Annotated in this window: 53 protein-coding genes and 2 tRNA genes (2 of these 55 only partly in view); 33 read left to right on the top strand and 22 right to left on the bottom strand. The window is 66.1% G+C overall.

Translation table 11 applies throughout. From position 1 onward, the window contains the following. A protein-coding gene (locus AC3WRC_RS12860) for an NAD(P)-dependent oxidoreductase (RefSeq protein ID WP_492304110.1) crosses the window boundary here: on the bottom strand, positions 1 to 176 show its 5' portion. Its footprint begins 433 nt before the window's first position; only the first 176 of its 609 coding nucleotides appear in the window; it begins with the start codon at positions 174 to 176; its stop codon lies off the left edge, out of view. 53 nt (positions 177 to 229) lie between these two features. Between AC3WRC_RS12860 and AC3WRC_RS12855 the strand changes: the two genes are divergently transcribed. From AC3WRC_RS12855 to rplL, 6 genes are all read left to right on the top strand, one after another. After that, on the top strand, positions 230 to 646 hold the full coding sequence (locus AC3WRC_RS12855; RefSeq protein ID WP_492304109.1) for a winged helix-turn-helix transcriptional regulator: 417 nt from the start codon (positions 230 to 232) through the stop codon (positions 644 to 646). A gap of 90 nt (positions 647 to 736) precedes the next feature. Next, on the top strand, positions 737 to 1,798 hold the full coding sequence (locus AC3WRC_RS12850) for an AI-2E family transporter (RefSeq protein WP_492304108.1): 1,062 nt from the start codon (positions 737 to 739) through the stop codon (positions 1,796 to 1,798). A gap of 153 nt (positions 1,799 to 1,951) precedes the next feature. Next, positions 1,952 to 2,404 (top strand): NUDIX hydrolase, encoded by a 453-nt coding sequence (locus AC3WRC_RS12845; RefSeq protein ID WP_055754820.1) that lies wholly within the window; start codon positions 1,952 to 1,954, stop codon positions 2,402 to 2,404. A 68-nt stretch (positions 2,405 to 2,472) separates the two neighbouring features. Next, the gene (locus AC3WRC_RS12840) at positions 2,473 to 3,045 is read left to right on the top strand and encodes a DUF2059 domain-containing protein (protein ID WP_153923672.1); all 573 of its coding nucleotides are present in this window, start codon (positions 2,473 to 2,475) and stop codon (positions 3,043 to 3,045) included. A gap of 311 nt (positions 3,046 to 3,356) precedes the next feature. Beyond that, positions 3,357 to 3,872 carry a 50S ribosomal protein L10 gene (rplJ, locus tag AC3WRC_RS12835; protein WP_055754822.1) on the top strand — a complete coding sequence of 172 codons (516 nt, stop codon included), beginning with the start codon at positions 3,357 to 3,359 and terminating at the stop codon, positions 3,870 to 3,872. Positions 3,873 to 3,934: 62 nt separating this feature from the next. Further along, on the top strand, positions 3,935 to 4,318 hold the full coding sequence (gene rplL / locus AC3WRC_RS12830; RefSeq protein WP_055754823.1) for a 50S ribosomal protein L7/L12: 384 nt from the start codon (positions 3,935 to 3,937) through the stop codon (positions 4,316 to 4,318). Positions 4,319 to 4,450: 132 nt separating this feature from the next. Here rplL and AC3WRC_RS12825 read toward each other — a convergent pair whose 3' ends face one another. Next, positions 4,451 to 5,368, bottom strand: a complete 918-nt coding sequence (locus AC3WRC_RS12825; protein ID WP_492304107.1) for a CE1 family esterase — start codon at positions 5,366 to 5,368, stop codon at positions 4,451 to 4,453. A 119-nt stretch (positions 5,369 to 5,487) separates the two neighbouring features. Between AC3WRC_RS12825 and AC3WRC_RS12820 the strand changes: the two genes are divergently transcribed. Then, positions 5,488 to 6,165, top strand: a complete 678-nt coding sequence (locus tag AC3WRC_RS12820; RefSeq protein ID WP_055804574.1) for a type 1 glutamine amidotransferase domain-containing protein — start codon at positions 5,488 to 5,490, stop codon at positions 6,163 to 6,165. Positions 6,166 to 6,205: 40 nt separating this feature from the next. Here AC3WRC_RS12820 and AC3WRC_RS12815 read toward each other — a convergent pair whose 3' ends face one another. After that, the gene (locus tag AC3WRC_RS12815) at positions 6,206 to 8,182 is read right to left on the bottom strand and encodes a M61 family metallopeptidase (RefSeq protein WP_492304106.1); all 1,977 of its coding nucleotides are present in this window, start codon (positions 8,180 to 8,182) and stop codon (positions 6,206 to 6,208) included. Positions 8,183 to 8,415: 233 nt separating this feature from the next. Further along, the gene (locus tag AC3WRC_RS12810) at positions 8,416 to 10,377 is read right to left on the bottom strand and encodes a M61 family metallopeptidase (protein ID WP_492304105.1); all 1,962 of its coding nucleotides are present in this window, start codon (positions 10,375 to 10,377) and stop codon (positions 8,416 to 8,418) included. A 219-nt stretch (positions 10,378 to 10,596) separates the two neighbouring features. Here AC3WRC_RS12810 and AC3WRC_RS12805 point away from each other — a divergent pair, with 219 nt between their 5' ends. Then, on the top strand, positions 10,597 to 12,000 hold the full coding sequence (locus AC3WRC_RS12805) for a Do family serine endopeptidase (RefSeq protein ID WP_492304104.1): 1,404 nt from the start codon (positions 10,597 to 10,599) through the stop codon (positions 11,998 to 12,000). Positions 12,001 to 12,004: 4 nt separating this feature from the next. Here AC3WRC_RS12805 and AC3WRC_RS12800 read toward each other — a convergent pair whose 3' ends face one another. Further along, positions 12,005 to 12,427: a VOC family protein gene (locus AC3WRC_RS12800; protein WP_091749088.1), complete on the bottom strand. Its 423-nt coding sequence runs from the start codon at positions 12,425 to 12,427 to the stop codon at positions 12,005 to 12,007. 74 nt (positions 12,428 to 12,501) lie between these two features. Between AC3WRC_RS12800 and AC3WRC_RS12795 the strand changes: the two genes are divergently transcribed. The 6 genes from AC3WRC_RS12795 (at position 12,502) to AC3WRC_RS12770 (ending at position 17,344) form a co-directional block, all read left to right on the top strand. Further along, positions 12,502 to 13,830, top strand: a complete 1,329-nt coding sequence (locus AC3WRC_RS12795; protein ID WP_492304103.1) for a replication-associated recombination protein A — start codon at positions 12,502 to 12,504, stop codon at positions 13,828 to 13,830. Between the two features lie 16 nt (positions 13,831 to 13,846). Next, positions 13,847 to 14,572: an RluA family pseudouridine synthase gene (locus AC3WRC_RS12790; RefSeq protein WP_492304102.1), complete on the top strand. Its 726-nt coding sequence runs from the start codon at positions 13,847 to 13,849 to the stop codon at positions 14,570 to 14,572. Between the two features lie 64 nt (positions 14,573 to 14,636). Then, entirely contained in the window at positions 14,637 to 15,125 is a 489-nt protein-coding gene (locus AC3WRC_RS12785) for a CC0125/CC1285 family lipoprotein (protein WP_271041407.1), read from the top strand. Positions 15,126 to 15,165: 40 nt separating this feature from the next. Then, positions 15,166 to 15,561 (top strand): fluoride efflux transporter CrcB, encoded by a 396-nt coding sequence (crcB, locus tag AC3WRC_RS12780; RefSeq protein WP_492304101.1) that lies wholly within the window; start codon positions 15,166 to 15,168, stop codon positions 15,559 to 15,561. Then, complete coding sequence (locus AC3WRC_RS12775; protein ID WP_492304100.1) at positions 15,558 to 16,583, top strand: RluA family pseudouridine synthase; 1,026 nt, start codon at positions 15,558 to 15,560, stop codon at positions 16,581 to 16,583. The genes crcB and AC3WRC_RS12775 overlap by 4 nt, the downstream gene beginning before the upstream one ends. Continuing rightward, positions 16,580 to 17,344 carry an ATP12 family chaperone protein gene (locus AC3WRC_RS12770; RefSeq protein WP_082465133.1) on the top strand — a complete coding sequence of 255 codons (765 nt, stop codon included), beginning with the start codon at positions 16,580 to 16,582 and terminating at the stop codon, positions 17,342 to 17,344. Before AC3WRC_RS12775 ends, AC3WRC_RS12770 begins: the two co-directional genes overlap by 4 nt. Here the strand turns inward: AC3WRC_RS12770 and AC3WRC_RS12765 are convergent. Further along, positions 17,341 to 18,120, bottom strand: a complete 780-nt coding sequence (locus AC3WRC_RS12765) for a pseudouridine synthase (RefSeq protein ID WP_492304099.1) — start codon at positions 18,118 to 18,120, stop codon at positions 17,341 to 17,343. The two genes, AC3WRC_RS12770 and AC3WRC_RS12765, sit on opposite strands and share 4 nt — an antisense overlap. A gap of 279 nt (positions 18,121 to 18,399) precedes the next feature. Here AC3WRC_RS12765 and AC3WRC_RS12760 point away from each other — a divergent pair, with 279 nt between their 5' ends. After that, entirely contained in the window at positions 18,400 to 18,891 is a 492-nt protein-coding gene (locus AC3WRC_RS12760) for a hypothetical protein (RefSeq protein WP_492304098.1), read from the top strand. Here AC3WRC_RS12760 and AC3WRC_RS12755 read toward each other — a convergent pair whose 3' ends face one another. After that, entirely contained in the window at positions 18,892 to 19,527 is a 636-nt protein-coding gene (locus tag AC3WRC_RS12755; protein WP_492304097.1) for a DUF938 domain-containing protein, read from the bottom strand. A 195-nt stretch (positions 19,528 to 19,722) separates the two neighbouring features. On the opposite strand from AC3WRC_RS12755, the gene AC3WRC_RS12750 reads away from it, so the two are divergent. Further along, positions 19,723 to 21,570 (top strand): phosphoenolpyruvate carboxykinase (GTP), encoded by a 1,848-nt coding sequence (locus AC3WRC_RS12750; RefSeq protein ID WP_492304096.1) that lies wholly within the window; start codon positions 19,723 to 19,725, stop codon positions 21,568 to 21,570. Between the two features lie 48 nt (positions 21,571 to 21,618). Beyond that, positions 21,619 to 22,632 carry an NAD(P)/FAD-dependent oxidoreductase gene (locus tag AC3WRC_RS12745; protein WP_492304095.1) on the top strand — a complete coding sequence of 338 codons (1,014 nt, stop codon included), beginning with the start codon at positions 21,619 to 21,621 and terminating at the stop codon, positions 22,630 to 22,632. Here AC3WRC_RS12745 and AC3WRC_RS12740 read toward each other — a convergent pair. Then, positions 22,629 to 23,360, bottom strand: coding sequence for a TonB family protein (locus AC3WRC_RS12740; RefSeq protein ID WP_066551846.1), 732 nt, complete (start codon positions 23,358 to 23,360; stop codon positions 22,629 to 22,631). The two genes, AC3WRC_RS12745 and AC3WRC_RS12740, sit on opposite strands and share 4 nt — an antisense overlap. 166 nt (positions 23,361 to 23,526) lie before the next feature. On the opposite strand from AC3WRC_RS12740, the gene AC3WRC_RS12735 reads away from it, so the two are divergent. Then, positions 23,527 to 24,324 (top strand): transglycosylase SLT domain-containing protein, encoded by a 798-nt coding sequence (locus AC3WRC_RS12735; RefSeq protein ID WP_055754840.1) that lies wholly within the window; start codon positions 23,527 to 23,529, stop codon positions 24,322 to 24,324. Between the two features lie 88 nt (positions 24,325 to 24,412). Continuing rightward, on the top strand, positions 24,413 to 25,552 hold the full coding sequence (gene spbR, locus AC3WRC_RS12730; RefSeq protein ID WP_492304094.1) for a SpbR family protein: 1,140 nt from the start codon (positions 24,413 to 24,415) through the stop codon (positions 25,550 to 25,552). 120 nt (positions 25,553 to 25,672) lie between these two features. On the opposite strand, the gene AC3WRC_RS12725 is transcribed toward spbR, so the two are convergent. The 3 genes from AC3WRC_RS12725 to AC3WRC_RS12715 all read right to left on the bottom strand — a co-directional run bounded on the left by AC3WRC_RS12725 (position 25,673) and on the right by AC3WRC_RS12715 (position 28,161). Continuing rightward, positions 25,673 to 26,149 (bottom strand): Hpt domain-containing protein, encoded by a 477-nt coding sequence (locus AC3WRC_RS12725; protein ID WP_174086226.1) that lies wholly within the window; start codon positions 26,147 to 26,149, stop codon positions 25,673 to 25,675. Between the two features lie 61 nt (positions 26,150 to 26,210). Further along, entirely contained in the window at positions 26,211 to 26,981 is a 771-nt protein-coding gene (locus tag AC3WRC_RS12720) for an NAD kinase (RefSeq protein WP_492304093.1), read from the bottom strand. A 55-nt stretch (positions 26,982 to 27,036) separates the two neighbouring features. After that, positions 27,037 to 28,161: a DUF2336 domain-containing protein gene (locus tag AC3WRC_RS12715; RefSeq protein ID WP_492304092.1), complete on the bottom strand. Its 1,125-nt coding sequence runs from the start codon at positions 28,159 to 28,161 to the stop codon at positions 27,037 to 27,039. Between the two features lie 172 nt (positions 28,162 to 28,333). On the opposite strand from AC3WRC_RS12715, the gene AC3WRC_RS12710 reads away from it, so the two are divergent. From AC3WRC_RS12710 to AC3WRC_RS12695, 4 genes are all read left to right on the top strand, one after another. Then, positions 28,334 to 29,098, top strand: coding sequence for a class II aldolase/adducin family protein (locus tag AC3WRC_RS12710; protein WP_055754843.1), 765 nt, complete (start codon positions 28,334 to 28,336; stop codon positions 29,096 to 29,098). A gap of 185 nt (positions 29,099 to 29,283) precedes the next feature. Continuing rightward, positions 29,284 to 29,868 carry a hypothetical protein gene (locus AC3WRC_RS12705; RefSeq protein WP_492304091.1) on the top strand — a complete coding sequence of 195 codons (585 nt, stop codon included), beginning with the start codon at positions 29,284 to 29,286 and terminating at the stop codon, positions 29,866 to 29,868. A 112-nt stretch (positions 29,869 to 29,980) separates the two neighbouring features. Next, positions 29,981 to 31,084 carry an efflux RND transporter periplasmic adaptor subunit gene (locus AC3WRC_RS12700; RefSeq protein WP_492304090.1) on the top strand — a complete coding sequence of 368 codons (1,104 nt, stop codon included), beginning with the start codon at positions 29,981 to 29,983 and terminating at the stop codon, positions 31,082 to 31,084. Next, positions 31,084 to 34,290 (top strand): efflux RND transporter permease subunit, encoded by a 3,207-nt coding sequence (locus AC3WRC_RS12695; RefSeq protein WP_492304194.1) that lies wholly within the window; start codon positions 31,084 to 31,086, stop codon positions 34,288 to 34,290. Before AC3WRC_RS12700 ends, AC3WRC_RS12695 begins: the two co-directional genes overlap by 1 nt. Positions 34,291 to 34,294: 4 nt before the next feature. Here the strand turns inward: AC3WRC_RS12695 and AC3WRC_RS12690 are convergent, their stop codons facing one another. After that, a complete protein-coding gene (locus AC3WRC_RS12690; RefSeq protein ID WP_492304089.1) occupies positions 34,295 to 34,798 on the bottom strand; it encodes a c-type cytochrome in 504 nt (167 codons plus the stop codon). Positions 34,799 to 34,949: 151 nt separating this feature from the next. Here AC3WRC_RS12690 and AC3WRC_RS12685 point away from each other — a divergent pair, with 151 nt between their 5' ends. From AC3WRC_RS12685 to AC3WRC_RS12675, 3 genes are read left to right on the top strand one after another with little or no spacing between them, the layout of a single operon-like run. Then, positions 34,950 to 35,216 (top strand): FeoA family protein, encoded by a 267-nt coding sequence (locus AC3WRC_RS12685; protein ID WP_492304088.1) that lies wholly within the window; start codon positions 34,950 to 34,952, stop codon positions 35,214 to 35,216. Continuing rightward, positions 35,216 to 37,084, top strand: a complete 1,869-nt coding sequence (feoB, locus tag AC3WRC_RS12680; RefSeq protein WP_492304087.1) for a ferrous iron transporter B — start codon at positions 35,216 to 35,218, stop codon at positions 37,082 to 37,084. The genes AC3WRC_RS12685 and feoB overlap by 1 nt, the downstream gene beginning before the upstream one ends. 33 nt (positions 37,085 to 37,117) lie before the next feature. Beyond that, positions 37,118 to 37,882, top strand: a complete 765-nt coding sequence (locus AC3WRC_RS12675; protein WP_165116259.1) for a prepilin peptidase — start codon at positions 37,118 to 37,120, stop codon at positions 37,880 to 37,882. On the opposite strand, the gene AC3WRC_RS12670 is transcribed toward AC3WRC_RS12675, so the two are convergent. Both AC3WRC_RS12670 and AC3WRC_RS12665 read right to left on the bottom strand, forming a co-directional pair. After that, positions 37,879 to 38,505 carry a TetR/AcrR family transcriptional regulator gene (locus tag AC3WRC_RS12670; protein ID WP_055754850.1) on the bottom strand — a complete coding sequence of 209 codons (627 nt, stop codon included), beginning with the start codon at positions 38,503 to 38,505 and terminating at the stop codon, positions 37,879 to 37,881. The two genes, AC3WRC_RS12675 and AC3WRC_RS12670, sit on opposite strands and share 4 nt — an antisense overlap. Positions 38,506 to 38,526: 21 nt before the next feature. Further along, positions 38,527 to 38,602 (bottom strand) — tRNA-Thr (locus AC3WRC_RS12665). Between the two features lie 210 nt (positions 38,603 to 38,812). On the opposite strand from AC3WRC_RS12665, the gene uxaC reads away from it, so the two are divergent. The 3 genes from uxaC to AC3WRC_RS12650 are packed head-to-tail and all read left to right on the top strand — an operon-like array spanning position 38,813 to position 43,197. Continuing rightward, on the top strand, positions 38,813 to 40,228 hold the full coding sequence (gene uxaC, locus AC3WRC_RS12660; protein ID WP_492304086.1) for a glucuronate isomerase: 1,416 nt from the start codon (positions 38,813 to 38,815) through the stop codon (positions 40,226 to 40,228). Then, positions 40,225 to 41,694 (top strand): mannitol dehydrogenase family protein, encoded by a 1,470-nt coding sequence (locus AC3WRC_RS12655; RefSeq protein ID WP_492304085.1) that lies wholly within the window; start codon positions 40,225 to 40,227, stop codon positions 41,692 to 41,694. Before uxaC ends, AC3WRC_RS12655 begins: the two co-directional genes overlap by 4 nt. Before the next feature lie 3 nt (positions 41,695 to 41,697). Then, on the top strand, positions 41,698 to 43,197 hold the full coding sequence (locus AC3WRC_RS12650) for a UxaA family hydrolase (protein WP_492304084.1): 1,500 nt from the start codon (positions 41,698 to 41,700) through the stop codon (positions 43,195 to 43,197). An 11-nt stretch (positions 43,198 to 43,208) separates the two neighbouring features. Here the strand turns inward: AC3WRC_RS12650 and AC3WRC_RS12645 are convergent, their stop codons facing one another. The 4 genes from AC3WRC_RS12645 to kduI all read right to left on the bottom strand — a co-directional run bounded on the left by AC3WRC_RS12645 (position 43,209) and on the right by kduI (position 47,700). Continuing rightward, a complete protein-coding gene (locus tag AC3WRC_RS12645; protein ID WP_492304083.1) occupies positions 43,209 to 44,849 on the bottom strand; it encodes a pectate lyase in 1,641 nt (546 codons plus the stop codon). A 159-nt stretch (positions 44,850 to 45,008) separates the two neighbouring features. After that, on the bottom strand, positions 45,009 to 46,052 hold the full coding sequence (locus tag AC3WRC_RS12640) for a PfkB family carbohydrate kinase (RefSeq protein WP_492304082.1): 1,044 nt from the start codon (positions 46,050 to 46,052) through the stop codon (positions 45,009 to 45,011). 21 nt (positions 46,053 to 46,073) lie between these two features. Next, the gene (gene kduD / locus AC3WRC_RS12635; protein ID WP_055754856.1) at positions 46,074 to 46,832 is read right to left on the bottom strand and encodes a 2-dehydro-3-deoxy-D-gluconate 5-dehydrogenase KduD; all 759 of its coding nucleotides are present in this window, start codon (positions 46,830 to 46,832) and stop codon (positions 46,074 to 46,076) included. A gap of 22 nt (positions 46,833 to 46,854) precedes the next feature. Continuing rightward, entirely contained in the window at positions 46,855 to 47,700 is an 846-nt protein-coding gene (kduI, locus tag AC3WRC_RS12630) for a 5-dehydro-4-deoxy-D-glucuronate isomerase (RefSeq protein WP_492304193.1), read from the bottom strand. Positions 47,701 to 47,872: 172 nt separating this feature from the next. Here kduI and AC3WRC_RS12625 point away from each other — a divergent pair, with 172 nt between their 5' ends. Next, positions 47,873 to 48,535, top strand: coding sequence for an RpiB/LacA/LacB family sugar-phosphate isomerase (locus AC3WRC_RS12625; protein ID WP_492304081.1), 663 nt, complete (start codon positions 47,873 to 47,875; stop codon positions 48,533 to 48,535). Positions 48,536 to 48,573: 38 nt separating this feature from the next. Here AC3WRC_RS12625 and AC3WRC_RS12620 read toward each other — a convergent pair whose 3' ends face one another. After that, entirely contained in the window at positions 48,574 to 49,623 is a 1,050-nt protein-coding gene (locus tag AC3WRC_RS12620; protein WP_492304080.1) for a LacI family DNA-binding transcriptional regulator, read from the bottom strand. A gap of 135 nt (positions 49,624 to 49,758) precedes the next feature. Between AC3WRC_RS12620 and AC3WRC_RS12615 the strand changes: the two genes are divergently transcribed. The 3 genes from AC3WRC_RS12615 (at position 49,759) to AC3WRC_RS12605 (ending at position 53,054) form a co-directional block, all read left to right on the top strand. After that, complete coding sequence (locus AC3WRC_RS12615) at positions 49,759 to 50,595, top strand: 2-keto-4-pentenoate hydratase (protein ID WP_492304079.1); 837 nt, start codon at positions 49,759 to 49,761, stop codon at positions 50,593 to 50,595. A gap of 88 nt (positions 50,596 to 50,683) precedes the next feature. Then, positions 50,684 to 51,970, top strand: a complete 1,287-nt coding sequence (locus AC3WRC_RS12610; RefSeq protein WP_055754860.1) for an MFS transporter — start codon at positions 50,684 to 50,686, stop codon at positions 51,968 to 51,970. Positions 51,971 to 52,067: 97 nt separating this feature from the next. Beyond that, positions 52,068 to 53,054 (top strand): alpha/beta hydrolase, encoded by a 987-nt coding sequence (locus AC3WRC_RS12605; RefSeq protein ID WP_492304078.1) that lies wholly within the window; start codon positions 52,068 to 52,070, stop codon positions 53,052 to 53,054. Here AC3WRC_RS12605 and AC3WRC_RS12600 read toward each other — a convergent pair. The 3 genes from AC3WRC_RS12600 to AC3WRC_RS12590 all read right to left on the bottom strand — a co-directional run. Then, positions 53,051 to 54,613 (bottom strand): carboxylesterase/lipase family protein, encoded by a 1,563-nt coding sequence (locus tag AC3WRC_RS12600; protein ID WP_492304077.1) that lies wholly within the window; start codon positions 54,611 to 54,613, stop codon positions 53,051 to 53,053. The genes AC3WRC_RS12605 and AC3WRC_RS12600 overlap by 4 nt on opposite strands. Positions 54,614 to 54,781: 168 nt before the next feature. Next, positions 54,782 to 54,871, bottom strand: a tRNA-Ser gene (locus tag AC3WRC_RS12595). A gap of 87 nt (positions 54,872 to 54,958) precedes the next feature. Beyond that, positions 54,959 to 55,859: the 3' portion of an NUDIX hydrolase gene (locus tag AC3WRC_RS12590; protein WP_492304076.1), read on the bottom strand. Its footprint extends 32 nt past the window's final position; 901 of the gene's 933 nt are visible here — the last part of the coding sequence; the start codon falls outside the window, past its right edge; its stop codon occupies positions 54,959 to 54,961.

Genomic DNA, 55,859 nt, shown 5'->3' with positions numbered 1-55,859 from the left:
AGATCGGCGAGCGCGGGGGCGTCCGAGGCGTCGCCGGCGACAGGTGTGACGCCGGTGGCGCTCGGAATCGCTTCCGGCTTGCGGGCGATGGCGGTGACCGTGTGACCGCGGGCGGCCAGTTCCTTGGTGATTTCCGAGCCGGCGCGACCGCTGGCGCCGAGGACTGCGACTTTCATGGAAGGCTCCTTTGGGTATCCAATGGATACCAGGTGCGATATGGGATGCGCCTATGCAAGACGGCACCTCTCAGACACCTGGTTACCTTCAAGAAACCTGGCTGCGCGGCGACGTGCTCGCAGCGAACAGTCCGACGCGGCAACTGCTCGACCGCATCGCCGACAAATGGAGCACCCTGATCCTGATCGTGCTGGTAGAGGGGCCGATCCGCTTCAACGCCCTGAAGCAGCGGGTCGATGGCGTGTCGCAGAAGATGCTGAGCCAGACGCTGAAGTCGCTGGAGCGCGACGGGCTGGTGTCACGCTCCGTCGTGGCCACCGTGCCGGTGTCGGTGACCTATGCGGTCACGCCGCTGGGCCGAACCCTGATGGCGGCGATGCAGTCCATGATCGACTGGGCCGAGACCCGGATGCCGGAAGTCGCGGCCGCGCAAATGGCCTATGATCAGCGGACCTCCGACGCCCACTGACTTTTTTATCGCCTGCGGCGAACGGCCACGCTCGACCCGCGTTCCTGTCGCGACCTTGAAGGGGGCGATATGTTCGGACTGGGAAAACTGATGGGCGACAAGCCTGGTGTGGGCGGCCACGACCCGTGGAAGGGGCGGCTCGCGTTCGGCGCCATCGTGCTGGTGTCGGCCTATTTCGCGGTCCAGCTGATCGTGACCTTGCAGACGCTGTGGCTGCTGATCTTCGGGGCCATCGTGGTGTCGGTGATCCTGCGCGCCCTGGCCGATCCCATCGTGCGCTGGCTGAAGGCGCCGGATCCGCTGGCCGTCTTCCTGTCGCTGCTGATCGTGGTCGCGGTCCTGGCGGGGATATTGACCCTGTTCGGAACCCAGATCACCGAACAGGTCGTGGCCCTGTCCGCCGTGGTGCCGCAAGGCTGGGAGCAGGTTCAGTCCTGGATCCAGGCCCAACCCTATGCCGCACAGCTGTTGGAGCAACTACAAGGGCTGGGCGGCCGTGCCGGTCAGGCGTTGCAGGTCGCTCAGAAGTTCGCCCTGGGCTTCGCATCGGGTGTCACCACACTGGTTCTCGTCGTGGTCGCGGGCGTCTTCCTGGCGATCGAGCCCGCCAAGTCGCGCGAGGGGCTGCTGTCCATGCTGCCCATGGATCGCCGCCCGCGAATGCGCGAAGTGCTGAACAGCTGTGGGAAGGCGCTGAAAGGCTGGCTGAAGGCGCAGCTGTTCTCGATGGTTCTGGTCGGCACGCTGACAGGGGTCGGCTTGGCCATCATCGGCGTGCCGTCGGCGCTGGGGCTGGGTCTGCTGACGGGATTGGCGCAGTTCGTGCCGATCGTGGGCCCCATCGTCTCCACCGTGCCGGCCGTGCTGGTCGGCGCCACGCAAGGGTGGCAGACGGCCCTGATGACGCTGGCGCTGTATGTCGTTGTGTCCCAGCTGGAGAGCAACTTCATCACGCCGATGGTGCAGAAGAACGTCGCGAACTTGCCCGTGGTGCTGGGCATCTTCGCCGTCGTGGGCATCGGCACCCTGTTCGGGCCGCTGGGCGTGCTGTTCGCCACGCCGCTGGCGCTGGTGCTGCACACCTTGATCACCATGCTGTATCGTCAGGACGTGCTGGGCGATCCAAAGGCCAAGGCGCCCGGCGAGAAATAAATGGGACCGTCCGTGGTCTGACAACTTGACGCAGCCATCGTGATCCCGTTTCGAGGGCGGCCGCGACCGGCAGACCTGGAACCAGACGTGAAGATTGGGCGAGCGCCAGCACGAATCGTCAGGACCGCTCAAGCGATGGGCGAGGGCTGAGGCGTGCCGCAGGCCCGGTCGAAACGCACCACCCGCTCCGAGACCCGGCAGGTCGCGGCCCTGCCGTGGCGGCTGGAGGACGGCGAGCGTCGCATCCTGATGATCACCTCGCGCGAAACGCGACGCTGGGTGATCCCCAAGGGCGGGCGGATGGTCGGCAAGAGCGATCCCGAGGCCGCCGCCCAGGAGGCGATGGAGGAGGCGGGGGTGAAGGGCGACGTCGACACTCAGTCCATCGGCGTCTTCCGATACGCCAAGGGTCTGAAAGACGGCGGCGTGCGTCAGTGCGTGGTGTCGGTCTATCCGCTGGAAGTGCTGATCCAAATGGGCGCCTGGCCCGAGGCGCATCAGCGCGAGCGCCGTTGGATGAGCCTGAGCGAGGCGGCGGATCTGGTTCATGAGCCCGACCTGGCCGCGCTGATCCGCGACTTCGACGCCACGCCGCTCGAAGATTGAGCAACCGTCGGTCGAATTCTACTGGCCTGCGGACCTGAGCCTTCCGATAAGTGGGCGGGGAGGCCATCATGATCATCACACGCAAACAGGCGCTGGCTGCGTCGCTGGGTCTGGCGCTGGGTCTGAGCGCGACAGGCGCGCACGCGCAGACGGCGGCTCAATCGGAAACAGTCGTCGTCACACGCGTCGAGCCTGCGCCGCAGGATGCCGGCCTGGCCCGCCGCAGCGCCTTGGCGCGCGAGTTGATCGATCTGTCCGTCGGACCGAACTTCATGAAGGAGTTCGAGCGCGTCATGGTCGCGCAGATGGGCGAACTGGATAAGAAGGGCGGCGAAGAAGCGATTTGGGTCCGCACCAACATGCCGTCTATGGCTAGCAGAATGATCGAACGGTTCATGGATGACCTGGCCCCAATCTACGGCTCCGTCTTCACTGAAGAAGAACTCGTCGCTCAGATCGCGTTCTATCGCACGGCTGTCGGGCGCTCTGTTGCAGCCAAGACGATATCCTTGAGCATGGCCTCACAGGAGGTCGAGACCGCAGCGATGACGAACCTTCTGGAGGAGTTCGAGAGCAAATATTGCGCCCGGTTCGACTGCGGCGAGGCCGAACAGACCGGCGCCAAGCCCAGCCGGCGTTAAGCCGGGTTGATTTCTAACGGCGGCGCCTGTAAGAGCGCCGCTTCCCGTCGGAGGTTCATCTTCTGACGGTCCTGTCCGAGAACTTCGGGGCGTGGGGGTCACCCAGGCCATAACTGTCAGAGGGCCCTCTGACGCCGTGGGGAGATGGGGACGCGACCTTGCGCTGTCAGCCCGCATTCCGGGATGGACGCCGTCAGACGCATCCTTCGGACAATACGACCGGCTTTAACGCTTCGCAGCGATGCGACGCGCTTTGGCCAATCCGTCGTCGGGAATAAGCCCGGCGGCGAATACCAAGACTGGAGACCGCAATGGATCGCGCTCAAAAAGCCGAGTCTATCGAATCGCTCAAGGGCGTTTTCGCCGACGCCGGCAGCGTGGTCGTGACCCACAACCTGGGTCTGACCGTTGCGGAAATGGAAGATCTGCGTGGCCGTCTTCGTAAAGAAGGCGGCGCGTTCAAGGTGGTCAAGAACCGCCTGGCGCTGAAGGCGCTCGAAGCCGAGGAAGGCAGCGACTACCACAACCTGTTCAAGGGTCCCGTGGGCATCGCCTATTCCGAGAACCCCGGTACGGCCGCCAAGGTCGCCACCGAGTTCGCCAAGGCCAACGATCGCTTCAAGATCGTTGGCGGCTTCATGGGCTCGACCATCGTCGACCAAAAGGGCGTGGACGCACTGTCCAAGCTCCCGACGCTCGACGAGGTTCGCGGTCAACTCATCGGCCTGCTCAACGCGCCTGCGACCCGTATCGCCGGCGTGCTGCAAGCACCCGCCGGTCAGCTGGCTCGCGTGTTCAACGCCTACGCCACCAAGGAAGCCGCGTAAGCGGCCCAGCCTTTCATCTCTGCATCACTCTCTAAAACCAATCCTCCGAAGGAAAACTGACAATGGCTGACCTCGCCAAGATCGTCGAAGACCTGTCCGCTCTGACCGTCCTCGAAGCTGCTGAACTCTCCAAGCTGCTGGAAGAAAAGTGGGGCGTCAGCGCCGCTGCTCCGGTCGCCATGGCTGCTCCGGCCGCCGGCGGCGGCGCTCCGGCTGAAGCTGCCGAAGAGCAAACCGAATTCACCGTCGTCCTGGTCGACGGCGGCGACAAGAAGATCAACGTGATCAAGGAAGTCCGCGGCGTCCGTTCGGACCTGGGTCTGAAGGAAGCCAAGGACCTGGTCGAAGGCGCTCCGCAGAACGTCGTCGAGAACGTCTCCAAGCAAGCCGCCGACGAAGTCGCCAAGAAGCTGACGGAAGCCGGCGCCAAGGTCCAGATCAAGTAATCTGGGTCTCAGCTCTGCTGATATCGGAAAGGCCCGGCGGGAAACCGCCGGGTCTTTTTCTTTGGGGGGGGCTACCGCGCGGAGCGCTACTTGAGGCCCATGGTCGGCACTAGGGCTAGTGCTTGGTGTGCATCAGTTCTGCGGGCGTGTTCGCGCGGCGAAGAAGGCCCACAGGGCGTCGTTGTCGGCGACCCAGCTGTGGCCGCCGCCTGAGGTGATGCGGCCCACCACGTCCGCGCCGTCGCGGCAGGCTGAGTAGCCCTCTTCATAGATCTTGTCGGCGATCCAGCGGGTGTCTCGCACATGGGTGCAGCCGTTCAGCTGGGCCCAGCGCTGTTCGGCGGCGTGCATGGTGTAGCTCCAATAGCCTGCGCCGCCGCCCTGGATCGGATTGGTCGTGTCGGCGTCGCCGGCGAAGGCGATGACCGGCATGGGGCGCGAAGGGCGGCAGGTGGCGGGATCGGGTTGCTGCGGGCGGTCCTTTCTGGGATTGCCGGCGCGCAAGCCGACGACCGGAGCGATGGCGGCGAAACGGTCGGCGGCGACGCAACCCAGCCAGGACGCCATCCGCCCGCCGCCCGACAAGCCCGTCGCATAGATGCGGCTGTCATCGACGCAGCCCTGGTCAGCCAGATAATCGATGGCTCCCGTCAGATAGGCGACGTCGTCGGCATCGCCGGGACCGGGGACTGCGCCGGTGACGGTCGGCACGCCGGGGATGTTCCAGACGAAACCTTGATCGATCGGAATGCCGGCGTCGGGCGCGGCGACGATGAAGCCGTGCCGATCCGCCGCTTCAGCCAAGCCGGAAGACGCCAGCATCTTCTCTCCGGTGCCGCCGCTGCCATGCAGCAGGAAGACCAGAGGCGCCGGCCTTGCGGGGTCAAAACCCATGGGCAGGTGGATCCGCATCGTGCGTCCGCTGCGGCCGATGGCGACGGCCTGGGTCGCGCCCGCCTGTCCGATGTTGCAGGGGCCGGCTGCCTGCGCCGACGGGCTGAAGATCATCAGGCCCATCAGGGCGGCGAACAGACCGAACCAAGGCTTCATGCGACGTCGTCTCCGCTGATCGAGGCCGGCAGGGTGGGATGTTTTCGGCATCGAGGCCAGTCTTGAGCGGCGCCGTGCGGCTTCCCATCTGTGGACACCCCAAGACGGAGCCATCCCCTATGAAAATTCTGTTGGTGCTGACGTCGCACGATCAACTCGGCGACACGGGCAAGAAGACCGGCTTCTGGCTGGAAGAACTGGCGGCGCCCTATTACGCGCTGAAGGATGCGGGCGCGGAGATCGTGCTGGCCTCGCCCAAGGGCGGTCAGCCGCCGCTGGACCCCAAGAGCGACGACCCCGACGCCCAGACCGACGATACGCGCCGGTTCAAGGCCGACCCCGAAGCCCAGGCCGCCTTGGCCTCGACCGTCGTCCTGTCGTCGGTGAAGGCCGAGGATTTCGACGCCGTCTTCTATCCCGGCGGACACGGACCGCTGTGGGACCTGGCGAACGACGCCGACTCCATCGCCCTGATCGAGGCCTTCGCCAAGGCGGACAAGCCGACCGGCTTCGTCTGCCATGCGCCCGGCGTGCTGAAGTCGGTGAACGGGCCGGACGGCAAGCCGCTGGTCAACGGCCGCAAGGTGACCGGCTTCACCAACTCCGAAGAGGAGGCCGTGGGCCTGACCGATGTGGTGCCGTTCCTGGTCGAGAACGTGCTGACCGCCAACGGCGGCGACTACTCCAAGGGGCCGGACTGGGGCTCCTATGTGCTGACCGACGGCAAGCTGGTGACCGGGCAGAACCCCGGCTCGTCGCACGCGGCGGCCGAGGCGTTGCTGAAGCTGTTGAAGTAAGGGGCGTGTCTCCTTCCCGCGAGGCGGGGAGGAGACGCCTTCAGCGCCGGCGGGGCGCGAGGATTTCGGACAGGCGGTCCGGCGCGCCCTCGATCCGCTCCAGGCGGGGGTAGCGCAGACCGTCGTGATAGGCGAAGGCCACCGTGCGGAAGCGATCGCCGGATTTCAGCAACAGTTCGATCGGGGCGTCGGTCCCTTTCGCCGCCGTGACGGTGTTGCGCAACACCTCGGCCGAGCCGGCCTTGCCGTTGACGGCGACCAGGCTCCAGCCGGCGCCGAGGCCTTGCTCGAAGGCAGGCCCGCCCCAGCGGATGTTTGTCAGCTTGTCGCCCGACAGGGTGAAGCCCAACGAATACTGGAAGTCGTTGGCCCAGCCGCTCTGAACCGACTTCTCCGTCGCCGAGGGTGTGTCGGTGTAGGTCAGTCGCCAGCCGCCACGCTCGATCCCGGCCAGCGGCGCGCGGGCGTCGGGACCGACGGCGTCCAGACGGGTGCGCAGGAAGGCGGCCCAGTCGTGGGGATAGACCGCATTCAGGGCCGCGACGACGTCTTCGAAGGTGTAACCCTGAGGCGCCCATTCGCCGTCGTCGTGACCCAAGAAGCCCTTGGCGAAATCATCCAGCGACTTGCGGCCGTTGGTGCCCTCGCGGATCAGGGTGTCGGCGTCCAGCCAGACCAGCAGGCTTTCGCGGTAGTAGTCGCCGGTGCCCCGCATCCAAGATGTGAACTGGCCCGGCACGCGATAGCCCAGCAGATTGTGGTTGTTGGTGTCCTGCAAGGCGCGCCACTGGCGACCCGGCTGGTTGTCATAGAAGGCGGCGACGCTGGCCAGGGTGGCCAGGGCCACGTCCTTGGAATGCAGGCCAGAACGGGCGGCCAGCACATCGCCCCAGTATTCGGTCTGACCTTCATAGACCCACAGCAGGGTATTCTGGGTCGGGACGTTGTGATTGGCGGTCAGCTCATCCGCCGGACGCATGAACTTGCCGTTCCACGAGTGGGTGTATTCGTGGGGCAGCAGACCCCGATCGCCGGCGCTCTTGGTCCAGTTGGTGAAGAAGTCGGGCGCGCCGGTGTTCTCGGACGAGCGATGATGCTCCAGCCCGATGCCGCCCATCTGATCGGTCAGGGCGAACAGGAATTCGTAGTTGTCGAAGTGACGGGCGCCGAACAGGCGGTCGGCCTGCTGAACCATGTTCTCGAACAGTTTCAGCTGGTCGTCGGTGGCGGCCAGACCCTTGGCCTCGTCGGCCAGGATGTTCAGGTGGACGCGCTCGCCGCTGGGGTCGATGTCGACGCGGCGATAGTGCGCGCCGGCGAAGATGGGGCTGTCGATCAGGGTGTAGAGGTCGGTCGGGGCGAAGGCCGCCACGTCGCCGTCCTGAGACGCCGTGGTCAGGGCGGTGCCGTATTTCCAGCCGGCGGGCAGGACCACCGAGGGGGCGACCTGGATCTGGCGGCTGAAATGGCCGGCCGGATAGAGGATGGCCTTTTCCCACTGCAGATTGACCATGGCCGGGGTCATCAGCACGCGCCAGTTGGAACTGTCGGGCTGGGTCAGCTGCTGGAACTGCACGTCGATGCTGGTCACGCCCGCCGGGATGTCGAGGTGGAAGGCGTAAGGGTCCAGCGTGTCGCGCAGCCACTCGATCCGCTGGCCATTGGCGGTGACGGTCAGGCCGGACAGCAGCTGGATCGGGCCGGTGGCGGCGTGGTTGCCGGGCAGGAACTTCGGATAGAGCAGGGTCAGCGGGCCCGGGCTGGCGACCGGGATGGTCTGGCTGACGCGGATGATGCGGCGGTCCAGGTCGGTGATGTCGGCGCGGTACTGGATCACGCCCGGATAGGGCTTGTCCTGGGGCGCCGGGATGGCCGGCTGGGCGCGGGGCAGGGCCAGCGGCGCTTGGGTCGCATCGATGACGACCGGAGTGGACTGGAAACTCTGGGCCAGAACTGGCGAAGCGGCGGCCATCGTCAAAACGGCGAGGCAGGCGGCGGTCAGGCGGGTACGCGGCATTCGGTCATCCGGTTCGGCGAGGGAGCCGCACCGTCGGGGGCGACAGGCGATGCGTCAAGCGTGGCGTTGTGTCTCCTCCCCATGAAATGGGGAGAGGGACCGCGAAGCGGTGGAGGGGCTCTTGAAGTCCCACAGGCACCTGTGAGGCGGTGAAGAGCCCCTCCGTCACGGCGCTGAAGAAGCGCCGCGCCACCTCCCCACGCAATGGGGAGGAGACGTATGTGTTCGGCGTTTCAGCGCCGGCGAGGCGTCAGGATATCGCCCAGGCGGTCGGGCGTGCCAGGGATGCGTTCCAGGCGAGGGTAGCGCAGGCCGTCGTGGTAGTCGAAGACGACGGTGCGGTATTGCTCGTCGTCCTTGACGATCAGGGTGATGGGCGTCGACGGATCCTTGGCTGCGGTGACGGCCTCGGTCAGGCGTTCGGCGCTGGCGGCCTGCCCATTGACGGCGACGATCTCCATCCCGGCGGCCAGGCCCGACTTGAAGGCCAGGCCGTTCCACTGGACGCTGCGGATCTTGTTGCCTTCGCCGGTCTGGAAGCCCAGCGAATAGGTGAAGTCGTTGCGTTTCAGCTCGGCATACAGGGTCTTCATGTAATCGGTGGGCTTGTCCGAATAGGCCAGCCGCCAGCCGCCGCGCGCCAGACCGTCCAGCGGGGCGCGGGCCTCGGGGCCATCGGCGTCCAGGCGGGTGCGCAGGAAGGTCGCCCAGTCATTGGCGACGACGCCGTTCAGGGCCGCGACCACATCCTCGAAGGTGTAGGGAGCCGGGGCGTAATCGCCGTCGCGGACGCCGTAGAAGGCGCGGGCGAAGTCGTCGAGCGACTTCCTGCCGCCGGTCTTCTCGCGGATCGTCGTGTCGACGTCGAGCCAGATCAGCTGGCCCTCCGAATAGTAGTCCTCGTCGCGCTGCCACGACAGCCAGCCCTTGGGCTGGCGCTGGCTGATGATGGGGTCGTTGGTCGTGTCCTGCATCGCGCGCCATTCGCGGCCGACGCGCGTGTCGAACGTCGCGGCGGTCATGGCCAGGGCGTCCATCGCCTGTTGCTTGCTGAGCAGGCCCGAACGGGCGGCGATCACCTGGCCGTAGTACTGCGTCTGGCCCTCATAGACCCACAACAGGCTGTTCTGCAGGGGCGAGTTGAAGTTGGGCACATACTGGTCGGCGGGCCGACGCCATTTGCCGTCCCAGGAGTGGTTCATCTCGTGGCTGAGTAGGTCGCGGTCTGACAGATGCGTGTCCCAGCCGGTGAAGAAGGCGGGATCGACCGAATTTTCCGAACTGCGGTGATGCTCCAGCCCGATGCCGCCCAGCTTGTCCGTCATGGCGATCAGGAAGTCGTAGTGGTCGAAATGACGCGCGCCATACAGCCGGTCCATCTGGGCGACCAGATTGCGCAGGATCTGGATCTGCTCGTCGGTGGCGTTCAGGCTGTCGGCCTTGTCGGCGACGATGTTGGCGCGAACGGGCGAGCGGCCGCCGGGATCGAGGTCGATCTGGCGATAGTGGACGCCGGCGAAGACCGGGCTGTCGATCAGCACCTCCAGATTGACGGGCTTGAACGTCTGGACGTCGCCGGCCTTGGTTTCGGGCTCGAGCGCCGTGCCGAACTGCCAGCCGGCGGGGAACTTGACCGTGGGCTGGAACGTGATGTTCCGCGACCAGTGGCCGGCGGGATAGAGCAGCATCTTCTCCCACTGGATGTTCAGCATCTCGGGCGTCATCGTGATGCGGCCCTGATTGCCGGTCGTCGGCGACAGGTGCTGCAGGGTGATGTCCAGCGCCGTCGCACCGGCCGGGACGACCACGTGGTAGGCGAAGGGATGCAGGGTGTCGCGCACCCACTGCACCCGCTGGCCGTTCGCGGTGATCTCGATGCCGGCCAACTGCGCGATGGGGCCGACGGGGCCGTGGTTGCCCGGCAGCCACTCGGGGAAGAACAGGGTCATCGGTCCCGCCTGGGCGACCGGGATCGTTTCCTTCACCGCAAAGATGTGTTGGGCCAGATTGGTGGCGTCGATATCCAAGGTGATGACGCCGGGGTAGGCGACGTCCCGCGCTTCAGGAATGGCGGGCAGGGACGCGGGCAGGGCGGGCGGCGTGGTCGAGGCCTGCTGCGCCAGGGCGGCCGGGGCGGTCGAGGCCAATAGGAGGGCGAGGCCGAGCGGGGCGGCGCGCAGGCAAGAACGGATCATCGGGGACTCTTCAGGCGACTGGGGGGCCGCGACAGTCCGACGCAGGGGGCGGGGCGTCAAGGTCGAAGCCGTTGACAATCGTGCGTTCGCCGCCGGGCGGAACGGCCTGTCCCGCTTTTCCGTTGATGCCGCGCACACGCCTTGATCCGGCCCGAAACCGGGTGCGGAATGGCGTCGCTTTACGCTTGCCAGTCCCGGATGCCCCAGTTTCGGATGCCCATGAAGACCCGATCGATCGTGCTCGCCGCCGCCTTCGCCCTGTCGGCGTGCGGCAATCCCTCGAACTCCAAGGCGCAGGAGGGCGAGTTCGCCCAACCGACGCGCACCGCCCCGGCCGATGCGGCGGGAATGAAGTCCAGCTTCGCACCGGTGGTGCGATCCGCCGCGCCGGCTGTGGTCAACATCTCGGCGCGCAGCGTGCAGCGGGTGCAGGCCGATCCCTTCTTCCAATTCTTCGGCGGCGGCATTCCCCAGGCGCGGGTGGCGGAATCCGTTGGCTCCGGCGTCATCGTCCGCTCTGACGGGATCGTGGTGACCAACAACCACGTCATCGACGGCGCCCAGCAGATCAAGGTCGTGCTGAACGATCGGCGCGAGTTTCCCGCCACCGTCATCCTGGCCGATGAGCGCAGCGACATCGCCGTGCTGAGGCTGGAGAACGTCAGCGACCGGTTGCCGGTGCTGGCCATCGACGATCAGGAAGAGCAGCAGGTCGGCGATCTGGTCCTGGCCATCGGCAATCCGTTCGGCGTGGGTCAGACGGTGACGAACGGCATCATTTCGGCCCTGAACCGGACCGAGACCGGCATTTCCGACAGCGGCTCCTTCATCCAGACCGATGCGGCCATCAATCCCGGCAACTCGGGCGGGGCGCTGGTGGACATGGACGGCGACCTGATCGGCATCAACACCGCCATCTTTTCGCGCTCGGGCTCCTCGGCCGGGGTCGGGTTCGCGGTGCCGGCGGCCATGGTCAAGCGGGTGGTCGACAGCGCACTGGGCGGCGCGACGGCTGTGGTTCGGCCGTGGCTGGGCGTGAAGGGCGATACTGTGACTGGCGACATCGCCGGCAGCCTGGGCCTGAGCCGGCCGCAGGGGCTGGTCGTCACCGACGTCTACGCCAACGGCCCGGCCGCGCGCGCCGGTATTCGTCAGGGCGACGTCATCACCGCCGTCGATGGTCAGGAGATCAACGACCAGAACGGACTGAACTACCGCGTCGGTTCGCGCAATCCGAACGATCAGGTTCAGGTGTCCATCCTGCGCGACGGTCGGGCGCAGACCATGACGGCGCGGGTGCAAACTCTGCCGGGCGACGCTGATCCCAAGCAGGGGGTGACGATCCAGTCCGGCCCCTTCGCCGGCGCCGAGGTCGTGGCGCTTAGTCCCGCTCTGGCGGACCGGCTGGGCGGCGATCCGTTCGCGACGGGCGTCATCGTGACCGGCGTGTCCGGCCGCGGCTATGCGGCGCGCGCCGGCTTCCGCCAGAACGACCTGATCGTCAGCATCAATGGCCGCGCCATCGGCTCGGCCCGCGATGTCGAGGCCGCCAGTTCCGGTCGCGGCCCGTGGGAGGTCGTGGTCAATCGCGGCGGCCGCCAGATCCGGGGCGTGCTGAGATAGGTCGTCAGGTCTTCGTCGGCCCGCCGATCGACCAGGTGTGGCCGAAGGGGTCGCGCAGGACGCCGTAGCGGTCGCCCCAGAACTGATCGGCCATGTCCAGCACAGGTTCCGCGCCGCCGACGGTCATGGCGCGCGTCCACCAGGCGTCGGGATCGGAGACCTGAAGATGCAGGGTCACGCCGGCAGGGCGGACATCCTGCGAGCCGCCGTATTCCGGAAACTCGTCATTCAACATGACGCTGGCGCCGTTGATTCTCAGGTGGGCGTGCATCAGCCGCTCGCCGTCATCGGCCAGTCGACGGTCCAACACCTCGGCCCCGAAGGCGATAATGTAGAAATCGATCGCCGCAGAGGCCCCGCGCGACGGGATTGTCAGATGCGGCGTCACGCCAGAAGTCGGACCCTGGTTCGGATTGGCGTCGGTCATGGTGCGGTCTCTGTGGCGGTTCGCCATACTAACGCGTGAAAAGCCTTTGGCGAACGCCTACATAGGTCGCACCCATGAGCGACCTGTTCGAAGCCTCCGGCATTCTGCCCCCCGACGCCCCCTTGGCCGACCGTCTGCGTCCGCGCACGCTGGACGAGGTGGTGGGGCAGGATCATCTGCTGGGGCCAGGCGGGCCGATCCGGCGCATGATCGAGGCGGGGCGGTTGGGGTCGATGATCCTGTGGGGACCGCCGGGGACGGGCAAGACCACGATCGCGCGCCTGCTGGCCCAGGCCGCGGGCTATGAGTATCAGGCGATCAGCGCGGTGTTTTCGGGCGTCGCCGATCTGAAGAAGGCGTTCGAGGCAGCGCGGATGCGGCGTGCAGCGGGACAGAGCACGCTGCTGTTCGTCGATGAGATCCACCGCTTCAACCGCGCCCAGCAGGACGGCTTTTTGCCGTTCGTCGAGGCAGGCGTGGTGACCCTGGTCGGGGCCACGACGGAGAACCCCAGCTTCGAGTTGAACGGCGCCTTGCTGTCGCGCAGTCAGGTCTATGTGCTGAAGCGGCTGGACGACGCGGCATTGGATCAGCTGCTGAGCCGGGCCGAGGCGCACATGGACCGGACCTTGCCACTGACGCCGGAGGCCCGGCAGGCGATGCTGGCCCTGGCCGACGGCGACGGGCGGTATCTGCTGACCATGTCGGAGGTGCTTTTCGACCTGCCTGAAGGCGAAAAGCTGGACGTGCAGGGGCTGGCGGGCGTGCTGCAACGCCGAGCGCCGGCCTACGACAAAAGCCGAGAAGAACACTACAACCTCATATCGGCCCTGCATAAATCGGTTCGGGGATCCGACCCCGACGCAGCGCTCTATTGGCTGGCGCGCATGCTGAACGGGGGGGAGGATCCGCTTTATCTGGCGCGGCGGATCGTGCGGATGGCGGTCGAGGACATCGGCGAGGCCGATCCGCTGTCGATCCTGGTCGCCAACGCAGCCAAGGACACCTATGACTTTCTGGGCAGTCCCGAAGGCGAGCTGGCTTTGGCCCAGGCCGTGGTCCACCTGGCGACGGCGCCCAAGTCGGTGGGGGTCTATGAGGCGTTCAAAGCGGCCAAGAAGGCGGCCTATGAGACGGGTTCGTTGATGCCCCCCGCCCACATCCGCAACGCCCCGACCAAGCTGATGAAACAACTCGGCTACGGCAAGTGCTACCAATACGATCCCTCGACACCTGAGGGTTTCTCGGGCGCGAACTTCTTCCCCGACGAGATGGAGCGCCGAACCTTCTACAAGCCCAAGGGCGAGGGGCACGAGGAGAAGGTCAAGGCCCGGCTGGAACGCTGGGCCGAGATGCGGGCGCGGATGGCGGTGGACAGCGCTGTGGACGCGGCGGGCGACTGACCTCTAGAAGCGCCCGATGTCCGACCGCCAACCTGTCGTCATGTCCGAAGACGAAATCGCCGCCGTCCGGTCGTGGGTGATCCACGAGGATGCGCACGTCATCGCCTTCTCAAAGCCGCCGGGCCTGTCCAGCCAGGGCGGGCGGATCAAGGCGCATACGCTGGACGATCTGCTGTGGGCGTTTGCGCGTTCGAACGGCAAGCGGCCGGAGCTGGTTCATCGGCTGGATCGCGACACCTCCGGCGTGATTCTGGCGGCCAAGACCAAGCCGGCGGCGAGTTTTCTGGGCAAGGCGTTGCAGATGCGGCGGTTCAGGAAACAGTATCTGGCCCTGCTGTCGGCGGCGCCTGAGCCCAAGGCGGCGACCATCGACGCGCCGCTGCGTCGCGAAGAGATCGGGCGCGAGAGCTATATGCGGGTCGTCGCCTTTGACGCGCCGGGCGCGCAAGGGTCGCAGAGCCGTTATCGGACCTTGGCCGCAGGACCTGAGGGGGCCGTGGTCGAGTTGGAGCCGCTGACCGGGCGGATGCATCAGCTGCGTGTGCACATGGCCCATATCGGTCGGCCGTTGATCGGGGACGTGCGCTACGGCGGCGCTTTGACCACGCCCGTTGGACCTGCGCCGCGTCTGATGCTGCACGCCGCCAAACTGACTTTTCCGCATCCCGAGGGCGGGACGACGACGGTCGAATCGCCGCCGCCCGAGGATTTCGCGAAGCTGAGAACGGCGCTGGGTCTTTAGGGCGCTGGCGCTTCAGGGAACGCCGTGTGCGTTTTGGCGCTATGTCGTTGAAAGGATACCTCTGATGAAGCGTCTCGCACTCGCCCTGACCGGTCTTTCCGCTCTGGCCCTGACCGCCTGCGCCAGCCTGGCGCCCTATGGCGCGCAGATGGGGCCGAACGGGCAGGGGTATTCCGAGCAGCGGATCGAATCCAATCGCTATCGGGTCACCTACAACGGCGTCGGCGCGGCGGGCCGTGTCGCCGATTGGGCGCTGGTGCGCGCCGCCGACCTGACCACCGAACAAGGCTACGACTGGTTTGAGGTGACGCAGAGCTGGACCGATGGTCGGCCGGGTGGCGCAGGCGGCGTCAGCCCGAGTGTCTCCATCGGTGGCGGCAGCAGTCGATATGGCGGCTATTCGGCCTCGGGTGTCGGCGTGGGCGTCGGTCTGAACTTCAGCGGACCGCAGCCGACCTCGACGACGCTGGAAGTCGTTTTGGGACGCGGCCAGAAGCCGGATCGTCCGAACGCCTATGATGCGCGCTCGGTGCAGGGCTCCATCCCGCGCTGACCATCGCTTTCGGCGCGGGCGGCGTATATATCGCCGCACAATGACACGTTTTCTTCTCGTTGCAGCAGGTGGGGCCATCGGCTCCATGGCGCGCTATGGTCTAGGCCTCGCCGCCGGGCGACTCGCGCCAAATGCCGGCTGGCCCGTGGGCACCTTCGCCACAAACGTCGCCGGGGGTCTGCTGATGGGTTTGCTCGTCGGCTGGCTGGCGTTCCGGGGCGGGGCGCAGCAGGAGATGGTGCGTCTGTTCGCCGCCGTCGGCGTGTTGGGCGGGTTCACGACCTTTTCGTCCTATTCGCTGGAAGCGGTGCAGATGATCGAGCGCCGCCAGATCGGTCTGGCCGCCGCCTATGTGATCGGCTCGGTGGTTCTGGCCATCGCGGCCCTGTTCGTCGGCCTGATGGTCGCCCGCCGCGCCTTTGGAGTTCCCGCTTGACCGATCAGCCGCCCGCAGCCGATGCGCCCAAGCGCGAAGTCCTGACGATCTATGTCGCCGAGGATGAGGACGGCATTCGTCTGGATCGCTGGTTCCGCCGTCGCTGGCCGCACCTGTCCAACATCCAAGTGCAAAAGATGGCCCGCAGCGGTCAAATCCGCGTGGACGGGGCCCGTATCAAGTCCGAAGGCCGACTGACCGCCGGCGCCGCCGTGCGCGTGCCGCCGATTCCCGACGACACCTCTCGCCAGGCCGGCGACGCCCACACCTTGTCCGAAAGGGACATCGCCTTCGCCAAGTCGCTGGTGCTTTACGAAGACGACATGGTCATCGCCCTGAACAAGCCGCATGGCCTGGCGGTGCAGGGCGGGACCAAGACGAGCCGTCACGTGGACCGCCTGCTGTCGGCCTGGGGCGAAGGGCTGGAGCGACCGCGCCTGGTCCACCGGCTGGACCGCGACACCTCGGGCGTCCTGCTGCTGGGCAAGGGGCCGGAGGCGGCCAAGCGACTGGCGGGCGCCTTTGCCCGTCGGCAGGCCAAGAAGACCTATTGGGCCATCGTCATCGGCAATCCTAAACCCTATTCGGGCCAGATCGACATGCCGCTGAAGAAGACCGGCATCAACGACTTCGAGATGATGCGACCGGCCGAGCGCAAGGACCCGCGCGCCGAACCGGCCGAGACGGCGTTCTCGACCATCAGCCGCGCTTCGCACCGGGCGGCCTGGATGGCCCTGCGCCCCTTCACCGGACGGACGCACCAGCTACGCGCCCATATGGCGGGGATCGGCCATCCGATCCTGGGCGATCCGAAATACGGCGACGAGAAATCGCGCGAACTGTCGGGCCCCCTGAAGCTGCAACTGCACGCTCGCAGCATCGAACTGGACCACCCGCGCGGCGGCGTCCTGAAGGTCACCTCCCCCATGAGCCCCGAGATGAAAGCCGGCTTCGCCCACTTCGGCTTTTCTGAAGACGAGGCGGAGGATGATCCCTTCCTTGGCGTGAAGAGAATACGATGAGCCATATCCCCCCGCTCGACCCGATGGTCGCCGCGCGAAAGGGCTTTCGCGAAACGGAAGCTCGGATCACACGCTTCTGGAAAGAGGCGGTCGTCGCTCCGCATTCCGAGGGCGGCTGGGCCGTGCTGCTGGACGGGCGTACGCCGAAGACCCCGGACAAGGCGGCGCTAGTCTTGCCGACGCAGGCTGCAGCGCAGTTGGTCGCGGACGAATGGGCGGCGCAGGGGCAGTTTCTGGATCCGTCGACCATGCCGGCGACGCGGCTGGCCTCCACCGCGATCGACCGGATCGGGCAGGCGCGCGATGCGGTGGCGGACGAGATCGCCGCCTATGCCGGGTCGGACGTGGTCTGCTATCTGGCTGAGCATCCGACGCCGCTGGTCGAACGGCAGGCGCGGCAGTGGGGGCCTTGGCGCGATTGGGCCGCGCGCGAGATGGGCGTGGCGCTGGAGCCGGTCGCCGGCATCGTGCATCTGCCGCAGTCGCCGGACGCCATCGCGCGGGTCAAGGCGCATGCCCTGTCGCTGGACGACTTCCGCCTGACCGGACTGGCGACGGCCGTGCCTCTGCTGGGGTCGGCTGTGTTGGCTTTGGCGGTGGAACAGGGGGCGTTGGATGGCGCGGAGGCGTTCGACCTGTCGCGGATCGACGAGCTGTTCCAAGAAGAGCAGTGGGGCGTGGACGCCGAGGCCGCCGAACGCACCGAGGCGCGCCGCGCGGAGGCCCAACTGCTGGATCTGTGGTTCAGAGCGCTCGATTAGAGCGCGGGCGGCGTCGTCGAGGCCGCGATCAGCATCGCGCGTTCCTGGTTGGTCAGGTGACGCCAGCGACCCTCGGGCAGGTCGCCCAGTTCCAGCGGGCCGATGCGGATGCGATAAAGATCCACGACCTCCAGCCCGACCAGTTCGCACATGCGGCGGATCTGGCGATACTTGCCCTCGGTAAGGATGAAACGCAGGCTTTGCGGACCCGTCTGGGTGACGCGGGCGGGCTTCAGCGGCTTGTCGTTCAGCGACAGGCCGTGGCGCAGCTTGCTGAGCTTGCCTTCGGTGATCAAACCATCGACGACGACCAGATATTCCTTGTCGAGCTCTGACGCCGGGCCGATCACCGCCTTGGCGACGACGCCGTCCGACGACAAAAGCAACAGGCCGCGTGAATCCTCGTCCAGCCGGCCAATGGGGGGCAGGGAGGCGTCGCGGGCAGGCGTCTCGCCCTCGCCGATGCGGTTCGGCGTCTTCAACAGGCGCACGGCCGGGATCTTGCCGGGATCGGGCTGGCCCGAGACGTAACCGATCGGCTTGTGCAGCACCAAGGTCATGCCGGTCGCCAGCGCCGCCTGGGCGGTGTCGTTCAGGGTCAGGGTTTCGCCCGGTTGAATCTTTCGGCCGGCGTCGCTGATGGTCTCGCCATCGATGGAGACCAGACCATTGGCGATCAGGGTGTCGGCCTCGCGCCGCGAACAGACGCCCGTCTGGCCCAGCCACTTGTTCACGCGAACAGGTTCGTCGCCGTCATAGATGCGGGTGAAGGCCATGCGATTCCGTCGTGCAGTCGATGCGGCTGTCTAGAGCCGGGTGGGCGCGCGAGCAAGCGCGCTGCCGCTTTCAGGATTAGTAGGGGCGGGCCGTTTGAACTGGTAGGTTGATCCGGCCGGGATCGTCACTATATCTGGCGGCATTCCACAAATGAGCCAGAGTGCGGGACGACACGCGTCGGACCCGTCGATTTTCATTTTTCTGGTCATCGGCGTGGGTGGTTCGACAGCGTCGCTTGTCGGATCTGGATCAGTATTGAAACATCTCAAGGAGACGTCTTGTTCGCTCAAAACAAATCTTCCGCAGGCCCCCGTCGCACCGGTTACAACCGTCCTGTTCCCACCCGTCTGCGCATGGGGCTGGTGATGCGGCGTGACATGGCGTTCGGCGAGTTGGGCGACGTGGAGGGCGCGTTGCGGGCCGAAGGCGTGGGTCTGGCCCCGATCTCGACGGGCGACGCCAGTCTGATCGCCGGCGGCGTGACCGTGCTGGCCACCGCAACGGCCAAGGACATCGCCGAAGGCCGTCTGAAAGGCCTGATTGTTCCCGGCGGTGCGACGGACGAGGCGTCGGTGGCGGCCGTGCGGTCGCTGATCGACCTGGCGCGCGCGAACGCCCTGACGGTCATCGCCTTCGCCGACGGCGTGGGGTTGGCGGCCGAGAGCTTCGGCGTTTCCGCCGAGGCCGATGGCGCGGTGTTCAAGGACGGCGCCGTGACCCTCCTGAACGATCGGGCCGAACTGTCCAAGCTGGTCGGCGCGATCGTGTGATCAGACGGCGCGGAACAGCAGGATGAGGTTGTTCGCCGGCATCTGAACCCGCAGCGTGGCCGCAAGGTCATGCGAGCGGGCTAGGGTGTCAACCGCTTCGCGATCACGCAGACCCCATTCCACGTTTCGCGCCTTCAGGCTGGCGTCGAAGGCGGCGTTCGATGCCGACAGCGGAACTCCAGCCTCACGATAGGGGCCGTAGAGCGCCAGCAGACCGCCGGGGCGTCGCAGGACGCGACCGGCCAGATCCATCAGCCCCTCGGTCGCCGACCAGGGGCTGATGTGCGTCATGTTCGCACAATATAGGGCGTCAAACGTGTCGGACGGCCATGTCGTAGGATCGCCTGCGTCGAGCGCCAACGGCGGCTTCAGGTTCGACAGATCGAGCTGGCGGCTCCAGGCGGTGCTGCTTTCTCGGGCCTGATCGCTGGGGTCGCTGGGCGTCCAGTCCAAAGCAGGCAAGGCGGCGGCGAAGGCGGCTGCGTGCTCGCCCGATCCGGACGCGATCTCGAGCACCGAACCACGCGCCGGCAGATGGGCGCGGAGCACGCGAAGAATCGCATCGGCGTTTCGACGCGCGGCGGGCGAAGTGAGCGCGCCGTCAGGCAGGACAGTGAGCGAATCCAGTGTTTGCACAGGCTCTTCTACCGCTCTGACGCCGCGATCGCACCTGCGATCTTTTGCCCGCGACACCGGTGGACATCGGCGCTTTCGTGCGCGGTTTGACGCGGCGGAAACGACGGCGCATTTCGCTTGTAACAGTGCGTGATCGTTATGTGTCGGGTCATGGCGGCGTCAGATCGTCGGGCTCTTTTTGCTCAGGAGACGTCCTTGTCCAATCCTTCCACGCTTGGCTTGCGCCCGGCGCCCACCGCCCATGCCGGGCTGATCGCCTGGGTCGAGCAGATCGCCGCCCTGACCAAGCCCGCCAAGGTCCATTGGTGCGACGGCTCCGAGGCCGAGAAAGAGGCCATCACCGCCGACCTGCTGGCCAAGGGCACGCTGAAGGCGCTGGATCAGACCAAGCGGCCGGGCTGCTACTACGCCGCCTCCGATCCCCGCGACGTCGCGCGCGTGGAGAGCCGCACCTTCATCTGCTCGGACGACGAGGCTGACGCCGGCCCGACCAACAACTGGGCCGATCCGATTGAGATGCGCGCCCGTTTGGATGGTCTCTTCGACGGCTGCATGGCTGGGCGCACGATGTATGTCGTCCCGTTCTGCATGGGCCCGCTGGGGTCGGAGATCAGCGCCCTGGGCGTCGAGATCACCGACAGCGGCTATGTCGCCCTGTCCATGGGGGTGATGACCCGCATGGGTAAGCCGGCGCTGGATCAGTTGGGCGATAAGGGCGTCTTCGTGCCGGCCGTCCATACGCTGGGCGCGCCGCTGGTTGACGGTCAGGCGGACGTGCCCTGGCCCTGCAACGACGACAAATGGATCGTGCATTTCCCGGAAACGCGCGAAATCTGGTCCTATGGTTCGGGCTATGGCGGCAACGCCCTGTTGGGCAAGAAATGCTACGCCCTGCGCATCGCCTCGATCATGGCTCGCGATGAGGGATGGCTGGCCGAGCACATGCTGATCCTGAAGCTGACGGATCCGAAAGGCCGGGCGAAATACGTCGCCGCCGCCTTCCCCAGCGCGTGCGGCAAGACCAACCTGGCCATGCTGCAGCCCAGCCTGCCGGACTGGAAGGCCGAGACCATCGGCGACGACATCGCCTGGATGCGGTTCGGCGACGACGGGCGGCTGTATGCGGTCAATCCCGAGGCCGGCTTCTTCGGCGTCGCGCCGGGCACCAGCCGCAACACCAATCACAATGCGCTGGAGACCTTGGCCTCCAACACCATCTTCACCAACACCGCCCTGACCAACGATGGCGACGTCTGGTGGGAGGGGCTGACGAAACAGGCGCCTGAGGGCCTGACGAACTGGAAGGGACAACCGCACGATCCCGCGTCCGGCGAACCCGCCGCGCACCCCAACGCCCGTTTCGCGGCGCCCGCCAGCCAATGCCCGGCCATCGCGCCGGAGTGGGAAGATCCCAGAGGCGTGCCGATCGACGCGATCCTGTTCGGCGGTCGTCGCGCCAGCGCCGTGCCGCTGGTGACCGAAGCCTTCGATTGGGAACACGGCGTCTTCATGGGCTCGACCGTGGCGTCCGAAGGCACGGCGGCGGCCGAGAACAAGGTCGGCGAACTGCGTCGCGATCCCTTCGCCATGCTGCCGTTCTGCGGCTACAACATGGGCGACTATTTCGCCCACTGGCTGAAGATGGGCCAGGGGCGAGACGCGTCGAAACTGCCGCGCATCTTCTTCGTCAACTGGTTCAGAAAGGATCAGGACGGCCGCTTCGTCTGGCCCGGCTTCGGCGACAATGCGCGCGTGCTGAAGTGGATCAGCGAGCGGATCGACGGCGAGGCCGAGGCGGTCGATACGGCGGTCGGGCGCGTGCCGTCTGTCTCCGCGTTGGACCTGTCAGGCCTAGACCTGACTCCGGCGCAATTGTCGACCCTGTTGGACGTGGATGCAGGCGTCTGGGCCGAAGAGGCGGCGCTGATCCCCGACTTCTATCGCCAGTTCGGCGATAGATTGCCGACAGCCCTGTGGGACCAGCACGCAGCCCTGGTCGCGCGTCTGGATGACGCCGGCGCGGCCTCCATGGCGGCGGAATAGGCGAAAGCCATCTTGCAATAGGTACGTCACGGGTCGATCAGACGGCCCGTGACGTCTTCCTCTCACATCGTGATCGTCGGCGCCGGCGTGCTGGGCCTCTGTACGGCATTCGAACTGCATCGGCGCGGTCGGGCGGTGTTGGTGGTCGATCCGGGCGAGGTGAACGCCTCCCTGGTAGCTGCGGGGATGATCGCCCCGGCGATGGAATCAGCAATCGATGACGTGTCGCTGGATCGCGCCCAACTGTTTCGGGCAGGACGCGACCTGTGGCCCGAGTTCGCGAACGCCGCCGGCACCGCTTTGGCGCATCGACCCGCCGAGTGGCGCGGCGTCGATGTGGAGGCGATGGAGACGCGGTTGCGCGCGCTGGGCTTCGACGCGCGGCGCGATGGCGCCAGCGTCACGACCGATGACGATTATCAGGTCGAGCCAACACAGGCTCTGGCGGCGCTAAGGCAGGCGCTGGGCGAGGCTGTCATCGCGGGGACGGTGACGACGATCGCCCGCACCGATGGCGGCTGGCGGCTCAAAGTCGGTGATCGATTGCTGGATGCGGACGCGGTCGTGCTGGCCACCGGCGCCGGTGACGCCATCATTGGTCTGCCTGAGACCGCGCGTCGTTTGATCGCAGATATTGAGCCGATCCGCGGACAGATCGGCGTGGCAGCCGTACATCTTGTCGATCATGTTGTGCGCGGGCCGGGCGCCTATGTCGCGCCAATGGCGTCTGGCGCGGTCATCGGAGCGACGATGGAGCCGGGGCGGCGGGATACGACGCCGGATGCCGAGGCGTCCGAACGCCTGACCCAAGCGGGGTGGGCTGCGCTGGGTCGGTCGCCTGAGCCGCTGTCTATCGAATGGCGCGTCGGCATCCGGGGCGCTACGGCGGATGGTCTGCCCCTCGCGGGCGCGGCGCCTGGTGAAGAGGGTCTGTTTATGGCCTTGGCGCCGCGTCGAAACGGCTGGTTGCTGGGGCCCTTGGTCGGCGCCGTGGTCGCCGATGCGATCGAGGGGCGGACGGCGTCGCCACACGCCCGCGCCCTCGACCCTGGTCGGTTCTAGCCTTCCATCGCGAACCGGACGGTGAAGTTGACGGTCGCGCCGTCGACAGGCCGGCCGTCAACGGTGCGCGGGTTCATGCGGAACGACCGCGTCAGGCTCTGCGCGGCGCGGCCGAAGCCCTGGCCGCTCGGTGTCTCGCCCACGACCCGGCAGCCGTTCAGGCCGCCGTCCGCATTGACCACGCAACTGAGCGTCGCCGAACCCGGCGTGCCGTTCTCTGCGGCGCGGGTCGGATAAGCCCGCGCCATCTGCGCCGCGGAAGGCCGGCTGGCCCAAGATGGATTGTTGATCACCGACGGCGGGCGCGGTGGCGTCTCGACGGTTGCCGTGCCGCCCTCAACGCCGGTGGGGGCGACGCTGATGGTCGGCAGACCGGGTTGAGCGGTCACGACGCCGGGCTCGGGCGGCGTCAGCGGGATCGTCTGCACCGTCGAGGGCACGGGGATCGCCGACTTGTGAATGGGCGTTGGCGGCGCCGCCGTTTCGGGCGTGGGCAAGGGCTTGGGTTTGGGCGGCGCCATCATCACCGAGACCGGCGGGTCGAGGATGTCGTCGATGGGCGCCGCACTTAGCTCGAATCTTTGATTATAAAGCGCCACCCCCGCCGCAACGTGCAGGACGACCGAGACGCCGATGGCGCCCAGCATCCAGCGCGGGATGGGTTTCTTACGTTCCCCGAAGTCGATCGGGCTGATCAAGCCGGGACCACCGGCAGCACGGATCATCATAACGTCACTCCCTCGTTCACCGCCCCCGCAGCGCCCGTAACTGCAAGTTGAGCGCGCAGGTTGTGGCGGCTTTACGGCGAAGTTTTCCCGTTCGACGAAGGTCGAGGCGTTAACGCGGCCGTTAAGAATTAAGAGTTGGTTAACTACGTTCGCCGACCCTTCGCACATGGGTATCGGAGCGATTCCATCGACAGGCGGAGTAGAGGCGGCCATCCGGCGCGCGTCGAACGCGGTTGGCGTGGACTATGACTTCCTGGTCAAGACCGCGCGGCGCGAGAGCGCGATGAACCCGTCGGCCAAGGCCCCGACCTCGTCGGCCGCCGGCCTGTTTCAATTCATCGAGCAGACTTGGCTGGGCACGGTCAAGCAGCACGGGGCCCAGCACGGCTACGGCCAGTACGCCGACCTGATCCATCGCGGGTCGGACGGACGTTGGCGCGTCGAGGGTTCAGCGCGCAATGTGGTGCTGGACCTTCGATTCGATCCTCATGCGGCCTCGACCATGGCGGCTGAGTTGACGGCGTCCAATGCCGCCTATCTGCGCGGACGCACGGGCAAGGAACCGGGCGCAGGCGATCTGTATGCGGCTCATTTCCTGGGGCCGGCCGGCGCCGCCGGTTTGATGGAGGCGATGGATCGTAATCCGGGCGGCAGCGCCGCAGCGCTGTTCCCCGACGCTGCGCGGGCCAACCGCAGCATCTTCTATCGCAATGGACGCGCCGCCACGGTCGCCGAGGTCCACGCCAATCTGCAGCGCACGGCAGGCGAGGGCGCACCCGCCGCCGGAGCCGGCGAGACGAAATACGCCGTGCCGAACCTGAGCGACAAGGACCAGATGCTGGCCGCACGTCTGGATCGGCTGAAGCAGGATCAAGGCCTTCTGGCGCTATTGCTCGGTCAGGATGGATCATCCAGCAGCGGCTTCGGCGGCGCTTTCTCGCCAAATGGCAAGGAATCGACCTGAGTCGTTGCATTGCAACCGATGGTAAACCGCCCGTTAAGCATGGCAGTCTCATTCTGGGATCAACGTCCGATTCCATCACGAGCCGTCCATGACCGCCTTCCGCGCCCGCCTGACAGAAGTGGACATCCGACGCCTGATCAAGGCGACGGACGACGATGAGCGGGCCGAGGCGGCGCACAAGCTGTGCCGCAACATGGAGCGCGCGGAACTGAATGAGGACGACAGGGCGGCGGCGCAGAAAATCCTGCGTCTGCTGGCCAATGACGCCGCCGAACTGGTGCGTCGCGCTATGGCCGTGACGCTGAAGGCGTCCGATCTGATTCCCAATGACGTGGCGCGCAAACTGGCGGGCGATCTGGACAGCATCGCCCTGCCGATCATCGCCTCGTCGCCGGCGTTCAGCGACGAGGATCTGATCGAGATCGTGCGCGCCGGATCGGTCGTGCGTCAGGTCGCCGTGGCGGGGCGGGCGCGGGTGTCGCGCGATGTCGCAACCGTGTTGGCGGCCGAAGGATGCGAGCAGTCGGTTCGCACCTTGGCGGCGAATGACAATGCCGATCTGTCCGAAGGGGCGCTGGCGACCGTCGTCGATCGTTTCGCCGAAGCGCCTGAAGTCCTGGCCGCCGTAGCCTATCGCCAGGTCCTGCCGCTGCATGTGACCGAGCGGTTGATCCAATTGGCCAGCGAGGCGGTGCGCGAACATCTGATCAGCCATCACGCTGTGGCCCCGGAAACTGCGATCCGTCTGGCCCAATACTCTCGTGAGCGGATGACGGTGGATCTGGTCGATCAGGCCAGCGTCAGCACCGATCTGGCGGCCTTCATGACCCAGTTGAACGCCCGTCGCGTCCTGAATGCATCGTTGCTGCTGCGCGGACTGGCGCGGGGTCAGATGGCGATGTTCGAATATGGGCTGGCCGAACTGGCCAACACGCCCCATCACCGCGCCTGGCTGATGGTGCATGACGCCGGTCCGCTGGGGCTGAAGGCAATCTATGATCGCGCGGGATTGCCGCCGCGCCTGTTCCAGGCCTTCCGCGCGGGCGTCGACACCTGGCGTGCGCTGGCGGCGGAGGGGATCGATACGTCGAGCGCCTATTTCCGCGATCAGATGCTGGAGCGGTTCCTGACCCAGCGTCCGGCCGTGCTGCGCGACGATCTGGCGTATCTGATGGAGCGGCTGGATCAGTCGCCGTCGCTCAGCCTGGCCGCCGCCAACGCGGCCTGATCCTGAGAGCCTGATTCACGGCATTGACGAGATCGCGAAGCGATTCTTCTCAACCGATCAGGCTACAAGAAAAAAGGCCCGCCGGAGACGACGGACCTTTCGCAAACGGCTGGAGGGACTTCAGCCTGCGAGGTGATCTGCGACGCGCGCTTCCAGGGTCTCGGCCAAGGCGCGGCCGGTCGGATGTTCGTCAGTCTTGATCTGGTCGCGGACCACGGCGCGGATGGCGTCGATATGGGCGTCCAGTATGGCGATGGGCGCAGTCATGCGGCGATCGGCGTCGTCCAGCATCTTGCACAACGAACCAGCGATGCGCGTCACCAGCGGATATTCATAGGTCGTGCCCAAGCCCTTCAGATCATGAGCGCGGAAATATAGAGCCTCTGCGGTGACGGGGGTGTAGCCCTGCTCACGGATGTCTGCCTGAGCATTGTCCAGCTTGACGATCTCGTCGTTCAGCCACTGGCCGAACTGGGCCGACATGGCTTTCAGCGCCTCCTCTGCACGAGCGATGGCGTCGGCGTTGATGCCGAAGCCGCCGCCGACCTTGAGCCGCAGCGAGTTGGTCGGAGGGGTGATCTGCGCCGGATTGCTCATGGCGGGCTCCATAGGACGTTCACGCCAAAATACGGTAGCGGGCTTAAGAAGCCGTGACCGATCAGTTCGCGAACTGTTCGGCCATCACCCGCTCGTCGAACGACCGGCCCGCATCGAAGAGCATGGTCAGGGTGACGTCACGACGCTCGCGCACCTCGACGCGGGCGACGCGTCGGACCTCGAAGTTGTCGGCGGTCGCCGAGACTGGGCGTTTGTCGGCCTCCAAAACCTCGAACCGCACCTTGGCGCCGTGCGACAACAGGGCGCCGCGCCAGCGACGAGGTCGGAAGGCGCTGATTGGCGTCAGGGCCAGGATGCGGGCGTCCAATGGGATGATCGGGCCGTGCGCCGACAGGTTATAGGCGGTCGATCCCGCAGGCGTCGCCACGAGGCAGCCGTCGCAGGACAGTTCTTCCAGCCGCACGCGCTCATCGACGGTGATGCGCAGCTTGGCCGACTGGCGCGTCTGGCGCAGCAGCGACACCTCGTTGATGGCCAAGCCGGTGTGGACCTCGCCGCTTTCGGTCCAGGCATCCATCTGCAGCGGGTGGATGACGGTCTTTTCGGCCGTCGCGATCCGCTCCAGCAGACCGTTCTCGTCGTAGTCGTTCATCAGAAAGCCGACGGAGCCGCGGTTCATTCCATACACGGGCGTGCGCTGGCGCAGGTTGCCGTGCAGCGTTTCCAGCATCTGCCCATCCCCGCCCAATGCGACGATCACATCGGCCTCGTCTTCAGACACGGCGCCATAGCGGGCGATCAAGGCCTTGCGCGCCGCCTGGGCTTCGGGCCGGTCGCTGGCGACGAAGGCCAATCGGGGCGACGACGGCAAGGGAGAGGAGCTTGACTGAGTCACTTGGCGACGTGGCCCGAGCTTGGGCGCAGAGTCAAACGGTCGCGGGCTTGTGCATCATCTGATGGAAGGCGCGAGAGGCGGCGTGCGCGCTCATCGGCGTCGCCTTCCAGCCGCCGTCGGCAGGCATTCCGCCCGAAAGCTTGCGCACCTCGACCAGAAGGGAGGCGAAAACGGCCTTATCCACGCCCACGGCGATGCATGCCAAATAAAGCGGCTCGGCGGTTGGAGCCCGGATGGCGTGATGCACCTGAGCCTCGCTGAAGCCGCCGAGAACCGCCAGCGTCTGTTCGAACAGTTCGAAACGTTGTTCTCGTAGCGCGCGGACCAGCAGACCGGGGCGCAACTGGCCGGCGGCTTGAAGTTTTTCCACCAGTCGTCGTTCCGCGTCGATGCGTGCGCGATCCTCGGTCATCCGGGCGGACATGGCTCGCCACTCCGGGCTGCCGACGGCCTTCGCCGCCGCGTCCTGAACCGCCGCATTCAACTGGGCGTCGTCGATGCGGAAGCGTTCGCCGATCGACTGACGCAAAGCCTGGCCGACCCATTGATAAAGCTGCTGAGCCAGTTGTTCGTTCAGCCTGGGGTGACGCGTCAACGGTGCCCGCAAGCCCGCGATGCGGCGCGAATGGTCGACCAGCTTGCGCATGGCCTCTTCACCAATGTCGGCCGTACGGTTGGACGCCAGCGCCGTCATGGTGACGGGTTCTGCGCGATCGACGATCGTGTCCACGACCGGCCGCGCCAGTTGTGGGCGCCGGGCGACAGCGATCTGATGTTCCAGCGTCGCCTCGATCAGCAGGCGTATGAGGTCGGCGTTTTGAAGAAGCGGGCTGGAGGTGATGACCGGGCGGGCGATCTCGATCTCATCCAGCGCCAGCATATTGACCAGGGCGGGTGGAGCCCAATCAACGCCCGCGATCCGTTCGGACAGGGCCAGTCGAATATCCCGCTCGGCCTGGGCTGTCAGAGCGAGGAAGATGTCGCTGAGCAGCGGCGCGACCTTGGGCGGCGGCGGATTGGATTCACACAGCGAGGTGACCTTCAGCAGCAGGCGCTGACGGTCGTCGGCCGAACGGCTGCTGGCCAGCACCAGAAGCTCAGACACAGTCCGGTCGTCCCAGGCGTCGCGGGGCGGCTCCAGTTGAACGACAGACAAGGCGGCTCCCCGAACCGGCGACGATGCTTAACCATATGCTTGCGTGATGAAGACCGGGTTAAGCAAGGCCGCTGCGGGGGTGACGTCACGTCAACGGCGGCCTTGTCGGCTTGACGACGCGACCGCGCGGGGTGACGGTTTGTAAAAGCCCATCCAGAGGCAGGAGGAAATCATGGCGGACGGAACCAGTCCCTCGATCAAGTCGCGCGTGTCCGAAGCCGAATGGCAGGTCCGTGTCGAGCTGGCGGCCCTCTATCGGCTGGTCGCCTTGAACGGTTGGGACGACATGATCTTCACCCATATCTCGGCGCGCGTGCCCGGGCCGGAGCATCATTTCCTGATCAATCCGTACGGCTTCTACTTCGACGAGATTACGGCCTCGTCGCTGGTGAAGGTCGATCTGGAGGGGAACATCGTCCAGGACACGCCCTATTTCATCAATCCGGCAGGCTTCACCATCCACTCGGCCGTCCATGCCGCGCGCGAGGACGCCAAGTTTGTCATCCATCTGCATACAGTGAACGGCGTGGGCGTCGCCGCTCAGGCCGAAGGTTTGCTCCCCGTCAGTCAGAACGCGTGTTTACTACAGCATCAGGTTGCGTATCATGGGTATGAGGGGTTGGCCCTGAACCATGACGAACGCGAACGTCTGGTCGCCGACCTGGGGGACAAACCGCTGATGTTGCTGCGAAACCACGGCACACTGGCGGTCGGGGAAACGGCGGCTCAAGCATGGATCGGCATCTTCTTCCTGGAGAGGGCCTGCGCGCAGCAGGTTGCGGCGTTGTCCGGCGGGCGCGAGCACATCCTGTTGGCGCCGGACGAAGCGCAGGCCGAGACCAAGGAGCAGGGGCGCGGCATTGGGTTCATCTCGTCGCTGGCCTGGCCGGGCGCTCTGCGACAGCTGGATCGAAAGTCGCCGGGCTACGACGCCTAATTCCCGTTGTCGCGGGGGCGCTGGTCCTCGCGGCATCGACGCCGACTGAAGTCGTCGCCGGCGCCTGGACCCAGCCGAAAAGCAAGGGCCAAGCCATCGTCAAATATGAGCGGCTGAGCGCCGACACAGGTTTCGACGCTGGTGGCGAGGAGCGTGAGCTGCGCGGCCAGCGGCGCGACGCGACCTTGGGTCTGTTCGCCGAATACGGCGTGTCGGATCGGCTGACGCTTCAGCTAAAGGCGGACTGGCAGGACGGCGAAGACGCCTTCGTCAACTACAGCGGGCGCGGCCCCATCGAGATCGGTGCGACCTGGCAGGTCTGGCGCGACGACCGGAACGCCGTCAGCCTTTACGGCGGCTATACCCAAGCCGGGGAGGGGCGCAACGCCGGCTATGCCGCGCCGGGCGTCGGCGATCACGATTGGGAGGCGCGCGTGTCGGTCGGCCGGTCCCTCGGCGAGATGGGCGAGCGCTGGGGAATGGACGGCGCATTTGTCGAGCTTCAGGCCGCACGCCGTCTGCGCGACGGCCTGCCGGATGAAACCCGCATCGACGCGACGGCAGGCGCCCGGATCGGCGAGGATTGGATGGTGCTGGGTCAGGCATTCGGCGGCGCGGCCGACGGCGGCGCGCGCTGGCTGTCTTTGGAAGCCTCGGTGGTGCGTGATTTCGGCGCCTGGAGCTTGCAGGCCGGATGGAGACAAACCGTCGCAGGCCAGGAGATCCCCATCAGCCGCGGGCCTGTTCTTTCGATCTGGAGACGATTTTAGGCAAGATTTCCGCGACGGAAAATGTGATCCGGCACGTTACTGATACGTAACATTGCGCGCACTTCATTACCCGGTAATGCATGCGGCGTCCCCCTGACCGAGAGACCCCCGCGTGATCAAACGTCACTTCTTCCTCGTCGCCGCCGCTGTCCTGCTTGCCCTGATGGTCGTCGCCGCCATCGTCAAAGTCTCCGCGGGAGATGAAAAGAAGGCGGCAGGGCCGGGCGGCGGTCGCGGACGCGGGGCGCAGCAGGTGTCCGAGGCCGTCGTGGCGCAGCGGCCCTTCTCGGATCAGATTCGCGTTTTGGGCGTGGCGCGCGGCGAGCGGTCTGTGAACGTTACCTCTTCGACCACCGAACTGATCACCCGCGTCCTGTTCGCGGACGGCCAGTACGTCTCGGCCGGCGCGCCACTGGTCGAACTCCAAGCGCGTGAAGAAGACGCGGCCATTATCGAGGCTCGCGCCAACGTCAATCAGGCCCAGCGTGAATACGATCGCTACAAGGCCTTGGCCGACCGGGGCGTTGCGCCCCAGGTCATGCTGGAACAGGCCGAGACCGGGTTGGAAACCGCGCGGGCGTCGTTGCAGGCGGCCCAGGCGCGTCGGGGCGACCGGGTGATCCGGGCGCCGTTCTCCGGGCGCGTCGGTCTGACGACGGTGACGCCCGGCACGCTGATCAACCCGGGCGCGGTGATCACGACGCTGGACGACACGTCGACGATCCGCGTCGATTTCCCCCTGCCTGAGCGCTATCTGAACCAGCTGCGTCCCGGCGCCCAGCTGACGGCGACGGCAGACGCCTATGGCGACGAGCCGTTCACTGGGCGGATCGCCCTGATCGACACGCGCGTCAACGAAACGACCCGCGCCGCAACCGCGCGCGCGGAGTTCCCCAACCCCGGCGGTCGCATCCGTCCCGGCATGTTGATGCGCGTGGCGGTCCAGCAGGGCCAGCGTCAGAGCGCCGCCGTGCCCGAGTCGGCCGTGCAATATGAAGGCGCCGGCGCCTTCGTCTATCGCATCGCGCCCGGCCAGAACGGCTCCACCGCGCAGCGGGTCGAGGTCGAGACCGGGGCCGTCGAGAACGGCTTTGTTGAAATCCTGTCCGGCATCGAGGCGGGCGACCGCATCGTCGGATCGGGCCTGAACCGTATTCAGCCGGGCGCACCGGTCAGCGTGGGCGGCCAGGGTCGCAAGTCGGGCGCCGCCAAATGATGCTGTCCGATGTTTCGGTCCGGCGGCCCGTCTTCGCGGCCGTCGCGGCCATCGTGCTTTGCGTCATTGGCGCGGCGGCCTTCTTCTTCCTGCCCGTGCGTGAACTGCCCGACGTCGATCCGCCGATCGTCTCGGTCAACACCAGCTACGCTGGCGCCTCGGCCGAGGTGATCGAGAGCCGGATCACCGAGCCGGTTGAGCAGCAGATCGCCGGCATCCAGGGCGTCGAACGCATCAACTCGACCAGCCGCGACGGACGCTCCAACGTGAACATCGAGTTCTCGCTGGACCGCAACATCGACGACGCCGCCAACGATGTACGCGACCGCGTCAGCCGCGTGGTCGGCCGCTTGCCCGATCAAGCAGACCCGCCCGAAGTGGCCAAGGCCGATTCCGACAGCCAGCCGATCATCATCGTCTTCCTGCGCTCGACCAGCATGAACCGGCTGCAGCTAACCGATTACGCTGACCGCTATCTGATCGACCGGATGGCGACGGTGCCCGGCGTGGCCCAGGTCAACATCTATGGCGAGCAGCGCTATTCGATGCGCATCTGGCTGGATTCCGCCGCCATGGCGGCGCGGGGCCTGACGGTCAACGACGTCGAGACGGCGCTGACGAACCAGAACGTCGAACTGCCCGCCGGCTCGCTGGAATCGACGGACAAGGATTACACCGTCCGCGTGGCGCGCACCTACGCCCTGCCGGAAGACTTCCGCCAACTGCCCATCGGCACGCGAGGCTCGGCCTCGGCCTCAGCGACGGTCGCCACAGGCACGGGCAGCGGATCGTCGGCTATCATCCAGGGGCAGCCGACCTATGTGACGCGCCTTGGCGACATCGCCCGCGTCGAGGAGGCGCCGGAAGAAGACCGGCGTCTGTTCCGCGGCAACGGGATGGATCAGATCGGCCTGGCCGTGACCCGTCAGGCGCAGTCGAACGACCTCGCCATCTCGGACGGCGTCCACAAGATGATCGAGGAAATCCGGCCGACATTGCCGCCGGGCGTGACCATCGAGGTCGGATCCGACAACTCGGTCTTCACCTCGCACGCGATCGACGAGGTCTGGATCACCATCGGCATCTCCATGGCCCTGGTGGCCCTGGTGAACTTCATCTTCCTGGGCAGCCTGCGAGCCGCGTTGATCCCGTCCATCGTGGCGCCGATCTGTCTGCTGGCGACCTTCATCGTCCTGGCCCCGCTGGGTTTCTCGCTGAACCTTCTGACGCTGCTGGCCCTGGTGCTGGCCATCGGCCTCGTGGTCGATGACGCCATCGTGGTGGTTGAGAACATTCAGCGTCGTCTGGATCTGGGCGAGCCGCCTCTGGTCGCCGCCGAACGCGGCGCGCGCCAGGTCTTCTTCGCGGTCGTGGCCACCACCATCGTGTTGCTGTCAGTGTTTGCGCCGCTGCTGTTCCTGCCGGGCTATGTCGGACGTCTGTTCGTCGAACTGGCCGCAGCGATCGCGGCGGCCGTGGCCTTCTCCGCCTTCCTGGCGCTCAGCCTGTCGCCGATGCTGGCGTCCAAGATCCTGCGCCCTGCTCATGGCGGCGGCTGGGTGGCGCGCAAGGTCGACTGGGGTATGGACCGGCTGAAGTCGTCCTATGGCCGGTCGCTGGACATGCTGTTGGGCCGTCGCATCGCGGTTATCGGCGTCGGCGCCCTGATCCTGCTGGTCGCAGCGGGGGCGGGCGGCATCTTCCTGACCCTGCCCAACGAACTGGTGCCGGATGAGGATCGCGGCCGGGTGACGGTGCGCGTCGCCGGGCCCGAAGGCGCGGGCTTCGACTACACCCGCAAGATCATGCTGGGGCTGGAGCCTCTGCTAGCCGAATACAAGACCAGCGGCGAGGCCGACAGCTATCTGGTGTCCGCGCCAGGCTTCGGCGGCGGCAGCTTCAACTCCGGCAATGCGGTCCTCACGCTCGCCGACTGGTCCAAGCGCGACCGCTCGGCGGCCGAGATCGCTCAGGAGTTGAACGGCAAGCTGCGCGGCCAGACGGGCGCCCAGGTCAATGCCTCGACCCCCGGCGCCTTCCAGCGCGGCGGCGGCAACTCCAACTCCATCGAAATGATCGCGACCGGCAGCGACTACCAGCAGATCTACGCCTGGCTGCAGCCGATGCTGGCCGCGGCCCAGGCTAATCCCGGCTTCTCGCGTCCACGCCTGAACTATGAGCCGAACTCACCGCGTCTGCTTGTCGATGTCGATCCGCAGAAAGCCGCCGCGCTGGGCGTTTCGTCCCAGTCGATCGGCCGCACGCTGGAGACCATGTTCGGCTCCCGTCGCGCCACGACCTACATCAAGGGCGGTCAGGAATACGATGTCATCCTGCAGACCGAGCGCGACAATCGTCGCGAGGTCGCCGACCTGGAAGCCCTGTATGTTGCAACGGGGGGCGGCCAACTGGTGCCGCTGTCGGCCGTGGTCACGACCAAGACCAGCGGCGACACGCCGGACCGTCGCCGTCTGGATCGTCAGCGCGCGATCTCCCTGCAGGCCGACCTCAATCCCGGCACCACGATCGACGACGCGATACAGTTCCTGAACGCCGAGGCGGCCAAGCAGCCGCAAGGCGCCGTCGTCACCCAGTGGGGTGGGGCGGCGCGCGATCAGCAGGAAGCGGGCGGGGCCGTGTTCGCGGCCTTTGGTCTGGCGCTGTTGCTGGTCTTCCTGGTTCTGGCGGCCCAGTTCGAGAGCTGGATCACGCCTGCGGTCATCATGTTAACGGTGCCGCTGGCGGCGGCGGGCGGGCTTTTCGGCCTGCTGATGGCGGGCTCCAGCCTGAACATCTACAGCCAGATCGGCCTGATCATTTTGATCGGCGTGGCGGCCAAGAACGGCATTCTGATCGTGGAGTTCGCCAACCAACTGCGCGACCAGGGGCGGTCGATCCGGGAGGCGATCATCGAGTCGTCGTCCTTGCGGCTACGTCCGATCATCATGACCTCGATCGCAACCGCCTTCGGCGCTCTGCCGCTGGTGCTGTGGCAAGGCGCAGGCGCCGGCAGCCGTCAGACGATCGGCGTGGTGATCTTCACCGGCGCCATCTTCGCCACCGTTCTGACCCTGTTCGTGGTGCCGGTGATCTATGGCGTCCTGGCGCGCTTCACCAAGTCGCCGGAATGGACCGCCCGCAAGATCGAGGAGTGGGAAGCCCAGGAACTGCGCGAAGGCGGCCCCAAGGAACTGCCCGAGGCCTGACGGATCAAGCGGCGGGCGCAGGCTCCGGCTTGTAGCCCGTCTCCACCTTCAGGAAGGCGATGACGTCGCGGCGATCCGTGGCGTCGGGCAGACCGGGGAAGGTCATCTTGTTGCCGGGCAGGAAGGTGCGCGGATTTTCCAGCCAGTGATCCAGCTTCTCGGCGTCCCAGGTGAAGTTCGCCGTGCGCATGGCGTTGGAATAGTTATAGCGCGGACGATCTCCCGCCTTGCGGCCGAACACACCGTATAGGTTTGGCCCCGCCATGTCCGGGCCGCCTTCGCCTATGGTGTGGCAGGCGCGACAGCGCGCAAACGCCCGACGCCCGTTCTCGAGATCGCCCGCATTGTAGGGGGCGGGCAGGGAGGCCAGCAGGGTCGCCTTTTCTGCATCCGTCAGCACGTGAACCGGCGCGGCAGGCGTAGTTGTGGACGGCTCGCCCTGACCACAGGCGGCCAAAGTCAAAAGCGGGGCCAGAAGAAGGGGGGCGACGAGGGCGTGGCGGGGCATGGCGGCTTCCTGTTTGCCTTGTGATAGCGCAACGCACCGGCGCGGCAATTGGTCAAGCTGTCCTGCTGGACGTAGCCCCCTCGCACCTGATAATCAGTGTCAAAGAAACGCGGAGCCGTTGGGGAGCGGCCTCGCCCGTGCGAGCGTAGAATTGACCGACACCATCAAGTTGAGCCAAGCCCGACGCGGCGATCGCGGCGTCATCGTTCAAGTGGGCGCCCATTGTCACCATCAGGGCGAGGCGGTCGAGTTGGAACGCCGTCTGCTTGAACTGGGCTTTGTCGAAGGCGCGCAGATCGAACTGCTGCACGAAGGTCTGTTCGGACGCGACCCCATCGCCATGAAGGTGGACGACATGCGCGTGGCCCTGCGTCGTCACGAGGCGGAAAGCCTGTCGATCCGGCTGAGCGCCGCCTGATGGACATTGCGCTGAAGACCGCTCGCGTCGCTCTGGTCGGCAATCCCAACAGCGGCAAGACGGCCCTGTTCAACGCCCTGACCGGCGCTCACCAGAAGGTCGCCAACTACGCCGGCGTGACGGTGGAGCGCAAGGAAGGCCTGATCCGCGCCGCCTCGGGCCGCACGATGTCGGTGTTGGACCTGCCCGGCACCTATTCCCTGCGGGCGCGCAGCCCGGACGAGGAGGTCACGCGCGACGCCGTCCTGGGGCGACTGGCCGGCGAGACGCCGCCCGACGTGGTGGTCTGCGTCGCGGACGCCACCAATCTGCGTCTGGTCCTGCGCCTGATTCTGGAGCTGAAGGCCGTCGGTCGGCCGATGGTTCTGGCGTTGAACATGTATGACATCGCCCAGCGCCAGGGCCTGCGCATCGATCTGGAGCGATTGCGCGCCGAACTGGGCGTGCCGATCATCACCACCGTGGCCACCCGCAAGCGCGGCATCGACGATCTGGTCGCCGCCATCGAGGACCAGGCCGCCGTCGCCGCCGTGACCGAAAGCCAATGGCGCAGTCCGGACGCCGCCGAGTTGCGAACGGCCGCCCGCGAAGCCGAGCGGATCATGAAGGCCTGTGTCCGCCCCCCCGAACGGCCCGACACACTCACCGGCAGGATCGACTCGGTGCTGTTGCATCCGGTCGGCGGGCTGCTGATCCTGTTCGCCCTGCTGTTCGTGATGTTCCAGGCCGTGTTCAGCTGGGCCGCGCCCGTGATGGACGGCATCGAGGCCGGCATCGCCTGGTTGGGCGGCTTGGTCGCCAATGTGCTGCCCGACGGTTTGCTGCAAAGCCTGATCGTGGACGGCATCATTTCCGGCGTCGGCAGCGTGCTAGTGTTCCTGCCGCAGATTTTGATCCTCTTCCTATTCATCATCGCGCTGGAAGACTTTGGCTATATGGCCCGCGCGGCCTTCCTGATGGATAAGATCATGGGCGGGGCGGGGCTGCACGGCCGGGCCTTCATCCCGCTGCTGTCCAGTTTCGCCTGCGCCATTCCCGGCGTGATGGCGGCGCGGGTGATCGATTCGCGGCGCGACCGCCTGACCACCATTCTGGTCGCCCCCCTGATGACCTGCTCGGCGCGCATCCCGGTCTATACGCTGATCATCGCCGCCTTCATCCCGAACGAGACGGTCTGGGGCTTCGCCAACCTGCAAGGCCTTGTGATGTTCGGCCTCTACGCGGCCGGCATCGTCAGCGCCCTGATCGTGTCCCTGCTGATCCGCAAGGTGTTTTGGCGCGGTGCGGTCGAGCCCTTCATGATGGAGCTTCCGGCCTACAAGACGCCGGACCTGCGCAGCGTCGGCTTCAATCTGTGGCTCCGGGCCAAGATCTTCCTCAACCGCGCCGGCCGCATCATCCTGCCATTGGTGATCGTCTTGTGGGTGCTGGCGACCTTCCCCTACCCGCCCGAGAACGCGACCCTGCCGGCCATCGACTATTCCTTCGCCGGCATGTTGGGTCGGGCGCTGGAGCCAATCTTCGCCCCCATCGGCTTCAACTGGCAGATGGTCATCGCTCTGATCCCCGGCATGGCGGCGCGCGAGGTCGCGGTGGCTGCGCTGGGGACCACCTACGCCATCGCAGACGCCGAAAATGCGACGGGGCTTCTGGCCTCGACCCTGGCGTCGCACTGGTCTCTGGCGACGGCGCTGTCCTTCCTGGCCTGGTACATCTTTGCGCCCCAGTGCGTAGCGACCTTGGGCGTCGTGCGGCGCGAGACCAACTCGCTGAAATGGACCTGGATCATGATCGGCTACATGTTCGGTCTGGCCTATCTGGCGTCGCTGGTGACCTATCATGTGGCGGTGGCGCTCGGAGGCGGTTAAGCCTGAGCGGTTCGCCGCCTTCGGGTCGTCTTGATGAATCCTGTACTCGCCGCCGCCGTCATGGGCGGGCTGGGCCTGATCGTCGGCAGTTTCATCGCCGCCGTCAGCGTTCGCCTGCCGCGCGACGAGGACATCGTCGTCGCCCGCTCGCGATGCCGGGGCTGCGATCAGACGCTACGTCCCTGGGAGCTTGTGCCGGTCTTCAGCTGGCTTGCCTTGCGCGGGCGTTGTGCGCGATGCCACACCCGGATTTCGCCGCGTTATCCCCTAATCGAACTGGCGTCGGCCGGCGTCGGGATCTGGGCCGGCGTGTGGGGTGCGACAGGCGGCGCCTCGACGTTCATGATCGCCGTCACGGCCGTTCTAGGTTGGCAGCTGTTGCTGATCGCCATCGTCGACGGTGAACACTTCTGGCTGCCGGATAGTCTGACGCTGCCCTTGATCTCGACAGGCGTCACGGTCGCGCTAATTCTGGATTGGAGCCTTGGCTTTTCCCATCTGATTGGCGCTGCCGTCGGGTTTTGTGGTCTGTGGCTGGTCGGCTGGCTGTATCAACTCGTCCGCAAGCGCCAGGGACTGGGGGGAGGCGACCCCTTCCTGTTCGCGGGGGCAGGGGCCTGGGTCGGCTGGATGGGCCTGCCCAGCGTGCTGCTGTGGGCCTGCGCGGTCGGGCTCAGTCTGGTCTTCGGCATTTTGGTGGTCCGGCGCAGCGTCAGCGGATCGGAGAAGCTGCCGTTCGGCGTTTTCCTGGCCGTCGGGATCTGGATGACCTGGCTGTATGGGCCGTTGGGCCTCTAACGCCCCGTCGTCAGCTTGACGATGATGATGGCCGCCGTATCCAGGATGGCTTCGGGCGTATCGGCCCGTCGCAACAGATCGAAACTGGCCGCCGTCGACTCCGCGATGGAGGCGATCTGGTAAGAGGCCAGACGCGGATTGTAGTCCTTGGGGTGCAGACCGCTGGCGTGGGCCTGGGCCACGCGGCGTTCGATGGACAGGTGAAGCCGGCGCAAACGGCGCACCCGGCTTTCGACGAAGGCCGCGTCGCCATTGTCCGCCAGCATATGTTCGACACGCAGCACCTGACCGTGGCTGCGCCAGATGGCCATCACATTCAGAATAAAGGCGCGCGCGATGACGAAGGCCTTGTCGCCCGGCCAGTCGGCCTGGAAATGCGCGGCCAATCCCTGGAAATCCGTCGCGGCGACCTCGCACAGCGCCAGAACAGGCTCTTCGACCGTCTTGAAATAGGTGTAGAAGTTGGACGGCGACACGCCGGCGGCCGAGGCCAGATCGGCGACGCGGATTTCCCCGTAATGCCGCTCGTTCAACAGGCGTTGGGTCGCGTCGAGGATCGCCTGGCGGGTTCTGCCGCCTCGCGCACCGATCTTGTGGCCCAGCTTGTTGGTTGTGTCGGCCATGTCCCCGATGGTCGAAAGGCGTGGTGCCGGCTGCAGGAATCGAACCCGCGACATCCAGTTTACAAAACTGGCGCTCTACCAACTGAGCTAAGCCGGCCCGCACGGGCGGTGAGCGGCCCTTATGTCCAGCCTCGCGCCCGGACGCAAGGCGCCAGCGCCGCCTTGCCTAAAATCCGACGTCCGACGCCGAAAACAAGCTGAGGGTCGGTGATGGTAACCGGTGTCTTTTTGCGGTCCATGTTGTAGGCTTGTTGGATCAAGATCGAGAGGCGAACCAAGCCTCCGCCACGAGGCAATGAGGAACGCTATGGTTCATCCGCTCAGACTGAACCCCGATCGCCTGTTTCCGGCGGACGCCGAGACCCGCGCGATCGCGCGTCGTCTGTATGGCGAGATCAAGGGGCTGCCGATCATCAGCCCGCATGGTCATACGGACCCGAGCTGGTTTGCGTTGAACGAACCCTTCGCCAATCCGGCTGAACTTCTGATCACGCCCGATCACTACGTCTTCCGCATGCTGCACTCGCGGGGCATGGCGATGGAGGACCTGGGCGTGCCGCGCGCCGATGGCGGGCCGGTCGAGACCGATCCGCGCAAAATCTGGCGGCGCTTCGCCGAGAACTATCACCTGTTCCGGGGGACGCCTTCGCGGATGTGGCACGACTGGGTCTATGCCGAGGCCTTCGGCATCGACGTGCGTCTGTCGGCCGAGACGGCGGATCACTATTACGACGTCATCGATGCGGCCCTGAAGACCGACGGCTTCAGGCCGCGGGCCCTGTTCGATCGCTACAATATCGAGGTCCTGACCACGACCGAGAGCCCGCTGGACACGCTGGAGCATCACAGGACCATCGCAGCCTCGGGCTGGAAGGGACGGGTGCTGACCGCCTATCGCCCGGATCCGGTTCTTGACCCGGACTATGAGGGTTTCCGCGACAATCTGAAGATCCTAGCTGAACAGACCAGCCGCGATACGCTGTCGTGGGACGGATACCTACAAGCCCTATGCGATCGCCGGGTCTTCTTCATCGAAATGGGCGCCACCTCGACCGACCACGGCCACCCGACGGCCTTCACCGCAGATCTGCCTAAGGCCGAAGCCGAGGCCCTGTTCCGGCGTGTGTCGACGGCGCCCGCCAGCGCCGCCGACGCTGAACTGTTCCGCGGCCAGATGCTGACCGAAATGGCCGCCATGTCGGTCGAGGATGGTCTGGTGATGCAGCTTCACCCCGGCAGCTTCCGTAACCACTCGGCCACCGTCTTCAACCGTTTCGGCCGCGACAAGGGTTGCGACATCCCGACCCAGACCGACTACGTGCGCGCGCTGAAGCCGCTGCTGGATCGGTTCGGCTCGGACAGCCGTCTGTCTCTGATCCTGTTCACCTTGGACGAAACCACTTACAGCCGCGAACTCGCGCCACTCGCCGGCCACTATCCGGCTCTGAAGCTGGGACCCAGTTGGTGGTTCCACGACAGTCCCGAAGGGATGCGTCGCTTCCGCGAGCAGGTCACCGAGACGGCTGGCTTCTACAATACCGTCGGCTTCAACGACGACACCCGCGCCTTCCTGTCCATTCCCGCCCGTCATGACGTGGCGCGGCGCATGGACTGCGGCTTCCTGGCTAAACTGGTCGTCGAGCATCGGATGGAGGAGGACGAGGCTCACGAACTGGCCCACGCTCTGACCTATGGCCTGGTCAAGGCGGCCTACAAGCTGTGAGTAGACTGAACCAAGCCGGCCTGACGGGGCTGCCCGCCGACATCGCCGTCCCCGGCTACGACCGCGCCCAGGTGAAGACGGGTGTCGTCCATCTGGGCATCGGCGCCTTCCACCGCGCCCACCAGGCGGTCGTGTTCGACGATGCGATCAGGTCGGGCGATCCGCGCTGGGGTGTGCTGGGCGCTTCGCTTCGGTCGCCCGGCGTACGCGATCAGCTGAATCCGCAGGACGGGCTGTACACCCTGGTCGTGCGTGACGGATCGGACGAGCATCTGCGGGTGATCGGCGCCTGCGCGGGCGTGATGGTCGGGCCGGAAGATCCCGCCGCCCTGGTCGCCGCCATGGCCGATGCCGACGTCCACATCGTCACCCTGACTGTGACCGAAAAGGGCTATCGCCTCGATCCGGCGACCGGCGACCTGCTTTTGAGCGACGCTGATGTCGCGGCCGATCTGGTTGATATCGCCGCGCCCCGCACCGCGCCTGGATTCATCGTCGCGGCGTTGCAGGCGCGAAGGGCGGCGGGGCTGAAGCCCTTCACCGTCATCAGTTGCGACAACCTTCCCCACAACGGCAAGCGCATCCGGGACGGGGTGCTGGCGATGGCGCGCCAGATCGACCCGGCGCTGGCGGACTGGATCGAGGCCGAGGGCGCCTTTCCCCAGACGATGATCGACCGGATCGTCCCGGCGACCATTCCCGACGACATCGCCCGCCTGACCGCCCGTTTGGGCGTCGAAGACCAGGGCATGGTCAAGGCCGAACCCTTCATCCAGTGGGTGATCGAGGATCGGTTCGCCGGCGAACGGCCGGACTTCGCGTCGCTCGGCGTGCAACTGACCGACGCGGTCGAACCGTGGGAGGACGCCAAGCTGCGCCTGCTGAACGGCGCCCACTCGGCGATCGCCTATCTGGGCGCCCTGTCGGGGCACGAGCATGTCCACGAGGCCGTCGCCGTCCCCGCCTTCCGCGCCTATGTCGAGGCCCTGTGGGACGAGGCCCAGACCACGCTGAACCCGCCGCCGGGCCTGGACATCCCCGCCTATCGCGAGGCGCTGATGGCCCGCTTCTCCAATGCGGCCCTGATGCACCGCACGCGCCAGATCGCCATGGACGGCTCGCAGAAACTGCCCCAGCGCCTGCTGGCCGGCGCCGCCGAACGTCTGGCGGCGGGGCAGGGGATCGAGGCCATGGCCCTGGGAATCGCCGCCTGGATGAGATGGCAGTCGGGCGTGACCGAGAGCGGCGAGGCCTTCGTCGTCGACGATCCGCTGGCGGCTAAGACCGCCGAACTTCTGGCCGGCGCCAACAATGATCTGGCGCGGGTCTCGACTCTGCTGAGCCTGTCCGCCGTCTTCCCGCCTGCGTTGGCCGCCGACGACCGGTTCGTCGCAGCGGTCACGGGTACCTATCTGTCGGTCAGCCAGAACGGCGCGGTCGAGGCCGCGCGTCTGGTCGCGGAGTAGTCCATGTCTCGCGTCCTGATCCTGAACTCCGCCGACGATGTCGCCATCGCCCTGGACGACATCGCCAGCGGCGATACGCCTGATGGCCTGACCGCGCCGGCGCGCGCCGACATCGCCACCGGCCACAAGATCGCCCGTCATGCGATGGAGGCGGGCGGTCTGGTCCGCCGCTACGGCCAGGTCATCGGACGCGCCAAGACCGCTATCGCCGCCGGTGCTCACGTCCACGTCCACAACCTGGCCATGGCGGAGGACGGGCGTGAAGCCGAGGTCGGGGCCGACCTGCGTCCGCCTGCGGCGTTGTCGGGCGTGACGTTCAGCGGCATCGTTCGCCCAGGCGGCCGCGTCGGCACGCGCAACTATATCGGCGTCCTGACCAGCGTGAACTGTTCGGCCACAGTGGCGCGCCGCATTGCCGACGCCTTCCCGGATTCCATCCTGCCGAAGGGCGTCGACGGCGTGGTCGCTTTCACCCACCAAGGCGGTTGCGGCGGCTCATCGCTCAGCAGCGACGTGACCCTGCTGCAGCGGACTTTGGGGGGTTACGCCAAACATCCAAACTTCCACGCCATTCTGATCGTCGGTCTGGGCTGTGAGGCCAATCAAATCCCCGCCTGGCTGGCCAACGAAGGCCTGGAAGCCGGTCCGCACATTCGCGCCCTGAACATCCAAGAGGCCGGCGGCACGGCCCGTGCGATCGAGGCCGGTATCGAGATCGTCCGCGAACTGGTCGTGGAAGCCGCCAAGGTCCAGCGCCAACCTGTCTCCGCTTCTCACCTGACCGTCGGCTTGCAATGCGGCGGTTCAGACGGCTGGTCCGGGGTCACCGCCAATCCCGCCTTGGGCGCAGCTGTCGATCTGCTCGTCGCGCACGGCGGCTCGGCCATGCTGTCGGAAACGCCCGAAATCTGGGGTGCGGAACACTTGCTGCTGCGGCGCGCGGCGTCGCAGAAGGTTGCGGACAAGCTGAACGCGCGTCTGGCGTGGTGGCGCGACTATGCGGATCGCCATCAGATGGAGCTGAACAACAATCCGTCGCCCGGCAATCTGAAGGGCGGTTTGACGACCATTCTGGAGAAGTCGCTGGGTGCGGTAGCCAAGTCCGGTTCGACCCCGCTGAACGACGTGATCGGTTACGCCGAACCGCTTCGGGCCAAGGGCCTCAGCTTCATGGACAGCCCCGGTTACGACCCGTGCTCGGCTACGGGCCAGATCGCCTCGGGCGCCAGTCTGATCGTCTTCACCACCGGCCGGGGCTCGGTCTTCGGCGCTAAGCCCGCTCCATCGATCAAGGTCGCCTCCAACGCCAAGCTGGCGAACTGGATGGACGAGGACATGGACATCGACGCCTCGCCCGTCCTGACCGGAACCAGCCTGGCCGAGGTCGGCGGCGTCATCTTCCAGAAAATGCTAGATGTCGCATCAGGCGAGCCGTCCAAATCCGAGGCCCTCGGCATCGGCGACAACGAGTTCGTGCCCTGGCAGGTCGGAGCGTATCTCTAGGCTCCGCAACCTTACGACCCCAGCGCCTCGATCAGGTCGCCCATGTTGCGGATGAAAACCGAGGTGGAGACGCCCTCGACCGGGAAGTCGGTGTTGTAAGGCGAGGTGTCCCACAGGTCGCCGACGCGGGTCATCTGGTATTCGCCGCCGGTCACGGCGGTGGGCGAGGGGCCCTTGTACGGGTTTGACGTCGTGGTCAGCGGCGTGGGCCAATAGCCGCGCGCATTCAGCCCGGCCATGACTTCGGCCGCGCGACCAGCGTGAGGCGCGGTCGGGCGACGAGCGTCGCTGGACATGTCCCACACGTCCACATCCTGAAGCGTGAAGTACTTGGGCAGGTTCAGCGAGCCGGGGCGAGCCTTCAGCGGCGAACCGCGCGTGGCCTCATCGATCGGCATAGCCGACAGACGCGCGTATTCGGCGCGCAGGGCCGCGGTGTCCACATTGCGGAACGAGCCGTAGTGGACAATCAGATTGGTGGGGTTGTCGTCGGCGTAGTACTGGCCGTTGGCGATGTTGGACCCGCGCCGGTGGATGTAGATCGGGGTGTTGGCGCCTTCCAGGATGAAGGTCGGGTGCGTGCGGCCCGGCGTGTTCAGCGGCGGCTTGGCCGCGACCTGATCCAGCCAGTCCATCGCCTCGGGCAGGCGGGCCAGATACTTGCGGTCGCCCGTCAGGCGATAAAAGCCCATCATCGACTTGATGTTGGTGCCGGTCGTGTGGGTGACGAAGGCTTGCGGCTCGATCGTCCGGGCGCCCGCCGGCTTCAGCGTGTCGGGGAAGTGTTGCAGACCCCAGGCCGGTTGCGGCTGCGGCTGCTGGGTCTTTACGAAGATGTCCATGCCGCGATTGATGGCGTCCAGAATCCTCGCATCGCCCCGACCGCTCCGCGCCAGGCCGTGATAGGCGTAGATCAGGAACTCCAGGTTCTCGCCGGCCACGTCGTCGTTGAAGGTGATGTAGGGCGTATAGTCCGCATGGCCGTGCAGGCCGCCGTTCTCGACGAACGGATAGCGCTGGGGCCAGCCGCCGTTCTCGTACTGGCTTTCCAGCACGAAGCTGATCGCCTTGTTCAGCGGCGCCAGATACTTGCGATCCTTCTTCTCAAGGTAGATCCGCAGCAACAGTTGCGACGCCTCGGCTGTGCCCGCGTCGTCGAACGTCGCGTTGCCGTAGTAGTGGTGGAATTCCTCCAGCCGCCAGGCGTTGGCGGCGACCGTGCCGTACCACTGCTTCAGGGACTCCTCGCCGGCGGTATCGATGACATAGTTCCAGCCGCCCAGCGGGTGCTGGCCCTTGACCAGGGCGTCTGCCGCCTTCTTGGCCGCTTCATAGTAAAACGCGTCACCGGTGGCATGATAGGCGTCCAGGAACAGATGGCCCACGGTCGCGGTGCCCGGCGGCTGGACCCAGATCATGGTCGGGTTAGCCTCAAGCTCGCCCCAACGGCGTGAGAAGTCGGGCAGATATTGCCAAACGTATCCGCCTTCGACGGCGGCCTCTTCGCTCATGAACCGAGCGGCGCGCTTCATGGTGTCCAGAATGGCGGCGCGCTCTGGCGACGCTTGGGCCAGGACGGGCCCTGAAGCGGCGACGAAGGTGGCGGCGCCGGCGGCCAGAAGGGCACGGCGGTTCAAGGACGTGGCGAACATGGAAACTCCTGGTGTGACCTCTCTCGCACGGTTTCTTCTGACCGTTTCGAAGCGTCACTCAAGCATGATTGACACCGGTTTCCTAGTCCCTCGTCGCCAATGAAGAAGGCCGCATGGGCGTCTCCACGCGGCCTCCACCAAATCTTTGTGCTCGCAGCCTCAGCGCCTGATATCAAAGCCGCCGTCGGCCATGGCTGCGCGCACCTCGTCGTCGGTGAAAAGGTTGAAGTCGCCGGGCACGGAATGTTTCAAGCCGGCGGCGGCGAGGCCGAAGTCGAGGGCCTCCTGATCCGACCATCCGCTCCATAGACCGAACAGGACGCCAGAGGCGAAAGCGTCGCCGCCGCCGACCCGCTCCACGACGCCGACCATATGAATGGCCTCGGCTTTGGTTTCGATCAATTCCCCGCCATTGCGCGTCAGCATGACGGCGGACAGAGCCTGGTCGGCGACGCTTTCCTGAACCCTCAGGGTGCAGGCGATGCGTTGCAGGCGCGGGAAGGCGGCGAAGGCGGCCTTGGCGGCTTCACGACGACGCACATTCGGGTCGGGGCTGTCGAACGTCGTCTTCAGCACCAGGGCGAAGTCGCGGTCGTCGGCGAAGGCGACCGTGGCGCCCGCCAGCATCTTGCCGAGCGTGGCCGGGGGATCGCCGTCCCATTGTTCCCACAACTTGCCGCGGAAGTTGCCGTCGTAGCTGACCTTGACGCCCTTGCGGACGGCAGCCTCGATGATGGCGACGGCGGCGGCCGAGCCGTTCGGCCCCGTCGCCGGGGTCACGCCCGAGGCGTGCAGCCATTCGACGCCGTCTAGAAGTTGGTCCCAGTCGAAGGCCGTATCGACATGTTCGACGAAGGCCGATCCGGCGCGGTCATAGAGGACTTCCGACGGACGACGCACAGCACCTGGGGTCAGGAAATACAGACCCATCCGGCCGGGTTTGAAGACGACCTGAGAGGTATCGACCCCGTGCTTGCGCACCTCGTCGCGCACGCCCCGCCCTAGCGCATTGTCGGCCAGGACCGTCGCCATGCCGGCCGGCGCGCCGAAGCGGGCCAGCGACACGGCGACATTGGCCTCGGCGCCGGCCGGACGCACGGTCAGGGCAGGCGACTGCATCAGCAGCTCGTTGGCGTTGGGCGAAAACCGCAGCAGCATCTCGCCGAAGCAGAGAATGCGGCGGGAAGATGCAGCCTGGGTCATGATCGCAACGCTAGCCCCGGATCAGCGCGCCTGCCAGCCGCCGTCGACCGGCAGGATGGCGCCTTGGACGTAGTCGGAGGCCCGGCTGGCCAGGAAGACGGCCGCACCGCCCAAGTCCGACGGCTCGCCCCAGCGCCCGGCCGGGATGCGGCCCAGGATTTCGGCAGAACGCACCGGGTCCTCGCGCAGCGCCTGGGTGTTGGCGGTGGCGAAATAGCCGGGGGCGATGGCGTTGGCGGTGATGCGGTGCGGCGCCCATTCGTTGGCCATCAGCTTGGTCAGGCCCGCGACGCCCGACTTGGACGCCGTGTAGGACGGCACGCGGATCCCGCCCTGGAAGGACAGCATGGAGGCGATGTTGATGATCTTGCCGCCGTCACCCTGTTTGATGAACAGGCGGGCGACCGCCTGGCTCATGAAGAAGACGGTCTTCAGGTTGATGTTCATCACTAGGTCCCAGTCCGCCTCGGTGAAGTCGACGGCGTCGGCGCGACGGATCAGGCCGGCGTTGTTCACCAGGATGTCGATCCGGCCCATGGCGGCCAGGGCTTCCTGAACAACGCGTTCGACCGGCTCGATCGAGGTCAGGTCGGCGCTGATGGCGTGGGCGCGCCGGCCCATCGCCTGGACCTTGGCGACCGTGTCGTCGGAGTCCGAAAGGGCGACCGAGACGATGTCAGCGCCCGCCTCAGCCAAAGCCAGGGCGATGCCTTGGCCCAGACCCGTGTTGCCGCCAGTCACCAGGGCGACTTTGCCGGTCAGGTCGAACGGATTGCTCATGTTTTTCTTCCTCTTGTCCTGATTACTTCAACTGGCAGATGTCGAGCTTGTACATGTCGGTGTAGTCGAGATTCTCGCCGCCCATGCCCCAGATGAAGGTGTAGTTCGACGTGCCTGCGCCTGTGTGGATCGACCACGGCGGGCAGATGACGGCCTCGCCGTCGGCGATGACGATGTGGCGCGACTTGTCCGGTTCGCCCATGAAGTGGAAAACTCGGTCGTCCTCGCCCAGGCCGAAATAGAGGTAGGCTTCCGAGCGGCGGTCGTGAATGTGCGGCGGCATGGTGTTCCACACCGAGCCGGGCTTGAGCACCGTCACGCCCAGCAGCAGCTGGCAGGACTTGACCTTGGCCGGAACGACATACTGGTAGATTGTCCGTTCGTTCGACGTCTCCAGCGCGCCCATGTCCAGCGGCACGGCCTCGTCGATCGATATCTTTGTCAGGTCGTAGCGGGCGTGGGCGGGTGTGGCGACCAGATAGAATTTCGCCGGCTCGGCGGGGTTCTTGGAGGCGAAGCGGACGTCGCGCGATCCCATCGGCACATACAGGCCGTCACGGAAGCCCAGTTCGATAGTTTCACCATCCACCGTGATCGAACCGGGGCCGCCGATATTGACCACGCCCAGTTCACGGGCCTGCAGGAACGGCGCGCCGGCCAAGGAGGGCGGCTCCGACTGCGTGGGCAGGTTCAGGGCGGTCTCAGCCGGGGTCGCGCCGCCGATGATCATGCGCTCGTGGTGGGAGTAGTTCAGGCTGACCTTGCCCGGAACGAACAGGCCCTGGATCAGATAGCGATCGCGCAGCTGCTGGTTCGAGGCGCCGTCCATCATGTCGGGATGGGTGGCTTGATAGACTTTGTCATACATGGGGTCGTACATGCGGGCCTCCCTGGGAGCTCGCAGTGCGAGCCACGGTGACGGATCTTGCGCCCGTCCTTCTGTGGACTAGGTAACCGGTGTCATATAATGATGCAATCGATTAGACCAACGCCGCACACATATGCCAGCTTCGCTTCGCCACCGTCTTGAGGATTCCCCCATGAAGATCGCTCTCATCATCGAAAACAGCCAGGCCGCCAAAAGCGAGACGGTGCATGCCGCCTTGACCGTCGTCGCAGAGCCCTTGGGCCATCAAGTCTTTCACTATGGAATGTATGCGGCCGAGGATAAGGCGTCGCTGACCTACGTCATGAACGGCGTGCTGACGGGCATCCTGCTGAACTCCGGCGCGGCTGATTTCGTCGTCACCGGCTGCGGCACGGGCACCGGCTCGATGCTGGCCGCCAACGCCATGCCCGGCGTCTTCTGCGGCCTGATCATCGACCCGACCGACGCCTTCCTGTTCGGCCAGATCAATGACGGCAACGCCATCGCCATGCCCTATGCCAAGGGCTTCGGCTGGGCGGCGGAACTGAACCTTCAGGACGTCTATCGCAAGCTGTTCGAAGGCGAGCGCGGCCTGGGCTATCCCAAGGAACGCGCCGAGATCATGCGCAAGAATCGCGGCGTGCTCAGCGACCTGAAGTCGGTGACCTGCCACGACATGCTGACGGTTCTAAAGACAATGGATCAGGATCTGCTGAAGGCCGCCATCGCCGGCGAGAAATTCCAGGACTACTTCTTCGCCAATGCCACGGACGAAGGCATTCGCGACTATCTGAAGGACGTTCTCGCCGCCAAGCCTGCGCTCGAAACGGCCTGAGGCAAAGAGGTCGGCGCGATCACGCGCGCCGACCCAACTCAGACTGCCGGGATTGCCGACTTGCGCACCACCAGGGCCGGTCGAACTTCGGGCTGCTGCATCGTGGCCGGATCCACGCCCCGCATCGGCGCCAGCAGCTTTTCGGCCGCCATCCGTCCCATGTCTCGGATCGGCAGGCGCACCGAGGTCAGGTTGGGCCAAACCCGCGCCGCCATCGGCAAATCATCGAAACCGACGACGGACAGGTCGCGAGGCAGTTCCAGCCCGCGATCTCGCGCCGCCTGCATCACCCCGATGGCCATGTCGTCGTTGAGGGTGAAGATCGCGGTCGGCGGCGTTTCCAGCGCCAGGAGGGCGTGGCCCGCCTCCACGCCTGATTCGAACGTATAGGCGCCTTTGAAATCGTAAGCCGGGTCCAGCGGGATCCCGCGCTCGGCCAGAGCGTCCAGGAACCCCTTGCCCCGCACGGCCGACGACCGGAACAGGTCCGGCCCGCGCACCAGACCGATTCTTTTGTGTCCCAGGTCGGCCAGATGCGCCGCCGCCTCAGCCGCGCCGAGCCAGTCATTGGTGACCACCATCGCTTGAGGCTCGTCCAACGCTACCGAGGCGATGCGGACATAGGGGCAGTCGAGATCGCGCAGCAGGTCGATGACCTGTTCATCCTCGGACACCGAAGGCGGCATGATGACGCCGTACAGACGTTGGCGCTCGACGAAGCCCCTGATGTCTTCCAGCAGGGTAGGGGAGTTGCGATTGCAAGGATGGACGACCAGTTCCAGGCCGGAACCCTTCAGCGCATCCAGCACGCCTTGCTGCATGTTCACGACATAGGTCGGGCTCGGGTTATCGTAGATCAGACCGACCAAGAACGAACGCCTGAAAGCCAGGCCGCGCGCCTGTGGATCAGGCGTGAAACCCAGAGCCTTGATGACGGCGTTGACCTTTTCGCGCGTGTCTTCCTTGACGAACGGCGACTGATTAATGACCCGCGAGACGGTCTTCTTGGAGACCTGCGCCTCACGGGCGACATCATTGATGGTTGCCCGCTTGCCCGGCTTGCCGGATCGCGGATCGTCTTGAGCCAAGGTTCGGCTCCTTCCCTATGTGCAGCTTGAAGGCATAGCCGCGACTCGCGGCCGACGCCATGGGGCTCAGTTAAAGCGCATTGACACCGGTTTCCTTCGTCGCTCTTATCGGAGCCTATTCACGAGGCGACACCTTTGACTTCGACCCCCTCACTTGCGAGCCAGGACGACGCGCTGTCGGCCGACCCGGCGGCGATCGCACAGCAGTTCGTCGACGCGCGTCTGGCGGCGCGCAACACGCCAGACTATCCCGGCGTGATTCCCCAGAGCATGGCCGAATCCTACGCCATCCAGGACGTCGCCATCGGTCTGTTTCCCGATAAGGTCGTGGGCTGGAAGGTGGGCGGTGTCCCGCCTGAGCAGCAGCCGAAGCTGGGGATCCATCGTCTGGCCGGCGCCATCTTCGCGCGCAACGTCTGGCCGGCGCCCGGCGATAGGGTCGTTCCCTTGCCAGAAATCGAGGGTGGGTTTGCAGCGGTGGAAGCCGAGTTCATTGCTCGGATCGGCGCCGACGCCGATCCCGCCAAGACCGACTGGACCATCGAAGAAGCAATGGGCGTCGTGGACAAGGTGTTCATCGGCGTCGAACTGGCCGGTAGCCCTCTTTCCACGATCAACGACCTGGGATCAGCCGTGGTCGCCTCCGATTTCGGCAACAATGGCGGACTGATGATCGGTCCCGAGGTCGAGAACTGGCGCGACCGGCTGGACAGCATTGAGGTCGAGACGATGATCAATGGCGCCAGCGTCGGCACGGGCGGGTCGCAGTCCCTCGCGGGCGGCGCGATGGAATCCGTGCGATTTCTGTTTGAACATTGCGCGCGCTGGGGCCGTCCGCTGAAGGCGGGCATGCTGGTTTCGACCGGCGCTGTCACCGGCGTCCACCGTGTCCACGCGGGCGACGAAGCCGTGTGCATCTTCAAGGGTATCGCAGAACTTCACTGTTCGGTCGTCAGGGCCGAAGCCCAGTAACATCATCGGACGCCCACCCCGCCGCCGTTCAGGGACGGAAAAGAGCAGGGACGCGTTGAGGAATATTCAGGAACGGGTTTTCATAACCATGTCAGACGCCTCCGTCGCGCCGCCGATCCAGATCAAGGCGCCATCTCCCGGCAAGTATCGCTGGATCATCATGTGGCTGCTGTTCGCAGCCATGGTCATCAACTACGTCGATCGCCAGATGATCGGCTTCCTCAAGCCGACCTTGTCGGCCGAGTTCGGCTGGTCCGAAACGGACTATGCCGACATCGTCTTCTGGTTCCAGGCGTCCTATGCCGTGGCCTACCTGTTGTGGGGCCGGATCATGGACAAGATCGGCGCGCGTTGGGGTCTGGGGATCGCCTTCGGCATCTGGCAGATCGGCCATATCATGCACGGTGCGGCGCGAGATCTGTCGCACTTCATGATGGCGCGGATGGTGCTGGGCGTCGGTGAGGCCGGCGGCTTCCCCGGCGGCATCAAGGCGGTCGCGGAGTGGTTCCCGAAGAAGGAACGCGCCTTCGCCACGGGGCTGTTCAACGCCGGCACCAATATCGGCGCCATCGTCACCCCCCTGATCGTTCCAGGCCTCGTCCTGGCCTTCGGCTGGCAGATGGCCTTTGTCATCACCGGGGCCTTGGGCCTGATCTGGCTTCCGATCTGGCTGCTGGTCTATCGCCGCCCGCGCGAACAGAAGAAGCTGTCCGCGACCGAACTAGCCTACATCGAGCAGGACCCGGCCGACGTCGTCGAAAAGGTCAAATGGACCAAACTGCTGACGGTCAAGGAAACCTGGGCCTACGCTCTGGGCAAGTTCCTGATTGATCCGATCTGGTGGATGTTCCTGTTCTGGTTGCCGGACTTCCTGGGCAAAACCTATGGGCTGGACCTAAAGACCTTCGGCCCGCCGCTGGTCGCCATCTATCTGCTGTCCGATGTCGGGTCGGTTGGCGGGGGCTGGCTGTCGTCGCGCTTCATGCATAGGGGCATGAGCATCAATAAGGCCCGCAAGATCACCATGTTGATCTGCGCCCTGTGCGCCGTGCCGGTGGCCTTCGCGGCCGAAGCGTCAAACCTTTGGGTTGCGGTCGGCATTATCGGACTGGCGACGGCCGCGCACCAGGGCTTCTCGGCCAATCTCTATGCGCTTCCAGGCGATGTCTTCCCCCGCTCGGCGGTGGGATCGGTCGTCGGCATCGGCGGAATGCTGGGCGCCATCGGCGGCATGGCCATGGCCAAATACGCCGGCTACGTCCTGGAGAAGATCGGCACCTATACGCCCATCTTCATCGTGGCGGCTTCGGCCTATCTGATCGCGCTTCTGGTCATTCACCTGATTACGCCGAAATACGAACTGGCCAAGGTCTGACGAACGACTGAGTGGCTAAGCACCGCGACGTCATCAAGGATTGCGGCCGGGCGAGCGATCGTCCGGCCGTCGTCTTTTTCAGGAAGAGAGAACCGTGATGGATCTGGAACGCAGGACGCTTTTAGGTCTGGCGATGGGGGCCGTGGTTGGCGCATCCGGGGCGAGGGCGCAGACAGTGGCGGACGGCGGCCGCGTCGCCCCGCCGGACCCAACCGAGATCATCCGCCTATGGCCCGACGGCGCGCCGGGTGGGCGGGGTGTGACCGTCACGCCGGTCGTGCCAGAGCGGTCGACCGATCCCGCCTTCCACGACCGTTACGCCCAGTACACGACCGATCCGATCCTGACCGTCTTTCGCCCCGAGCGGCCAAACGGTTCGGCGATGCTCCTCATACCCGGCGGCGGCTATCGCTGGGCTGTGCTGGACAAGGAAGGGTATGACGTTGCGCGCGTTTTCGCGGCCAGCGGCACGACCTGTTTCGTCCTGCGTTATCGCCTGCCGGCTGACGGCTGGGCGGCCGGGGCCGACGCACCCCTTCAGGACGCCCAGCGTGCGATCCGGCTGATACGCAGCCGCGCCGCCGACTATGCTGTCGATCGGCAAAAGATCGCCGTACTGGGCGCCTCGGCCGGCGGTCATCTGGCGGGGTTGGCCAGTGTCCGGACGGACCCGACCTATGAACCGGTCGACGCCGCCGACAGCGCATCCTTGCGACCAGATTTGACCGTTTTAATGTATCCGGTCGCGACCATGGCGGACCCGTACGTCCACGCCGGATCGCGGACGCACCTGCTGGGCGAGACGCCTTCGGCCGAGCGGATCGCGGCCTATTCTCTTGAGCAGATGGGGTGGCGGAATGCGGCTCCCGTCTTCTTGCTGCACGCCATGGACGACACGTCCGTGCCGGTCGAGAACAGCCTGCAACTGCTGACCACGCTCAAATCCGCCGCCGTCCCGTCTGAGGCGCATCTGTTCCAGGAAGGCGGCCACGGATTCGGCGTCCGCCTGATCCAGGGCAAGCCCGCCCAGGTCTGGCCCGATCTGGTGCGCGCCTGGGCCGTCAGGCTGGATTTCCCGCTCTAGGTTCCCGGCTGGATATAGGGAATGGCCGAGAAGAAGGCCCGCTCGTCGCCGCGCGGGTCGTCGACCATGCGCGGCTGGATATCCATCAACATCGTCTGTCGGCGAGGCAGCTCATAGCGGTCCCAGCGCGGCAGTCCGGCATGGTTGGGATCGCCGTCGCGGGCCAGGGCGATGAAGGCGTCGCTCATCCGGTCCGACATGATTTGCGCATCCGGCCCACGCGTCCGCGACCCTGTCGCCTCGACATTGTCGAACACCAACGGAATGTCGGCGGTGTGGAAGGCACCCTTGCGACCCGAGGCCAACTCTCCAGGGAAGTCGAGTTGATAGACCCAGGCTGGCGCCCCGGCCTTGGCCCGCTCCTCGGCCTCGATCACCGCGCCGCGCCAGGACCGCCCCGCCGTCGTCGCGGCGATCAGCACCTGGTCGGGCGACCATTCAGGATGCATGGCGCGATAGCCAGCGATCACGGCTTCGGGCGTGATGTCGATTCGCATGACGCCGGGCGACAGCCGCGTCTTCAAGGTCTCCCACGTCAGGCCGACATTCTTGGGATCGTTGCCCATGAAGCCCAAGGTCTCTTCGCGGGTATTGCCGATGATCATGGGGATCGACCGGCCCAGCGGCGCCGCGTCGGGATAGAAGGGGTGGCGGGGCAGGGTGCGGAAATCCAGCACCGGCCCGAAATACAGGCCGCCGAAGCCCAGAATCGGGTCCTCGGCGCTCTGCGCTTCGAGCAGCCGCTCGACCGGCATCGTCGCCGCTTCGGCCGCCCGATCCGGCGTCAGGCCCAGAGCCTTCAGCCATGTCGTGGCTCGCGTCGTGGCGTTGATTGGCCCGGACGCCGTCACCTGCTGACCGCTCATGGTCGCGGCGCGATGGAACAGACCTTGCGCCGCCGGCGTCGCCATCAGGGTGGCGATCTTGGCGCCCCCGCCGGACTGACCGAACAGCATCACCCTGGACGGATCGCCGCCGAACGCGGCAATATTGTCCCGTACCCATTGCAGCGCCAGAATCAGATCCAGCTGGCCGACGTTGCCCGAATCTTCGAACCCCGGGGCCAGTCGCGCCAGATAGGCATAGCCGAAAACATTCAGCCGGTGGTTCAGCGTCACCACCACGACATCGCCGCGCGCCGCCAGACGCGTGCCGTCATACAGCGGGTCCGATCCCGATCCGCTCGAATAGGCGCCGCCGTGGATATAGACCATCACCGGTCGCCGACCCGCGTCGGTCCGCGGCGTCCAGACGTTCAGGAACAGGCAGTCTTCGCTTTGATTCGGCTCATCGCCGCGCTGCGGACTGGCCGCGCCGTAACTTGTTGTACGAACCGGATCGCGCCATGGCGTCGGCTTCTCTGGCGGCTGAAACCGTCGCGTCGGCGCTCCATATCGCACGCCTTTGAAGACGCTGATCCCGTCCTGCCGCAGACCGATGACCGGCCCGACGGTGGTTATCACGTTACTCGGCGCCGTGGCGGCAAGCACGCCGGAGGACACCGAAAGCAAACCTGCGGTCGCCATGCTGCTCAGCAGCGCCTTACGTCGCGTGATCATCAATCGTCGCCCATCTGATATCCAGCGAGAGCGATCCTGACACCGGTATCATCATCATTCAATGCGCAATGCTTGCGAGGTCGAGATGCAGGCGCAGAAACCCGACGACAAATGCCGAAACCTCGTTTCGATAATGTCGGAACTTGGCCTAGGCCTTCGTCAGGCCGGTGGCGGAGAGGGTGGGATTCGAACCCACGGTACCCTTCCAGGCACGCCGCATTTCGAGTGCGGTACATTCGACCACTCTGCCACCTCTCCGCGGCGCCGATATCGCTTGGTCGAGCGAGGGGCTTCTCTAGTCGGAGCCGCAGCGCTTCGCAACCCGTCTGTGAAAGAAATCCGACGCTATCTTTGCGCGGGCAAGGACAGGCCCGGCGCGGCGCCGGTCTGGGCGTCCACGCCCTTGAATCGAAACAGTTCGGCGGGTCGGCCGCCCGTGGTGGAAGAGAGCTGTCCGGTGGGTTCGACCAGCCCAGTGCGCTCCACACCGCGCCGGAAATTCTGCTTGTGCAGGCTGAGGCCCGAGACGGCCTCGGCGCCCGCCTGGAGTTCAGACAGGGTGAAGACGCCAGGCGTCAGATCGAACAGGACCGGGCGGTATTTCAGCTTGCTGCGCAGGCGGCCGAGCGCGGTCGCCAGGATGCGCCGGTGATCCGAGGACATGATGCGGCCCGGCATGGGCTGCGTGGGCGACAGGTCGGCGTCGCGCCATGCCTCGGCGACCAGACGCGCTTCGTAAAGCAGTTCATAGCGCTCCAGCACCCGCTCCTCGTTCCAGCGGTGATCGGCCGTCAGGGCGAACAGGGCGCGGGCCCGGGCCAAGCGGTGCTCGTCGCCATCGGCCCAGGCGTGCAGGCCTTCCCTGATCTGAGCGTCCTGACCGCCGCGCCGGTCTTCCCAGGGAAAGAACTCGAACACGGCGTCCCACCGGGCATCGTGGGTCTGGCCTTCCGCCGCGTCGGGCGTCAGGGCCAAATAGCCGACAGACAGCTCTCTGTGACGGCCGGGGCCGGGCGTGGCGCGCGGCGAAGCGCGGCCCGCGTCGCCGAAGGTGTAGAGCTGTTCGACGAAGCCGAGCCGAAACCCGGTCTGTGCGGTCACGAAGTCCCGCAAAGCGCGTTCGAAGGTGCGGTCGCGCACGGGATCAAACGGCCCGAAGGGCAGGGCCCGCGAACCGTCCTCGGTCGGGGTCGTCAGGACGACGGCCTGCCGGTCTTTCAAGGTCATCACGACCGCCGACAGACCG

It is taken from the genome of Brevundimonas sp. EU05-FHT14B07, from assembly GCF_058790795.1.
The sequence above is the reverse complement of the archived record's forward strand: the minus strand, read 5'-3'. Positions and strand labels throughout refer to the sequence as shown.

Coding starts and splice junctions, on each gene's coding strand:
- AC3WRC_RS12855 (WP_492304109.1), top strand. CDS start 230: ATGCAAGACGGCACCTCTCAGACACCTGGTTACCTTCAAGAAACCTGG.
- AC3WRC_RS12850 (WP_492304108.1), top strand. CDS start 737: ATGGGCGACAAGCCTGGTGTGGGCGGCCACGACCCGTGGAAGGGGCGG.
- AC3WRC_RS12840 (WP_153923672.1), top strand. CDS start 2,473: ATGATCATCACACGCAAACAGGCGCTGGCTGCGTCGCTGGGTCTGGCG.
- rplJ (WP_055754822.1), top strand. CDS start 3,357: ATGGATCGCGCTCAAAAAGCCGAGTCTATCGAATCGCTCAAGGGCGTT.
- rplL (WP_055754823.1), top strand. CDS start 3,935: ATGGCTGACCTCGCCAAGATCGTCGAAGACCTGTCCGCTCTGACCGTC.
- AC3WRC_RS12825 (WP_492304107.1), bottom strand. CDS start 5,368: ATGAAGCCTTGGTTCGGTCTGTTCGCCGCCCTGATGGGCCTGATGATC.
- AC3WRC_RS12820 (WP_055804574.1), top strand. CDS start 5,488: ATGAAAATTCTGTTGGTGCTGACGTCGCACGATCAACTCGGCGACACG.
- AC3WRC_RS12815 (WP_492304106.1), bottom strand. CDS start 8,182: ATGCCGCGTACCCGCCTGACCGCCGCCTGCCTCGCCGTTTTGACGATG.
- AC3WRC_RS12810 (WP_492304105.1), bottom strand. CDS start 10,377: ATGATCCGTTCTTGCCTGCGCGCCGCCCCGCTCGGCCTCGCCCTCCTA.
- AC3WRC_RS12805 (WP_492304104.1), top strand. CDS start 10,597: ATGAAGACCCGATCGATCGTGCTCGCCGCCGCCTTCGCCCTGTCGGCG.
- AC3WRC_RS12800 (WP_091749088.1), bottom strand. CDS start 12,427: ATGACCGACGCCAATCCGAACCAGGGTCCGACTTCTGGCGTGACGCCG.
- AC3WRC_RS12795 (WP_492304103.1), top strand. CDS start 12,502: ATGAGCGACCTGTTCGAAGCCTCCGGCATTCTGCCCCCCGACGCCCCC.
- AC3WRC_RS12790 (WP_492304102.1), top strand. CDS start 13,847: ATGTCCGACCGCCAACCTGTCGTCATGTCCGAAGACGAAATCGCCGCC.
- AC3WRC_RS12785 (WP_271041407.1), top strand. CDS start 14,637: ATGAAGCGTCTCGCACTCGCCCTGACCGGTCTTTCCGCTCTGGCCCTG.
- crcB (WP_492304101.1), top strand. CDS start 15,166: ATGACACGTTTTCTTCTCGTTGCAGCAGGTGGGGCCATCGGCTCCATG.
- AC3WRC_RS12770 (WP_082465133.1), top strand. CDS start 16,580: ATGAGCCATATCCCCCCGCTCGACCCGATGGTCGCCGCGCGAAAGGGC.
- AC3WRC_RS12765 (WP_492304099.1), bottom strand. CDS start 18,120: ATGGCCTTCACCCGCATCTATGACGGCGACGAACCTGTTCGCGTGAAC.
- AC3WRC_RS12740 (WP_066551846.1), bottom strand. CDS start 23,360: ATGATGATCCGTGCTGCCGGTGGTCCCGGCTTGATCAGCCCGATCGAC.
- AC3WRC_RS12735 (WP_055754840.1), top strand. CDS start 23,527: ATGGGTATCGGAGCGATTCCATCGACAGGCGGAGTAGAGGCGGCCATC.
- spbR (WP_492304094.1), top strand. CDS start 24,413: ATGACCGCCTTCCGCGCCCGCCTGACAGAAGTGGACATCCGACGCCTG.
- AC3WRC_RS12725 (WP_174086226.1), bottom strand. CDS start 26,149: ATGAGCAATCCGGCGCAGATCACCCCTCCGACCAACTCGCTGCGGCTC.
- AC3WRC_RS12710 (WP_055754843.1), top strand. CDS start 28,334: ATGGCGGACGGAACCAGTCCCTCGATCAAGTCGCGCGTGTCCGAAGCC.
- AC3WRC_RS12695 (WP_492304194.1), top strand. CDS start 31,084: ATGCTGTCCGATGTTTCGGTCCGGCGGCCCGTCTTCGCGGCCGTCGCG.
- AC3WRC_RS12690 (WP_492304089.1), bottom strand. CDS start 34,798: ATGCCCCGCCACGCCCTCGTCGCCCCCCTTCTTCTGGCCCCGCTTTTG.
- feoB (WP_492304087.1), top strand. CDS start 35,216: ATGGACATTGCGCTGAAGACCGCTCGCGTCGCTCTGGTCGGCAATCCC.
- AC3WRC_RS12675 (WP_165116259.1), top strand. CDS start 37,118: ATGAATCCTGTACTCGCCGCCGCCGTCATGGGCGGGCTGGGCCTGATC.
- AC3WRC_RS12670 (WP_055754850.1), bottom strand. CDS start 38,505: ATGGCCGACACAACCAACAAGCTGGGCCACAAGATCGGTGCGCGAGGC.
- uxaC (WP_492304086.1), top strand. CDS start 38,813: ATGGTTCATCCGCTCAGACTGAACCCCGATCGCCTGTTTCCGGCGGAC.
- AC3WRC_RS12650 (WP_492304084.1), top strand. CDS start 41,698: ATGTCTCGCGTCCTGATCCTGAACTCCGCCGACGATGTCGCCATCGCC.
- AC3WRC_RS12645 (WP_492304083.1), bottom strand. CDS start 44,849: ATGTTCGCCACGTCCTTGAACCGCCGTGCCCTTCTGGCCGCCGGCGCC.
- AC3WRC_RS12640 (WP_492304082.1), bottom strand. CDS start 46,052: ATGACCCAGGCTGCATCTTCCCGCCGCATTCTCTGCTTCGGCGAGATG.
- kduD (WP_055754856.1), bottom strand. CDS start 46,832: ATGAGCAATCCGTTCGACCTGACCGGCAAAGTCGCCCTGGTGACTGGC.
- kduI (WP_492304193.1), bottom strand. CDS start 47,700: ATGTATGACAAAGTCTATCAAGCCACCCATCCCGACATGATGGACGGC.
- AC3WRC_RS12625 (WP_492304081.1), top strand. CDS start 47,873: ATGAAGATCGCTCTCATCATCGAAAACAGCCAGGCCGCCAAAAGCGAG.
- AC3WRC_RS12610 (WP_055754860.1), top strand. CDS start 50,684: ATGTCAGACGCCTCCGTCGCGCCGCCGATCCAGATCAAGGCGCCATCT.
- AC3WRC_RS12605 (WP_492304078.1), top strand. CDS start 52,068: ATGGATCTGGAACGCAGGACGCTTTTAGGTCTGGCGATGGGGGCCGTG.
- AC3WRC_RS12600 (WP_492304077.1), bottom strand. CDS start 54,613: ATGATCACGCGACGTAAGGCGCTGCTGAGCAGCATGGCGACCGCAGGT.